The organism is candidate division TA06 bacterium B3_TA06, from assembly GCA_005223075.1.
Taxonomy (GTDB): domain Bacteria; phylum Hydrothermota; class Tepidihabitantia; order B3-TA06; family B3-TA06; genus B3-TA06.
This window is the reverse complement of sequence record NJBO01000009.1, coordinates 1-57,671: the sequence shown is the minus strand read 5'-3', so window position 1 is coordinate 57,671 and position 57,671 is coordinate 1. Positions and strand designations below refer to the sequence as shown.

Annotated in this window: 45 protein-coding genes and 1 riboswitch (1 of these 46 running past the window's edge); of the genes, 20 read left to right on the top strand and 25 right to left on the bottom strand. The window is 54.0% G+C overall.

Going from position 1 to position 57,671, the window contains the following annotated elements; genetic code table 11:
• Positions 1 to 1,277: the 5' portion of a hypothetical protein gene (locus CEE36_06665; GenBank protein ID TKJ42760.1), read on the bottom strand. The gene continues 481 nt to the left of window position 1, outside the view; only the first 1,277 of its 1,758 coding nucleotides appear in the window; it begins with the start codon at positions 1,275 to 1,277; its stop codon lies off the left edge, out of view.
• A 36-nt stretch (positions 1,278 to 1,313) separates the two neighbouring features.
• Positions 1,314 to 2,072: a hypothetical protein gene (locus CEE36_06660; GenBank protein ID TKJ42759.1), complete on the bottom strand. Its 759-nt coding sequence runs from the start codon at positions 2,070 to 2,072 to the stop codon at positions 1,314 to 1,316.
• A gap of 461 nt (positions 2,073 to 2,533) precedes the next feature.
• On the opposite strand from CEE36_06660, the gene CEE36_06655 reads away from it, so the two are divergent.
• Both CEE36_06655 and dprA read left to right on the top strand, forming a co-directional pair.
• Positions 2,534 to 3,493 (top strand): GTPase ObgE, encoded by a 960-nt coding sequence (locus CEE36_06655; GenBank protein ID TKJ42791.1) that lies wholly within the window; start codon positions 2,534 to 2,536, stop codon positions 3,491 to 3,493.
• Positions 3,494 to 3,645: 152 nt separating this feature from the next.
• Positions 3,646 to 4,737, top strand: coding sequence for a DNA-protecting protein DprA (gene dprA, locus CEE36_06650; protein TKJ42758.1), 1,092 nt, complete (start codon positions 3,646 to 3,648; stop codon positions 4,735 to 4,737).
• A gap of 262 nt (positions 4,738 to 4,999) precedes the next feature.
• Here the strand turns inward: dprA and CEE36_06645 are convergent, their stop codons facing one another.
• The 3 genes from CEE36_06645 to CEE36_06635 all read right to left on the bottom strand — a co-directional run bounded on the left by CEE36_06645 (position 5,000) and on the right by CEE36_06635 (position 7,728).
• Positions 5,000 to 5,452: a hypothetical protein gene (locus tag CEE36_06645; protein ID TKJ42757.1), complete on the bottom strand. Its 453-nt coding sequence runs from the start codon at positions 5,450 to 5,452 to the stop codon at positions 5,000 to 5,002.
• A 6-nt stretch (positions 5,453 to 5,458) separates the two neighbouring features.
• A complete protein-coding gene (locus CEE36_06640) occupies positions 5,459 to 6,163 on the bottom strand; it encodes a hypothetical protein (protein TKJ42756.1) in 705 nt (234 codons plus the stop codon).
• A gap of 389 nt (positions 6,164 to 6,552) precedes the next feature.
• The gene (locus tag CEE36_06635) at positions 6,553 to 7,728 is read right to left on the bottom strand and encodes a hypothetical protein (protein ID TKJ42755.1); all 1,176 of its coding nucleotides are present in this window, start codon (positions 7,726 to 7,728) and stop codon (positions 6,553 to 6,555) included.
• A gap of 273 nt (positions 7,729 to 8,001) precedes the next feature.
• Positions 8,002 to 8,160, top strand: a riboswitch (cobalamin riboswitch).
• 79 nt (positions 8,161 to 8,239) lie between these two features.
• Here CEE36_06635 and CEE36_06630 point away from each other — a divergent pair.
• Both CEE36_06630 and CEE36_06625 read left to right on the top strand, forming a co-directional pair.
• Complete coding sequence (locus CEE36_06630) at positions 8,240 to 10,237, top strand: hypothetical protein (GenBank protein TKJ42754.1); 1,998 nt, start codon at positions 8,240 to 8,242, stop codon at positions 10,235 to 10,237.
• 190 nt (positions 10,238 to 10,427) lie between these two features.
• On the top strand, positions 10,428 to 11,687 hold the full coding sequence (locus tag CEE36_06625) for a hypothetical protein (protein TKJ42753.1): 1,260 nt from the start codon (positions 10,428 to 10,430) through the stop codon (positions 11,685 to 11,687).
• Between the two features lie 111 nt (positions 11,688 to 11,798).
• Here CEE36_06625 and fusA read toward each other — a convergent pair whose 3' ends face one another.
• The 4 genes from fusA to CEE36_06605 are packed head-to-tail and all read right to left on the bottom strand — an operon-like array spanning position 11,799 to position 17,403.
• On the bottom strand, positions 11,799 to 13,865 hold the full coding sequence (gene fusA, locus CEE36_06620) for an elongation factor G (protein TKJ42752.1): 2,067 nt from the start codon (positions 13,863 to 13,865) through the stop codon (positions 11,799 to 11,801).
• A 6-nt stretch (positions 13,866 to 13,871) separates the two neighbouring features.
• Complete coding sequence (locus CEE36_06615) at positions 13,872 to 15,473, bottom strand: hypothetical protein (protein TKJ42751.1); 1,602 nt, start codon at positions 15,471 to 15,473, stop codon at positions 13,872 to 13,874.
• Positions 15,470 to 15,853, bottom strand: coding sequence for a hypothetical protein (locus CEE36_06610; GenBank protein TKJ42750.1), 384 nt, complete (start codon positions 15,851 to 15,853; stop codon positions 15,470 to 15,472). The genes CEE36_06615 and CEE36_06610 overlap by 4 nt, the downstream gene beginning before the upstream one ends.
• On the bottom strand, positions 15,850 to 17,403 hold the full coding sequence (locus tag CEE36_06605) for a hypothetical protein (GenBank protein ID TKJ42749.1): 1,554 nt from the start codon (positions 17,401 to 17,403) through the stop codon (positions 15,850 to 15,852). Before CEE36_06605 ends, CEE36_06610 begins: the two co-directional genes overlap by 4 nt.
• Positions 17,404 to 17,720: 317 nt before the next feature.
• Between CEE36_06605 and CEE36_06600 the strand changes: the two genes are divergently transcribed.
• The 6 genes from CEE36_06600 to CEE36_06575 all read left to right on the top strand — a co-directional run bounded on the left by CEE36_06600 (position 17,721) and on the right by CEE36_06575 (position 28,086).
• Entirely contained in the window at positions 17,721 to 18,995 is a 1,275-nt protein-coding gene (locus CEE36_06600) for a hypothetical protein (protein ID TKJ42748.1), read from the top strand.
• Between the two features lies 1 nt (position 18,996).
• Entirely contained in the window at positions 18,997 to 20,127 is a 1,131-nt protein-coding gene (locus CEE36_06595; GenBank protein TKJ42747.1) for a hypothetical protein, read from the top strand.
• Positions 20,128 to 20,201: 74 nt separating this feature from the next.
• Positions 20,202 to 23,681 (top strand): chromosome segregation protein SMC, encoded by a 3,480-nt coding sequence (gene smc, locus CEE36_06590; protein TKJ42746.1) that lies wholly within the window; start codon positions 20,202 to 20,204, stop codon positions 23,679 to 23,681.
• On the top strand, positions 23,659 to 24,495 hold the full coding sequence (locus tag CEE36_06585) for a signal recognition particle-docking protein FtsY (GenBank protein TKJ42745.1): 837 nt from the start codon (positions 23,659 to 23,661) through the stop codon (positions 24,493 to 24,495). The genes smc and CEE36_06585 overlap by 23 nt, the downstream gene beginning before the upstream one ends.
• Before the next feature lie 87 nt (positions 24,496 to 24,582).
• Positions 24,583 to 25,896 (top strand): hypothetical protein, encoded by a 1,314-nt coding sequence (locus tag CEE36_06580; GenBank protein TKJ42744.1) that lies wholly within the window; start codon positions 24,583 to 24,585, stop codon positions 25,894 to 25,896.
• Between the two features lie 114 nt (positions 25,897 to 26,010).
• Positions 26,011 to 28,086: a hypothetical protein gene (locus tag CEE36_06575; protein ID TKJ42743.1), complete on the top strand. Its 2,076-nt coding sequence runs from the start codon at positions 26,011 to 26,013 to the stop codon at positions 28,084 to 28,086.
• A gap of 11 nt (positions 28,087 to 28,097) precedes the next feature.
• Here CEE36_06575 and CEE36_06570 read toward each other — a convergent pair whose 3' ends face one another.
• The 3 genes from CEE36_06570 to CEE36_06560 all read right to left on the bottom strand — a co-directional run bounded on the left by CEE36_06570 (position 28,098) and on the right by CEE36_06560 (position 35,026).
• On the bottom strand, positions 28,098 to 30,332 hold the full coding sequence (locus CEE36_06570; GenBank protein TKJ42742.1) for a hypothetical protein: 2,235 nt from the start codon (positions 30,330 to 30,332) through the stop codon (positions 28,098 to 28,100).
• A gap of 112 nt (positions 30,333 to 30,444) precedes the next feature.
• Positions 30,445 to 32,691: a hypothetical protein gene (locus tag CEE36_06565; GenBank protein ID TKJ42741.1), complete on the bottom strand. Its 2,247-nt coding sequence runs from the start codon at positions 32,689 to 32,691 to the stop codon at positions 30,445 to 30,447.
• Positions 32,692 to 32,782: 91 nt separating this feature from the next.
• Positions 32,783 to 35,026, bottom strand: a complete 2,244-nt coding sequence (locus tag CEE36_06560) for a hypothetical protein (protein ID TKJ42740.1) — start codon at positions 35,024 to 35,026, stop codon at positions 32,783 to 32,785.
• Positions 35,027 to 35,406: 380 nt separating this feature from the next.
• On the opposite strand from CEE36_06560, the gene CEE36_06555 reads away from it, so the two are divergent.
• Together CEE36_06555 and CEE36_06550 are read left to right on the top strand one after the other, a co-directional pair.
• On the top strand, positions 35,407 to 36,057 hold the full coding sequence (locus CEE36_06555) for a hypothetical protein (GenBank protein TKJ42739.1): 651 nt from the start codon (positions 35,407 to 35,409) through the stop codon (positions 36,055 to 36,057).
• A gap of 54 nt (positions 36,058 to 36,111) precedes the next feature.
• A complete protein-coding gene (locus CEE36_06550; protein TKJ42738.1) occupies positions 36,112 to 36,513 on the top strand; it encodes a hypothetical protein in 402 nt (133 codons plus the stop codon).
• Between the two features lie 25 nt (positions 36,514 to 36,538).
• On the opposite strand, the gene CEE36_06545 is transcribed toward CEE36_06550, so the two are convergent.
• From CEE36_06545 to CEE36_06495, 11 genes are all read right to left on the bottom strand, one after another.
• Complete coding sequence (locus CEE36_06545) at positions 36,539 to 37,900, bottom strand: signal recognition particle protein (GenBank protein TKJ42737.1); 1,362 nt, start codon at positions 37,898 to 37,900, stop codon at positions 36,539 to 36,541.
• A gap of 716 nt (positions 37,901 to 38,616) precedes the next feature.
• Complete coding sequence (gene rpe / locus CEE36_06540; GenBank protein TKJ42736.1) at positions 38,617 to 39,258, bottom strand: ribulose-phosphate 3-epimerase; 642 nt, start codon at positions 39,256 to 39,258, stop codon at positions 38,617 to 38,619.
• Between the two features lie 66 nt (positions 39,259 to 39,324).
• Entirely contained in the window at positions 39,325 to 40,083 is a 759-nt protein-coding gene (locus CEE36_06535; GenBank protein ID TKJ42735.1) for a hypothetical protein, read from the bottom strand.
• Between the two features lies 1 nt (position 40,084).
• Complete coding sequence (locus CEE36_06530) at positions 40,085 to 40,822, bottom strand: hypothetical protein (protein ID TKJ42734.1); 738 nt, start codon at positions 40,820 to 40,822, stop codon at positions 40,085 to 40,087.
• A gap of 18 nt (positions 40,823 to 40,840) precedes the next feature.
• Positions 40,841 to 41,584: a hypothetical protein gene (locus CEE36_06525; protein TKJ42733.1), complete on the bottom strand. Its 744-nt coding sequence runs from the start codon at positions 41,582 to 41,584 to the stop codon at positions 40,841 to 40,843.
• A complete protein-coding gene (locus CEE36_06520) occupies positions 41,584 to 41,850 on the bottom strand; it encodes a hypothetical protein (protein TKJ42732.1) in 267 nt (88 codons plus the stop codon). Before CEE36_06520 ends, CEE36_06525 begins: the two co-directional genes overlap by 1 nt.
• Before the next feature lie 2 nt (positions 41,851 to 41,852).
• Positions 41,853 to 42,641 (bottom strand): acyl-[acyl-carrier-protein]--UDP-N-acetylglucosamine O-acyltransferase, encoded by a 789-nt coding sequence (locus CEE36_06515; GenBank protein TKJ42731.1) that lies wholly within the window; start codon positions 42,639 to 42,641, stop codon positions 41,853 to 41,855.
• Positions 42,642 to 42,654: 13 nt separating this feature from the next.
• On the bottom strand, positions 42,655 to 43,104 hold the full coding sequence (gene fabZ, locus CEE36_06510; GenBank protein ID TKJ42730.1) for a 3-hydroxyacyl-[acyl-carrier-protein] dehydratase FabZ: 450 nt from the start codon (positions 43,102 to 43,104) through the stop codon (positions 42,655 to 42,657).
• Positions 43,070 to 43,885, bottom strand: coding sequence for a hypothetical protein (locus CEE36_06505; protein ID TKJ42729.1), 816 nt, complete (start codon positions 43,883 to 43,885; stop codon positions 43,070 to 43,072). Before CEE36_06505 ends, fabZ begins: the two co-directional genes overlap by 35 nt.
• Complete coding sequence (gene lpxD / locus CEE36_06500) at positions 43,863 to 44,780, bottom strand: UDP-3-O-(3-hydroxymyristoyl)glucosamine N-acyltransferase (protein TKJ42728.1); 918 nt, start codon at positions 44,778 to 44,780, stop codon at positions 43,863 to 43,865. Before lpxD ends, CEE36_06505 begins: the two co-directional genes overlap by 23 nt.
• Before the next feature lie 52 nt (positions 44,781 to 44,832).
• Positions 44,833 to 45,804, bottom strand: coding sequence for a hypothetical protein (locus CEE36_06495; GenBank protein TKJ42727.1), 972 nt, complete (start codon positions 45,802 to 45,804; stop codon positions 44,833 to 44,835).
• A 228-nt stretch (positions 45,805 to 46,032) separates the two neighbouring features.
• Between CEE36_06495 and CEE36_06490 the strand changes: the two genes are divergently transcribed.
• The 7 genes from CEE36_06490 (at position 46,033) to CEE36_06460 (ending at position 54,774) form a co-directional block, all read left to right on the top strand.
• Positions 46,033 to 47,736 carry a hypothetical protein gene (locus CEE36_06490; protein TKJ42726.1) on the top strand — a complete coding sequence of 568 codons (1,704 nt, stop codon included), beginning with the start codon at positions 46,033 to 46,035 and terminating at the stop codon, positions 47,734 to 47,736.
• A gap of 70 nt (positions 47,737 to 47,806) precedes the next feature.
• Entirely contained in the window at positions 47,807 to 49,474 is a 1,668-nt protein-coding gene (locus tag CEE36_06485) for a hypothetical protein (protein TKJ42725.1), read from the top strand.
• Between the two features lie 164 nt (positions 49,475 to 49,638).
• Complete coding sequence (locus CEE36_06480; protein TKJ42724.1) at positions 49,639 to 50,778, top strand: hypothetical protein; 1,140 nt, start codon at positions 49,639 to 49,641, stop codon at positions 50,776 to 50,778.
• 20 nt (positions 50,779 to 50,798) lie between these two features.
• A complete protein-coding gene (locus CEE36_06475) occupies positions 50,799 to 51,770 on the top strand; it encodes a hypothetical protein (GenBank protein ID TKJ42723.1) in 972 nt (323 codons plus the stop codon).
• Positions 51,767 to 52,552, top strand: a complete 786-nt coding sequence (locus tag CEE36_06470) for a hypothetical protein (GenBank protein TKJ42722.1) — start codon at positions 51,767 to 51,769, stop codon at positions 52,550 to 52,552. The genes CEE36_06475 and CEE36_06470 overlap by 4 nt, the downstream gene beginning before the upstream one ends.
• A gap of 81 nt (positions 52,553 to 52,633) precedes the next feature.
• Positions 52,634 to 53,713: a hypothetical protein gene (locus CEE36_06465; GenBank protein ID TKJ42721.1), complete on the top strand. Its 1,080-nt coding sequence runs from the start codon at positions 52,634 to 52,636 to the stop codon at positions 53,711 to 53,713.
• 383 nt (positions 53,714 to 54,096) lie between these two features.
• A complete protein-coding gene (locus tag CEE36_06460) occupies positions 54,097 to 54,774 on the top strand; it encodes a hypothetical protein (protein TKJ42720.1) in 678 nt (225 codons plus the stop codon).
• Positions 54,775 to 54,847: 73 nt separating this feature from the next.
• On the opposite strand, the gene CEE36_06455 is transcribed toward CEE36_06460, so the two are convergent.
• Both CEE36_06455 and CEE36_06450 read right to left on the bottom strand, forming a co-directional pair.
• Positions 54,848 to 56,362 (bottom strand): hypothetical protein, encoded by a 1,515-nt coding sequence (locus CEE36_06455; GenBank protein ID TKJ42719.1) that lies wholly within the window; start codon positions 56,360 to 56,362, stop codon positions 54,848 to 54,850.
• 79 nt (positions 56,363 to 56,441) lie between these two features.
• Complete coding sequence (locus tag CEE36_06450; GenBank protein TKJ42718.1) at positions 56,442 to 57,227, bottom strand: hypothetical protein; 786 nt, start codon at positions 57,225 to 57,227, stop codon at positions 56,442 to 56,444.
• A gap of 274 nt (positions 57,228 to 57,501) precedes the next feature.
• Between CEE36_06450 and CEE36_06445 the strand changes: the two genes are divergently transcribed.
• A partial coding sequence (locus CEE36_06445) for a hypothetical protein (GenBank protein TKJ42717.1) occupies positions 57,502 to 57,671 on the top strand: 170 nt, incomplete at its 3' end.

The window sequence follows — 57,671 nt, the reverse complement described above, 5'->3', positions numbered from 1 at the left end:
TGCTCCTTGAACGGCCCGCACGGACAGCGCCACCAGATCCCCACGCCCCGCTCATGTTCTGCCGCAAGGAGCATCTCGCCCTCCGAGTCCACCCCCGATGTCACCGACTCAAACTGCAGGAAGGTGCGTTTCTCCAGGCGCATCGGGTTCTTTATCTCTACCACCTGCATTATGTTAGCGGTGGTCAGCGCGTAGACCTGCGAGCCAAAGAGATATGCCCTTCGGCAGTCGGACATCTTTGAGTTCTCGCCAAGGAAGGTCAGGGTGTCTCCAAGCCCGACGGTCCTTATCCCGGCCTCGCCTGATGCAAGGACCGCCACCCCGCCCCGGGTCAGGATGTCGTAACCGGAACCGGCACCCCTGTAGAACAGTCCATGCCCTGCCAGGGGTTTGGTTGAGAGATACATATGCCCTATGCCTACACCTGTGAGTACAAAGCAGTCCTCGTCTGCTTTAACAAGATCAAGCCCTATCCCAGGCAAGGGTTCCCTTTGAATCTCCCGAGGTTCCCGGGGTGCCTCAATTGAGAAGAGAAGAAAATCGCCGGTTCCGCAGGCGGCTGCAATCCTCTCATCGAATAGCTCCAGGCTCATTACCTCACCAGTAGCCTCAATACGCGTAACGACCTTGAGTGAGTTGCGCCTGGGCTGGGTCACCCAAAGCCCCTGCTCGGCACACGCAAGGTAGACCGTCTGGTCTGCAATCAAGATATCCATAACCGCTGGGTCACCCTCGATCGCTACTTTCTTTGCCTGTAAGGCCTTTGCCTCAAGATCCAGCACAAAAAGCCCACCTGTGTCTGCCGCCAGATAGAGCCTTGCTCCATTGCCAACAATCCTTACAGGGGGCATGGGTAGATGGATCGGAGTAGAAGGGGAGCTTTCGCCTCCTCCAATATCCATACCATAAAGTTGTCCGTTGGCATCCGCGAACCAGAGCTTGCGCCCAAAGAGTTCCAACGCCGTTATCGGCTCGGTATGCAGCCATTCTACCTGCGGTTCTGCTTGGGAAAAGCCAGCTGTGTCTATTACCGCGAGGCCTCTGCTTCCCCCTACAAAGATGCTAGACTCATGGCGCACGATCAGGTTAGTTCTACCAGAAAGCATGAGCTCGGCGTGGCGCTTGAGGGTCCTTCGGTCGAATATGCTTACGCCTCTGCCGTCGGCTACGTAAAGAAGGTCCTCGTCCGCCACGCCTGCCTGGAAGTGACCCCCAAGGAGCAGCGAGGAGGTATGTTCAAATCCCACCTGCAGGAAAAGGATTAATGTAAGAATCATTTCGGAGTGTTCCCCAAAAGACCAGTTAGAGCCGGTCTATAGACCGCGCATGTCAAATGCACGCTCCATGTTAGGCGGCGGATCCACGTCAAATAGATTATCCTTGCGCTGACGCTTGAGGCTTACCGTCCTGATATTGACCCGGGTCGATGCCGCATCCTGGAACGGGAAAAAGAGAGACGCGTTCATCTCTATCCTTGCAGGCCACATCCACTTCTTGTCTACAGAAAAGTCGTGGAAGGTGATCGTGCTTTCTCCTCTCGTCATATTCAGCAGCTGTTTGCTCTCCGAATCGAAGGAAAAAATAACCCGGTCCTGCTCGACTGCAAGGAGCGAACCTTCGCGGTAGAAGGTGTCGGTCTCGGTAAAACCCTTGGGGAAGATGCCGAAGATGCCTAGAAGGTTCTCAGCCGAGAAAGGCACGTTGCTCAAGGAGGGAAAGCTTTGATCGCGGAAGGCGGTGAGCTTTACGCGGCGAGCAAAGTCATATATCCAGACCGTATCGGCTATCCCCAGCATATAGATAGCGGGTGCTCCACCAGGTAGCCGGATATCCAGGGCGAACTTCTCTTCTTCCGCTTCCCAATAGAATCGAACCGGGGCCTCAAGCACCACTTTCTCAGTGCTGTCGAGTAGCGCTATGATTCCGCCCGCAGCCAGATAATCGGGGGTGGTGATTTCGGCCAGGAACCCCAGTTCCTCAGGGTACTCGCTTGCCCCTATAGCCATTGCGGGCAGAGCCAGGGCAAAAAATAATCCCACAAACCACGACCTTCTATTGATACTTCTTTTCATCGATCCTCCTAAACGGCTGATTAGTAGAGAATTATAGGATGGGTCTGGCTCTTGTCAAGGCAAGCGAGTTCGTGCGCGGGTAGATAGTTGCCCGGGTTGGGGTATGCGAGCAAGGGTGTTATTAGGAAAAGCGGAGAGCTCCTTTAGACTTACAAAAAAGGAATTAACCAAACAGATCCACCGTCTATGCAGATTAACTACAAGAGATCATACGTCATGAATGCCCTCGAAGCAAGGCTTTTGATCATTGAACACTATCTAGCCTACAATGTAGCGCAGACACTCTGTCTCTTTTTCGGGTTTGAACAGACAAGCTCAAGCGTGGCAGTTCTCAACCTCTTGCTACCTGGTAACGATGTATTGGACTATCTACAATGATGTCTTGACAATGGACATTTCGTCCTCTTTTGGGACGGTAGGTTGAGGTCTTGATTTTTCCCGCACAATGTATAAAGTATGATGTGCGTTTTGTAGACGAGGTAACGATCCGGGTGGCTGCAGGTTCAGGCGGGCGAGGCTGCGTGAGCTTTCGCCGCGAGAAGTTTGTTCCCAAAGGCGGGCCTGACGGCGGGGACGGAGGCGACGGTGGATCTATCTATCTCGTTGGGAACCTGCATCTGGCCACGCTTGCCGATCTTGCCTACCACGTCTCCTACCGCGCTGGCAAGGGCGGCAACGGTAAGGGCAAGAACATGCACGGCGCCAAGGGTAAGGATGCCGAGATCAAAGTTCCCCTGGGTACCGACGCCTACGATGAAGACTCGGGTGAACTCCTGGGCTCGGTCCTGGAAGATAGCCAGCGTCTTCTTGTGGCTCGCGGCGGACGAGGCGGTCGAGGCAACGCGCGTTTCGCAACACCTACCCACCAGGCCCCGCGCGAGCATGAGGAAGGAAAACCGGGCGAGAGGCGCAAACTCAAGCTCGTTCTTCGCCTCCTTGCAGACGTTGGGATTATCGGTCTGCCCAACGCTGGCAAATCCACACTCCTTAAAGCACTCACCCATGCCGAACCCAAAATCGCATCCTACCCCTTCACCACCCTTTCACCCAATCTGGGCGTGCTGCGTGACGAATGGCTCTCGGCTACCATCTCCGATATCCCAGGGATAATCGAGGGTGCGGCCCAGGGCAAGGGGCTGGGCCTGCGCTTCCTGCGTCACATCGAGCGCACGAGGCTTTTGGTGTTTGTCCTTGCCGCAGACGAGAATCCGGCAGTGGCCTATCAGACGCTTCTTGCAGAACTTGCAGCCTACAACCCGGAGCTTGCCGAGCGCCCGCGGCTGATCGTGGTTAATAAGATGGATCTGGTTAAAGAGAAACCTTCTATCCCCGACGAGAAGGGTGTGTCGTATATCTCGGCCCTAAAGAAGCAGGGGTTGGCCGAGGTTCGCAAACGCTTAACCGAAACTATCAACAAGTGAGGAGCTATGGGGCCATTAAGTCTATCTGAAACCCTGCCTTTATTTACCCGTAACACACCAAGTAAGTTGTGTTACGGGAGAAAGGTGTGTTATTTCGTTGCCGATAGCGCGTTCTTTCCAATAATTAATGAGGATGCCCCGGAGGGGTACGGGTGAAGAACGAGGCATACGTTGATCTCCTTTCGGTCGAGGGTTTGGGACAGACGCGTATTGCCCGGCTCATGGAGATCTTAGGTTCGGCAGAGGAGATACTCGCGCGTTCAAAGGCTGAGCTGACGCAGGCGGGTGTTCCACAAAAGATCGCCGCAAGGATAGCTTCCTATTCGCGTTCAAAAGAGGCAGCAGATGACTTGAAGTGCCTGGAGCGCCGTGGAGCGAAGATCATCACCATCCTCGATGACGACTATCCTCTGCTTCTCAAGTCCTCGCCCCAGCCTCCGGCGGTGCTTTTCGTGCGGGGAGAGTTAAGAGCTGAAGAGAAGCTTGTTGTGGCGATGGTGGGTACCCGCACGCCTACCGGTTACGGCCGGGCCGCGGCCGAGCGACTTGCGCGCGAGCTTGGTGCACGAGGGGTGGTGATCGTTTCAGGCGCGGCGCGCGGGATAGACAGCCTGGCGCACAAGGGGTGTCTTTCTGCGGGCGGGCGCACCATCGCGGTCCTGGGCTGCGGGATAGACATATCCTACCCGCCGGAGAACGCCGAACTTTTCGACCGTATCGCGGCGCAGGGTGCGGTTATAACCGAGTTCTTGCCTGGCGTCATCCCTGCACCTGGACTTTTCCCGCGCCGCAACCGGATAATCGCCTGGCTCTCGCACGGGGTGGTGGCGGTTGAGGCAGGGCCAAGATCAGGCGCTTTAATCACCGCGCGCTGGGCCGCAGACGCAGGGCGAGACGTGTTCGCGATTCCCGGAGGCATCTTCAGCGAGCAGTCCGCGGGCACGAACAGGCTGCTGCGCGACGGTGCAAAACTGGTCTCAAGGGTCGAGGACATCCTTGAGGAGTACGCCGCGGTGTATCAACCTGTAAGCGTTGAAGGTACGCAGGATATGCCGGACGACTCCGCGCTTTCTGACGAAGAGAAGCGCATCTACCGATTACTTGGTCCTGAACCGATTCATGTGGATAACCTTGTGGATAGGTTGGGGATTCCTTCGGCGCAGCTGCTCCCAACCCTCTTAAACATGGAACTTAAGGGCGTGATAAAGCAGCTGCCCGGGATGCGGTTCGTGCGGGTTTTGTAATCACCCCACGAATCTGCTTCGCAGCTTCGCGGGGACCACAAAAGCTTTAGAAGGTGGACAAATACCCCCCAAAAACTATCCAAAAGCTACCCAAATAGTGGACATCCATTGTCAATCTCAAGGAATAATGTTTTCATCTGGGAGAGCTTAAGAGTTCAACTGAAGGCTTGACACATTGGGATATTTGACTATACTAATAGTACGATAGTTCTCTACCTTTGTAGGGAACCCATAGAGGTTTCGGCCGCTGAACCAATAGTAATCAGCGGTCTTTTTTCTTTGGAATCTGTACCCGCGGTTTAGACTTTATCATTTGCAAAGGCCACGGCTTTGCAAGAAAAGCCGTTCTTATTACACCCGTATCCCAATCCTCCTTTTTCACTACAACAATATAGTTGGATTGTACCACGAAAACAAGCCTGGTTGGATCTATTCGTTTCTTGACTCTATCCCAACCTTGAAAGATTTCTGCGTCTCTGTCTTGTAGCGCGGCGGCAATCCAATCAATCCTTTCCGCTCTATCCCTGGCGAAAGTATCTTTATGATCAGGAAGTTTCTTGCTACTTTCATAGAATAGATGTTCGAAACTGCCTCGAGGGAAAAATACCCTCATACCGAAGAAGGTGTAGATTTTCCTGTTACAGTACTTGTGGATGTAATGGTTCCGGTACTCGTCTATCCCTCTGTAATATACAAGTGGAGGGTATTCCTTCAACGGAGATCACCGTAACCGGATTTTGAAGACGTTGAACTTCTTTTCTTCTCGGCTCGTAGGTTTTATCTCACGCCCCAGATGGCGCTCTATTCGTTCAACGATAGCTAACTTTGCTCTGCTCGTTTTGAGAAGGTGCAGCTTGTATCCGGTAGCTCCCAGAAGAACATCGGCCAGTTGAATCAATACGACCTCTGCCGAAGGAAGGGCCTGAAGCTCAATGGATTCAACCTCAGGACATGCGTTCTTTAGAACTTTCTCCAAGACTTTAACCCTGCTGGGAAGCCTGTTAATCTTGTAATCTAAAAAAACCCTGTAGGCAAATCCAGGATGGAATCCGTTTTTGAGCAATTGGTAGTAGAGCTTATAAAAACCAAGCTCGGCATCCTCTTCATGGAATCTTTTTAAGTCGAATTTGGTGCTGTCAACAACTATACACCTGAAGCCAAATTCTTCCCCCTTGGCGAAGAAAAGATCGATAAGGTCCTCGAAGAAAGGCAAACTCGACGGGGCTACATCCTTCCATTTAATCTCTCGGTTGAATCGGAAATCCCTTTTAATTGCTAATATCTTTTCCTTGATCTCTTGCCGCATTTGGGCGGGTAGCCATACGCCTCCAATTAATGTATATCTATAGGGACCAGGAGACTGGGAGCTGAGAAGGTCCTGACGGCTTTCGTCGCAATAGACTTCAAAAGTAAATCTATGTGGCATTGTTTGTTATTCTATCTTCGGTGGTGAGTATGTCAAGACAACCATTCAACGGTGGTGTCAAGGGTTGCGGGCCGACCTGAAGGTCGGCCCCTACGATTACCCCCCACCTCCCCATCAAGTGCGGAGGGCCCTGTTGCCTCATATAAGAATTCACTTGACCGAAGGACGACGGTGACGGAGTAAACAGGTATCGGTTGCCTCATTTAAATTCTTTCCGCAGATGTACCCGACCGGGGCACGCTGAGCCTGTGCTACATGCCCATAGTTAACGTCATCGCGAGGAGCACAGCGACGCGGCGATCTATTCCCGAAGGGAATGCGCCTTAGTTAATCTGATTGTTCAGGGAGATGTAGAACGAACACTCTTGCCCGTTTGGATATGATGCACTTTATTCAACGGAGTCAGTCCTTCGCTTAGGGAGGAACGCCAGCATCTTCTCACGCTTCGCTCGTATACCCTTTGGGGTTGGCTCTACAAGATCCATTTCAACAAGTGCGTTTACGTCTCTTGTGATTGTCTTGGCAGTCTTTCCCGCATAAGCTTCGGCTAAGCGGGGACTGATATGTCGAATCTCTGACACAGGCACAGGTTCTTCCTTGTAAGAGAGGTCCAGCGCCAGATGACGACGTCGCCTCGCCACATCACCAGGCTTGTCTTTGAATGCTCCATGGATGTAGTCTCTCCAGGATACGTCCAAGACCTGTATCTGAATAACCTGCATCTGTTCGTTTAAACCATCTAAGAACCCGCGGACTGCATATTTAATGAACGGAAAGACTTCACCACCTGATTGAGAAGCTTGATCCAATTGCCTGTAATACTCATTGCGGGTGAGATTATAGTGATTACTCAATAAGTGAACCGCCAATGTTGGCGCTCCAGCGGCAAGTAGAATCTGAAACTCCATCAGTCTGGCTGTTCGTCCATTGCCGTCACCGAAAGGATGGATCCAAGCCAAATACAGATGAGCAAGTACCGCCCTGATTAATCCAAAGACTATTTCGTCGCCTTTGGGAGCACGAAATCTTTCCTCGTTAAGAAAATCGCACAGACGTTTTAAAAGATATTCGCAATCTCCGAGAGGTGCTCCTTGATACCGAGCGACCACCACTGGGTAGTCTCGTATTTCTCCAGGTATGACTTCCTCTGCCAGCTCAAGGTCTTTAAGAACAAGTCGGTTATACCCTTTGATTTTATCAATACAAAGGTCGTCAGTATCCTTTCCGACCAACAACTCCTCAGAGAGCAAATTGCAAGCTTGGATAATGTTCTTTACTTCTTGAGCGAGATACTTCTTGGAAGGTGGAAGCGTCAACTCTCCATCAACCAGTTTCAAAGCCTCTTCTTCAGATAGGGTATTACCCTCAATAGCTGTGGTAGCCAATGCCCCCTTAGCTAAATAAATCTTGTGAAGTCTACCAGCTGTTGCTGGCTGCAAAGGCAAACCGGCCAGATACTCACATTTGGCTTGTACCTCACCAAGTGCCAGCCAAAGCTTATGATCAGCCTGATGCAAATCCAGGCTGAATTTTATCCAGGGATGTGTCCTCTCGTATGTCCTCATAAATGTCTCCTAAGATGTCCAACGATATGTCACAAAGAAATCACCTATTTACTTGACTTAATGAGCAATTTTTGTTAAAAATGTCTAGATTTGTGTCCACACCCATGTCCAAAGTATAGTCAAAGAATGAAAGATGTCAAGGTGCATAATCTTGACTAACTCCGTAGGGGCCGACCTTTAGGTCGGCCCGCAGGTTTTTCGGGCCATTTTACTTGACAAACGCCCTCAAATCTCTTATTATTTCATAACAATTTGGACTAGACGGCGGAAGTCAGGGAAGGCCGTGAGAATCGGCCGCGGTGCCGCCACTGTGATCGGGGACTGAGCCTCCGAAACGACTTCAACAGTCGTAGCCACTGTCCTAAAATCGAGGTTTAAGCCTTGAGGATGGGAAGGCTGGAGGCGAAGAATGATCCGTAAGCCAGGAGACCTATCCGCCAAGACCCCGCACGAGCATCCCGGGCCAGGATGGGCGTGTGGTTTTCCTAACGGTCACAACTTGGAGGCTTATATGGTCAAGGCCCTTGCTATCAGTCTGGCGCTTTTTGCCCAGCCCGACGAGCTGCCGGTCTACGAGATGCCCGAGGTTATCGTCACCGCAACCAGGCTCTCACTTCCTGCCGAACTCTCACCATGGCCGGTGGAGGTCTTAGTAGTAGAAGAAGACGAGGTCACCGACCTCACCGATGTTCTTGCACAAAGCGTATCTGCAGACGTGCGATCATACGGTTATGAGGGACACTCCGCCTTTCCAATCCTGGGTGGAATCCTGGCATCCAGAGTACTGGTGCTTTACAACGGCGTACACATGAACTCCCGGCGCGACGGGGTGATAGATCTCTCCCTTATTCCTATGGCACCTGGCGACCGGGTGGAGATCGTTAAGGGTCCCCTATCCGCGCTTTACGGGTCTGCAGCCATCGGAGGCGTGGTAAACGTTATTCCATCGAAGAAGGATGGGCTTGCTGCGCGTTTTACAGCCACCGATCAGTGGGGCATGAACACCAGTGCACGAGGAGCAATCAATTGGGGAATACTGGGAGCACGTGTTACCGGTTCCTACCTTACCAATCCTGGATTCCGGCACAACGACGATGTAATGCGGTATAGTGGGGGGGTAGGATTCTGGATCGCTCCCACCGATGCATTCAACATCGAACTCAACACCGCCTATACCTGGCGCCAGATGGGTGTGCCAGGACCTGCACCTGACACATCAGATACCGCCTTCGTGCCGCCGATCTTCGGCGATTCCCTGGTTTACTCCCTTTACGACCGCCAGGCCGACAAGCTCATGCGCGGGAATCTGAAAACCTCGTTCGGAAAGCAAGCCTTCTCCGGCTACCTGAACCTATACGCGGTGAACCAGGATTTTATCTACGATTGGCCGCGTCAAGGGCGGTGGGGGGAAGGTTCGTATACCGAACTTGTAAACAACCAATACGACGACCTTCGGCTAGGCGGTGATCTGCAGCTTTCGGCACAGCTTGCCCGGCGGTTCAGGCTTGCCGGCGGACTCTCGATTGAGAAGGAGATGCTACAGGTCAGAGGTATCTATACCGACTCTGCAGCCGATACCGTCATCTGGGATTATTCCTGGGACGCCGACGATTCCCACCTCGGCATCTGGACCGAGCTACTGGCCGAACTGGGTGTCTTTACCCCCAGCGCCGCGGCACGACTGGATCTTTCAGACCGTAACGAGAGCTTCTTCTCACCCGAGTTGGGGTTGAGCGTGGTTCCCATCCCGGAAAAGCTCAAGATAGCCGCGGCTTACGGGCGATCGTTCCGTGCCCCCACCCTGAACGACCTGTTCTGGCCTGCAGACGAGTACTCGCAAGGCAATCCCGATCTGGTGCCTGAGCGCTCTCAGAGTTTTGTGCTCTCAGCTGATGCCAGGCCGTTCCGGTTCCTTAAGTTAAGCGCTGCGGGCTCGTGGAAGGATATAACGGATATGATCTCCTGGCTGCCTTTCGAGGGTGGTATCTGGCGGCCTGAGAACCTGGATCGGGTGACGATCTGGGGCGGAGAGCTGTCTTCATCCTGGCAAGTGGCAGAAGGTCTTTTCTCCGGTTCCCTGGGTCTTGCCTACAACCATGCCACAGAAACACGTACTATCCTTACCTACTCCAGCGGCACAGAGACCGAGGTGGACACGGTCGAGCGTCAGGCCGCGTTCATCCCGCCGCTTATCCTGAAAGGAGACGTTGCAATCCACGCCTGGCAGGGGGGTAAGATCGAAACCGCTGTCGCATGGACCGGTGAGCGCATCAACTACTACCCGGACTACTCGACCTATCCTGAGATCGGGGTGATCGAAAAGATCATAAGGCCTTCCCTGAAACTCGATGCCACCGTCTCCCAGAAGCTGTTTAATCTCCTTACTGTCAAGATCGGTGTGAAGAATCTTACCAACGATCAGACCGCCGCACACTTCGGCGGGCTGAACGACCTCGACTATCCAACTGCTCCCAGAAGGTTCTACGCCGGGTTGAGCATTAACTACTGAGGGAGAGGATAGTTGAACGGCCTAAATAGGCCGTTCAACACTCTTCAGATATAGGCCAGACCGGGCGAACCTGATACCCAAAGGGCACGTGGAGGTTCGCGCTACATGCTTTGGGACAAAAGGAGCATGCATACTTGACAAATGTAGTTTGATGTTTACACTGGGGTGAGCACTGCCTAGAGGAGATGAAATGAAGACGAACAGATTGTTCAGTATCGCAGCCCTGGCGCTTCTTTCGCTTGCGGGGTTCGCACAGGAGGCGGTTACCCATGAGCAGCACTACCGCCTACGCCGCGCGATCGCGAAGAAGGAAGTTATGCACATGGCGTGGATTTATGCTGGCGGGAAGAGATGCCAACCGGGCTGGTCACGCACCTATCAGAAGGAGGCGCTTACCAGAGTCAAGTTGGTGTGCAAGGAGGAGGGGGTCCGATTCCGTGATTTCAACCACGCCCATCAGCAATACAGCAGGCTTGGGCTTACTTACACCCAGGCACTAAGGTTCTACGCCGACACCATCGGTCACTATGACAGGAGGTGTATCTTAGAGGGCAAGGGTCTGTGGTGGTTTATAGAGGATTGGGACGAGTGGATTGATCTACTCATCGATCTGGGGTTCCTTGAAGGGCTTCTGGTGGAGTGGGACGCGGAGGGCAGGATGAGGGTGGAGGATTTCCCCATGCCACGTGAACGAGTACTTGCCGAGCTTGAAGAGCTGATGAATGAAGACCCTTGGGAAGCGGTTCGTTTAATCGTGGACCCTGAGGTGAAGGCAGGAGAGGTGTTCGCCTTCATCAAAGATGCCCCTTACATACGCCGCATGAATATCGCCGACCCTCACCTTCATCCCTCCATTTATGTGAGGATCTGGCCTAACATGTGGTCAGTAAAGTGTCTGGAGAAGCTCAATCCACCCCCTCCACCACAGCCGCCAAAGGAAGAGTCGGTGGAGCCTCCACATGCATCAGACACCATCCAAGATTCCTCAATCTCCTTTTCTGAAGATGATCTTTTAGAGATCGTGGAATACGAGGAATCCCTTCCACCTAAGGTGTCGACGAAGCGGCACTTCCCTACCGCGGAAGACTCAATAAGGTATGAGAGGCTTCTGGATTTGTTTGATCCTAACTATCCCAGCCTCGCGGCTTACGTAAAGATAGATAACCAGGGAACAATCTTTCTTGACTCCGAGCCGGTGTTATCGCAGGATGAACTCGGACGATGGATAGAGAAGCTGGTCGATTTTGGGCCTTCTATTAGGGAAAGGGAGGTACTTATCGCATGTGAAGACTCTGTGCCTTGGGGCAAAGTGGTTGAGCTGGCAAGAATATCCCAGGATAGTCATGCAGACAGGATCTGCATCGTTCCCGCATCCCTTCTTGAGGGCAGAGAACCGCAACTCAGCCTGGATGGATTTATGGAGTACCTGCAACCCTTGCAGAAAAACTAGGGAGGTCAAGGCAGTAAGAGCCATGAGATTGCTTCGTCATAACGACCCTTAGGGTCGTACTCCTCGCAATGACAGGAGAAGACGGGGTCCCCGTAAAATCGCGAAGTGTTTTTATGGGGTAAAAGTTAGGTAGTCGAAGAGCTTTCGGCGCTCGGATTCGGGCAGGAGCTCGTAGTGTGAGAAGTGCATTGCGAAGCTGGCCCTCCCTTGGGTCAAGGATCTCAGCGCCGTCGCGTAGCCGAAGCTCGCGGCAAGTGGCACGAAGCCATTGATGAGCTTATGCTCCTTGATGCTTTCCACCTCCTCTATCTTCCCTCGCCGTGTGCTGATGTCAGCAAGCACGTCGCCCATATACTCCTCAGGCGTGATTACCTCCACATCCATTATAGGCTCAAGCAGGGCGGGTGAGGCCTTCTGGTAAGCCTCGGTGAACGCCTGGGCGGCCGCGGCCTTGAACGCGATGTCCGAGGCCTCGTCTTCACGGTAGTCCACGCCGGTAACCGTCACTCGAACGTTGGTTATAGGGTAGCCAAGCATGGAACCCGCACTGAACGAGTCATTAAGGCTCTGCCGGATCGCATCCAGGAACTCGCGCGGCAGCTCTTGTGGCAGGTGTATCTTTATATCCTTACCCTTATTGTAAGGTTCGAGTCTTAACGTGACCCCGGCGTAGTGGGTCTTCTGTCCGATCAAACGAGAGAACGTGGAAGAGTGTTCCACCTTCTGGGTTACAGTTTCCCTGTAAGAGACCTGTGGCTTGCCAGTCCGCACCGGTACCCGGAACTCACGCTGGAGCCGATCAACCAGTATCTCCAGGTGCAGCTCGCCCATCCCGCTCACAAGAAGCTGTCCGGTCTCCGGATCACTGCGCACCTTGAAGGTTGGATCCTCAAGCTCAAGGATCGCAAGACTCTTGCCCAGTTTGGCCTCGTCCGCCTGGGTATGCGGCTCGATCGACTGGTGGATAACCGGCTCAGGGAAACGCATCAGCTCATAGACGATGGGGTGCTTCTGATCGGCCAGGGTGGAACCGGTGGTCACGTGGCGCAATCCTGCAATCAGTCCAATTTCTCCCGCCTCGAGTTTGGGGACCTCCTCGAAGTGGTTTGAGTGTACCAGCAGGAGCTTAGTGGCGCGTGAACGCTTACCGCCCGGGAATCCTCTGATTGTTTGACCACGCTCGAGCTTGCCCGAGTAAACCCTTGTGAACGCCAAAGGCCCCATGTGCTGGGAGTAGGTTAGCTTGAAGACCAGGGCCGAGAAGGGGACATCAGGTGAGGGTTCCCGGACAACTATTTTTTCTTCATCTTCCGGATCATGACCTTTAACCGACGGTACCTCAAGTGGTGACGGCAGATACTCGAGCACCGCATCAAGAAGAGGCTGCACACCCTTATTCTTTAGAGCGGAGCCGCACAATACGGGCACTATCTTGTTCTCCAGGGTAAGCTTGCGTAACGCCCTCCGCAGGGTCGCGCTTTCGCTCTTCTGGCCAGCCATGTAGTCTTCGATGATGGTATCCTCCGCTTCGCTTGCCTTATCCACAAGATGCTGGCGCCAGCGCTTGGCTTGTGGGATAAGTTCCACTGGAATATCCTCTATCACGTACTCCGCCCCCAGGGTCTCGTCCTTCCACCGGATGGCACGCCACCCCACTAGATCTATCACGCCCACGAACCCCTGCTCAGCACCCCAGGGAATCTGCACAGGCACAGGGAACTGAGGGAGGCGGGAGGACATCATATCTATCACCCGCTCGAAGTCCGCACCCACCCTATCCATCTTGTTTATGAACGCGATTCTGGGAATGTGGTATCTATCCGCCTGGTGCCATACCGTCTCCGACTGCGGCTGGACCCCACCAACCGCGCAGAATATGACCACCGCACCGTCCAAAACCTTTAAGGCACGCTCCACCTCGATGGTGAAGTCCACATGACCAGGGGTATCGATTATGTTGATTCGGCAATCCTTCCAGCCGACGGTGGTGGCCGCCGAGGTTATGGTTATCCCCCTCTCGCGCTCCTGCAGCATCCAGTCCATGGTTGCCGAGCCTGAGTCCACCTCGCCCATTCGATGTATCTTCTTGGCGTAGTATAACACCCGCTCGGTGGTGGTGGTTTTACCTGCGTCTATGTGTGCGGCTATCCCTATGTTGCGAAGCTTAGCAAGATCCATTGTGGATTAACGGACGAGTTCTGCGATGAGCTCTGAGACGATCCATGCGGCCTTGATGCGGTCAGAGGACAGGCAGGCAATGGTATTAGCACCATATGTCTCGGGACCAAGCTCGATCTCAGGATGGGTTGGATCGGTGTTTATGACGATCTTCGGACCCTGTATGCGTGGACCCAGAAGCAAAAGCGCAAACCGCAGGTTGTCTACCTCCTCCTCGATGCTGGCGTTCGCAAGAAGTATCATCCCGTGAACCCTTTGAATGAAGGTTTGCCAAAGTGGGGCGAATCGCTTTGCCCCGGGTAGCCCATAAAGGTTGAGTTGGTGAGGACCCATCATTACCCTTCCGAAGTTCAGAACCGTCTCTCCTTTGCCCTCTGTTTCTTCCTCGCCGGAGAGCGCATGGATAAAGGTGTTGCGGGAATCCCTGTCCGTGCCAATCACTATAAGGTTGAACTCCTGCGGTGGGAGTTTTTCTTTAACCTCAACCTGGGGTCCGGCAGGGGCAGCCTCCTCCTTCGGAGGTTTTGCCTTTTCCAAAGGTACTGTCTCTCTGGTTGCTTCCGCTCCCTCCACTTCGATGGGTAACTTAGGCTCCCAGGCTTCCTCGCCAGGGGGTTCCTTAGCCTCGGGTTCTGGAGGAGCCATCCCCTTCGGAGCTGCCTTTTCCCCAGGTCGCAGCTCGATCTGCCCCTTTTCTACCATCTTTTTTATCTCCTCGATGGTCTTAAGGTTCGAGAGAGGACTCGCTGCAAGCACCTCCTTGATACTGTGGCTGCCGTCTACCAGCTGGAGTAGAACTTCCTGCACCTCCGCTTCGGGCTTGGGCTTTGCCGAAAACACCGGGATAGACCTTGCGTCAAGCTCCTGTTTTATGCGTTCGGTTTCGTCCAGCTCACGCAACGCCGCAAAGATCGCCTCGTCGGTCTGACTTTCGATCGTAGGGGTGAGAGAGAGGCTATCCGTGAGCTTGACTCTGAATCTGCCCTGCGACCAGGAAAGCAGGGTGGGTAGTGCGGCACGCCCCTGCTTGCTGCGGTAGGTTGCGGCTATGAGCTTGCCCGACCTCAGATAAAGAAACCCCTCCTCTTCACCCGACTCAAGATGCACCTGGCCTGTCTTCTGGCCGAAAGAAAGCATCTGCAAGAGGTCAATTACCCCCAGATCCTCGATGTTCCCTGTGGTAGCGATCTCTGTGGCTTGTTCGAAGGTCTCCTGGTAGCGGGAGTATCTATCCAAAAGTATCTCTATCCTTGCCAAAAGCTCATGGAACTCGAACGGCTTGGTAAGGTAGTCGTCTGCACCCAACCGCAGACCCTTCACCTTGTCCTGGGTGTCGGCAAGTGCGGAGAGGAAGATAAACGGGATATTTTTCAGCTTTTCGTTTGCGCGGACGCACGCGCAGAGCTCATATCCGTCCATGCCGGGCATCATGATGTCCGCGATAACGATGTCAGGCTTCTTGTCTTCCACCTTTGTGAGCGCTTCATGGGCGGATGAAGCCAGCATAACATCAAACCCCTGCTCTGCCAGGCGCAGGTCAAGAAGATTCAAAAGATATGGGTCGTCATCTACCACCAGCACCCGACGGGTGGATTTTTCTTGATTCATGAGGGCTCCACGCCCCCTAGTTTCAGGAACTCGGCAATCTGGGCGGCCAGACTGCGGGTATCCACCGGCTTGGCGATGAATCCCTCGCAGCCGCAGGCACGAACACGTTCCTCATCGGTGCGGTCGGTGACAGCGGTGACCGCGATGACCGGGATGTGCTTCAACTCCTTATCGCCCTTTATGATCCGCGTCGCTTCGTATCCATCCATACCCGGCAGGTGCATGTCCATAAGTATAAGATCGGGGTGAGCTTTTCTGGCCGCCAGCAGCCCCACGTCGGCACTCGATGCACCTATCACCTCATACCCTGCCATCTCCAGGACTACCCGTATAAGCTCCAGATTCCCCTCATTATCTTCCACCACGAGGATGCGACTCATTCCCCCCTACCTCCTTTTGGGTGAGATAGAAGCTGGGCGATCTTTTGTCGAAGTGAGTCGCGGTTAAGCTGTGCCTTGCCGAAGATATCGCGGATGTTGGCACCCAGATTGGCTCGATCGATCTGGGTAAGGTCCTTGGCGGTAAGGATGATAATCGGCAACCTGCGGGTGGCTTCATCGGACTCCAAAAGCCTCATAACGTCGAAGCCGTCCAGGTCAGGCATCATCAAATCCAGAATCACGAGATCCGGCTTCTCGCTGCGCGCGGCCTTGAGACCATCCACTCCAGAGGTGGCTTTGAGCACCTCGTAGCCGTCCAGCCGAAGTATCTCCTCTATCAGACTGATGTCCGCTGGGTTGTCTTCTATCACGAGGAGGCGACCGGGCCTTGGGACGCTCTTGGTGAGGCGCTCGATCTTCGAGATAAGATTGCTACGCGAGACCGGCTTGACCATGTAGTCTACCGCGCCAAGCGAGAGGCCGAAACTTTTGTCCTCCACGATCGAGATCACTATGATTGGTGTATCCTTGATCTCTGGCATCTCCTTGAGACGATGCAGCACACGCCAGCCGTCCATCTGAGGGAGTAGGATGTCCAGGGTAATCACAGCTGGGCGCAGGGTTACCGCCTTCTGCAGGGCTTCCTCACCGGTGGAGGCCACCTCGACCTTGTAGCCGGCCTCAGAAAGCCACACCGACATGAGGTTCGCCGCCAGCGGGTTATCCTCAACCACCAGGATGGGACGCTCGCCAGCCGCAGGAAGCCTGTGAACCAACTCCTCTCGTTTAGCTGCCTTGCGAGGCTTCTCGGGTTTGAACTCCACAAAGGGCAGCCGGAAGGTGAACCTCGAACCCTTAGAAGGAGAGCTTTGAACCTCTATTGTACCATTCTGAATCTCAAGAAGTTTCTTTACCAATGTCAACCCAAGTCCTGTTCCCTGATAGCGCCGGGTGGTGGAGGCATCCAACTGACGGAATGGATCGAAGATGTGCGCAAGCTCTTGTAGCTCCATCCCTATCCCGGTGTCGGTTACCGTCACCTCAAGCATATCATCTTTGCGCCTGGTTACCACCACCTCCACACACCCCTGGTCGGTGAACTTCACGGCGTTGGAGAGTAGGTTGTCGATTATCTGAGTGAGTTTGCGCCTGTCGGTGAGCAGAAGAGGCATCTGTGGAGGTATATCTACGTGAATCTCAATCTCCTTGCGTTCGGCGATCACGCTGTATACACGCAGAACGTCTTCAACCACCTCGCGCAGGTCGGTAGGTTCGTTGAAAACCTCAAGCATACCCGCCTCAAGCTTGGAGAAGTCAAGGATGTCGTTGATCAGCCGCAAAAGATGTACGCCGGAGGAGTGGATGATCTTTATATAGTGGGTCTGTTTCTCGTTTAGTTGCCCCACCAGCCCGTCCATCAAAAGCTCGCCAAAGCCGATTATCGAGTTCAAGGGCGTACGTAGCTCGTGGCTCATGTTGGCCAGAAACTGCGTCTTAAGCCTGGCGGCTTCCAAAAGTTGCTTCGTTCGCCTGTCTTCTTCCGCGTCCACCAAACCTCCTTACTTTGCTGCATCTTTAAGATAATTAAGAACATAGTGTAGGCGAAACCAGCGGTTTGTCAATACAGCGTCTTTCCTCAGAAATAAATCTTCCCGAAAGGAGGAGGGTGGATCTCATACTGCCTCCTTGAGATGATATCTGTTGTTATAGGCGAGGTTAAGTTTCTTTCTATGATCTGCCATAGACTTTAGGAGTCCGAAGAAGTCGCGCTCTTCAGGCACCCTGAGTAAACAGAAACAACTCAGGCAGATTATCTTTGAGGAAGATCGCACCATTGACCAAGGCTCGGATTTAGGTATAATCTCTCATGATGGGGATATTGTTTTGGTTTCTTGCAGGGGTTGGTCAGGTCTCCGGCGAGTCCTTTGGCCGCCAGATACCTGTTGAGCTTGGGAGGGTTCCTGAACAGCCAGTTTCCATAGATGACTATGTGCTTAACGCCGGCGACAGTCTGCTGATTATTGTAAAGGGCAGTTTTTCCTACAGCTATCCTACCCGGATTACCCCTACCGGGCAGCTTGTAATTATGCTGCCTTCAAGCCGCCGGATGACAACCTTCGGACAGACCTTTGGAGAGGTGAGTCTTGTTAACCTTGAGGCCGTGGGTTATATGGAGGTCGTGGACGTTGCTGTCAAGAAGGCTCGCAAGCAGGTGGCTGAGGCCTTTCGTGATTTCATCAGGCCTGTCGAGATAGACTTTGTCCTGATTGGAGCAAGGCTTTGCAAGATAAACGTCCTTGGCGATGTCCAGTGGCCAGGTAGTTATCTTGTTACCCCCTTTATGCGGGTAGAGGACGGTATTGATCTGGCTGGAGGCATCACCTCCATGGGATCGGTCTCAAACATCTCACTGGTCAGGCGCTCCGGTGACACCTTAAGGGTCAATCTTCGTCGTTATCGTGAGGATGGTGAGTTGGACGCCAATCCCCCTCTTTCAGACGGAGATATCATCTATGTCCCTAAGATGGAGCTCTTCGTTCTCCTGCGGGGTGCGGTGTTTGCCAAAGAGGCCGTTGATGAGCCCGGCATCCAGCTGGTTTTCCTTACCGATACACTGCGTCGCCAGTTCAACGCCGAACACTGGCTGGAGTTCGAGCCCGGCGAGGGGGTGTGTGATTTCCTTGAAAGTCGTGCAGTTCTTATTCCACAAAGCGATCTGGCTCACTGCTATATACAGCGGGGAGACGAGCGGATATTCTTTGATATGCAGGAATACCTCGCCACCGGGCAAGGAGAGAACACTCAGCTTGAGCATGGAGATATTGTAACCGTGCCTCGCTCAGAACAATTTGTATATGTGACCGGCGAGTTACGCAAGCCCGGACCGGTCATCTACAACGAGGCCCTGACCCTAAATCAGTACCTGGGGCATGCAGGCGGCTTCTCTTCGTCAGCCAATCTAGGGGCAATCCGTGTTATATATCCGGACGGACGCACCCGACGTGCGCATCCTGATATGCAGCTTGAACCAGGGGCGATGATCTTTGTCCCCCGAAAGCCACTTTATGAGGTGCGAGACTGGGTTGGGCTAGCCGCATCTGCTTTGGGGTTGGTGGCCGTTATCTTAACCTTTGGTGAGTGAGATGACTTTCAGTGTTGTTGACCTTTTTATTTTCATCGTTCGCCGCTGGTGGAAGATGCTTATTGCTATCGCTTGCTTCGGCGGATTGGGTATTGCACTTGCCTTTCTTCTACCAAAGAGGTATAGAGCGGAGGTTAAGCTTCTTCCCGTCACACAGGAAAGCGGCGTTATGGGCGTGCTTTCGGGTCTGCAGTCGCAGTTGGGGATCACGGGTTTGAGTATCCCCGGGGTCGAAGCGAGTGAGATGCTCTTCTACGGGGAGATATTGCGTTCCCAGACCGTTACCGATCGTGTGATAGATTCCTGCGTGCTTTTAGAAAGGCTTGATGTGACCGATCGGGCCGAAGCGCGCGAAGAACTTGCAGGGATGACCGCATATAAGCTTACGACACCGGAACAGGTTTTTGTAATCGAGGTGGTAGGTCCGGACAATGTGCTTGTGGCAGACATCGTCAACACCTATGCAAAGGCTTTGGATTACTATCTCACACATTCGAGCAACACAAGGGGTCGTCATATGCGGGAGTTCATCGAAGGGCGACTCGCACAGGTTGAGGAGGATATGAAGACAGCCCAGGACTCCCTCACCGAATTCCAGCGCAAGCATAAGCTGCCAATGGTGAACCCTGAGATGGGTGGGCAGATACAGGCCTTCGCCGAGCTCAAGGCACAGGCGATGCAGAAGGAGTTGGAGCTCGAATACATGCGCTCCTTCTCAACCACCGACAACCCGCAGTATGAGCCGGCACGTCGGGAACTTGCGGTTATCCAGGCAAAGCTTGCATCGCTGCCTCCGGTTGTATCACGTTACTTAGAGCTCTACCGGGACTTCGTGGTGCAGCAGGAGATATACATGTTGCTGATCCAGCAATACGAGCAAGCCAAGCTTATGGAAGCCAAGGACACCCCCCTTATCTCCGTGCTTGAGTGGGTCGAGCCTCCCGAGGTTCCCTACTTCCCGCCTAAGAAACTCATGGTGCTGGCAGTGCTTCTTGTGGGTCTGGTGCTTATCGTCGCCTACTCTATGATTATGGTTTACTGGGAACATGTTCTCGCCCACCCCCAGGCACACGAGAAGATGTCCCGCCTGCGCAGCGAGGCAAAGAAGACCTTTGGTAGACGCAGGCGCTGAGCACCTTCCCTTACTGTGTCTTTAGTGAGTCTGGGCAACTATTCAGGGCCTTGAGAGGGAGTTAGGATTCAATCATGCGGCTTAAGGAACTCAGGCTCTACGGGTTCAAATCCTTTCCGTACAAGACGGTTCTGGAACTCTCGCCAGGCATGACCTCACTTGTTGGTCCAAACGGTTGCGGTAAATCAAACGTTCTCGATGGTATCCGATGGGTCTTGGGTGAGCAGGCGTTATCTCGCCTTCGCTGCGTCAAGAGCGAGGATCTTATCTTTGCCGGAAGCGGCCGGTTGTCCGAGTTGGGGTATGCCGATGTCAGTCTGGTTGTTGAAAACGAAGGCGAGTTCCCTGATCTTCCGGCCGAGGTGGAGTTACGCAGGCGCTACTACCGAACCGGCGAGTCGAGCTTTGAGATCAACCGCGAGGAGTGCCGCCTGAAGGATATCGAGGCGATCCTTCGCGGCGGGGCTGCCGGAGGCCGTCTCTACTCGGTATTTGACGCTACCAAACTTACCGCCATCGTGGGCGGCGACCTGCATAACCTTTTGGAGTCCGCGGCCGGGGTGCTGGGATTCCGCGAGAAACGCAAGGAATCCGAGCGCAAGCTCGACCTGGTCCGTCGTGATCTGGTTCGGTTGGAAGATATTATAGGCGAACGCAAGCGTATCGTTCGAGCCCTGGCCCGTCAGCGCAGGCGTGCACAGCTTTACAAGGAACTGCGGGAGAAACTTGTAACCCTGGAGGCTCGTAAGATACACGCCCGTCTCGAGGCAGTTCTGCAGGAGATGGAGAAAAAGGATAAAACCATCTCTGCACTGGAGGAGGAAGAACGCAAGCTACTGCTCTCGATGGAGGGGATTCGCAGGGGGCTTAAGGAGAAGGACTCTGAACTCATGCGGCTCATGGCAGCCGAACGAGAGGCCAGGAGAGCACTTGATGAGGTGAATAAGAAGCTCTCTGAGATAGCCGCAAAACTTTCTTCCTCACGTACACGCAGCCAGGCACTTGGGGAGAGCATTGCGCGAATCGAGGAGGAAAAGCTAGAAGCCGAGCGTCGCATCGAAGAGATCGCTTCAGAGGCCGAGCAGACCAAACGCGCCCAGGAGGAGGCGGCAGAACGCAGACAGGAGGCAGACAGAGCCCTACAGGAGGCAAGAGGTAAGTTGCACGCCGACGAAGAACGTCTGGCAGCTTACCGTTCCAAGGTGCGCAAGACACGCGGAGAGCTTAAGGAACTCTCAGCCGAGCTTGCTCGGCATATAGAGGAACGAACCCGTGAGTATTCCCGCGGAGAAAACGCCGCATCTCTGGCCTCCGTCGCCCGGGGTGAGCTTTCCAGGCTCTCCGAACGAGCCAGCTCTTTCCGCAGCGAACTTACAAAGATCAAGGGGAATCTCGAGAAGGCGGCATCCGCACTAACCGAACAGGAAGAAGGGATCCCCCAGGTCGAGAACCGCCTTGCTCGACTGAACGAGGAGATTCAAGCGTCCGAACGCAAACGCCAGGAGCAGATAGAGCACCAATCCAAGCTAGCCGGGCAGGCAGCGTCGCTCCGAGAAAGGGTTGAGAATCAGCCGCGGCGTGCTTTGCGTAAGCAGTTGGGTCCTCGATTCCGCGGGTTGATGGAGGGGTTCCTGAGCTATCCAGCGGAACTTGAGGCGGCCCTTGAGGCGGTGCTTTACGATGTGCTTGGATTCGCTGCGGCAACCGGCATGCCTGATCTTGAAGATCTTTCCCTCGAAGGTCAGGCCGGGCTGGTGCTTGACCGCAGGCCCACCTTCTCATCCCCCCAGCGCCCATCTGATGCGCGCTTCAAACTCTGGATTGCTGATAAGGTATCTCTCAAGAAAGGTGCACCTCGGTTGCTTGCCGCGCGCCTTGAGAGTTGGGTGCTTGCCGATCTTGCCGATCTCGATTCTCTTGCCGGACAATATCCCCAGCTTTCTTTCGTTAGCCCGGACGGGACAGCGCTTCGTTCGGACGGGGTTGTCCTTCTGGGTAGACCTCGCGGGGTGCTTGCCGATCGGCGCAGGCTCAAGGAGTTGGAAGGTCAGGAAAAGCAGGAGAAGACCTCGATTGCTTCCCTGGAAGAAAATCTGGACCGATCACGCAAAGAACGCGATGACCTTGCCACCAAGCTCGATGAAGCGAGAAGTTCATACCTTGAGGAACGAAGCCGCAAGCAGGCGTTGGAGACAGAGGTTGCTCGCATAAATGAACAGGTCGCCGAGCTCGAACGAGAACGCGACCGCTTGCGAGCCCAAGCACACAAATGTGAACAAGAAGCCGAAGGTGCTCGAGGAACGCTCGCGGAGCTTGAAGAAAAGATAAGCATGCTGGAGTCGCAGCGCTCCGAGAAAGAAGAGGCGCTGAGTGAGCTTGAGAAGACTCTCAGCGAAGAAGAGGAAGCCCTGCGTGACAAACTGGCAGGGCTTAACGATCAGCTTCTTACCTTGGGAAAGGAGGAGGAAGCAGAGCATCTGGCTCGTGAGCGCAACGAGCGTCTGGAGGCTGAGAAAGGCCGTCTGGATCAACTTCTTGCCTCCCGGCAGAAGGATGCGGAAAGCACCCGACAGGAAACATCAGACCTTGGTGAGGCTGTCGAGGAGCTTCAAAAAGAACATGCCAGCCTTAACGAACGCCGCGAGCGGCAAGCCGAGCGTCTGGCAAAGATTGACACATCAAAGGTTATCCAGGCCAAACGAGAGAAGGAGGAAGAACTTACCGAACGTGAGGCCGGGCTTGAAAGCTTGAGGGAGGACCTTATTCAGCTTCGCACCGAGCTGCTTCTCTTGAAGCGGGAAAGGCAGGAGCTGGGACCTCTGGTTTCAACGCCTCTACCTGCGGATCAAGACGCGGACGCGCAAGCGATGACGCCTGAGGAGGTGGATGCTGAGCTTGCCGAGATCAAACGTCGCATTGAGGATTTGGGGCCGGTCAACGAGTATGCCGCGATCCAATACGAAGAAGAAAAGGCAGAACTGGATCGCTTAAAGGCACAGCATACCGACATCAGCCAGGCCGCGGAAAGCCTGACCACTATCATCCGCGAGATAGACGAGGAGGCCCGGAGCCGTTTCGAGACCACCTTCAGGGCGTTGCGGGAGGAGTTCCGTCGGACATTCAACTTCTTTTTCCCTGGCGGCGAGGCGGATCTGCGATTAGAGAATCCGGACGAGCCCTTCAACTCGCCTATCCAAATAACCGCTCGTCCAGAGGGTAAACAGCTCAAGCGCCTCTCCCAGCTCTCAGACGGCGAGCGTGCCCTGTTGGGCATCGCGCTGCTCTTTGCCTTCTACGGAGTGCGTCCCGCACCCTTCATTTTTATCGACGAGCTTGACGCGCCACTTGACGACGCTAACGTACTCAAGTTTGCATCCTACCTCTCGCACATCAAGGAGCACATCCAGGTCTTCATTATCACCCACAACAAGCGCACCATGGAGAAGGCGGACACAATCTACGGGATAACGATGGAGGAGCCGGGTGTGTCCAAGATCATCTCGGTGCGCTTAAAGGACGTAAAGCGCCACCATGTTGCAGTGGAAGAAGCTTAGGGAAGGCTTCTTAAGCCTGCGCCGCCGGTTCACGCGGGCGTTCAGCAGCGGTGACCGCGATGAGCTTGAGGAGCTACTCGTAGAGGCCGACATCGGGGTCGAACGCGTCGAATCCCTTCTTTCCGAATCAAAGGGGGAGAAGGAAAGATTGGCTGGACTCATCCAGGGAATATTAGAGAAAGCCCAGAAGCCGTTCGAGTTCGGTGCTCATCCAACGGTTGTAATGGTGGTAGGCACCAACGGGAGTGGGAAGACCACTACCGTTGCCAAGTTGGCCACCTTGTGGAGACCTCACAAAGTTCTAATAGCCGCGGCAGACACCTACCGCGACGCGGCAGGGCTCCAGCTTGAGCGCTGGGCCGCCCGCACCGCTACCGATCTTGTCTCCTCGGTGCAGGGTCAGGACTCCGCAGCCGTGGTCTACGACGCTCTAAAGAAGGCCCTCTCCAAGGGCTACGGCGTTGTCCTTGTGGACACCGCAGGGCGTCTTCACACCCGGCGCGACCTGATGGCCGAGGCGGAGAAAATCAGAAGGGTGGCTGCTAAGGTGATACCCGAAGCCCCTCATGAGGTTCTTCTTGTAATGGATGCCTCCACCGGCCAGAACGGTCTCAGGCAGGCAGAGGGCTTCTACGATGCCTTGGGTGTTACAGGTCTTGTGATCGCCAAACTTGACGGCACCTGTAAGGCCGGGGTGGTGATCCCAATAGTCGAACGCCTCTCGCTTCCCATCTACTTCATAGGGATGGGCGAGCAACCCGAGGACATAGTGCCCTTCTGTGCCGCTGAGTTCACCCGAGCCCTTCTGGGATAATTCAAATACCGTCTCTATCTTGCATGCAGGGTAAATTCCCTATTGACATCCGGATTCCTGAAGGTATATTAAAGCAAGGAGGATATTGTGATCCTATCGATGCTAACAGGAATGATGATGCTCGCGGGGTTTTCTGTTGTGGAGTATGACCCTCGGGTTGCCGAGTTGGTTGATTCCGTCAGCACGGACTCCATCACCGCAGTTATAGCAGGCCTGAGCGGAGAGGTAGCGGTGACCATCGAAGGGGAGCCGGACTCCATCCCTTGCCGCTTTGCCTACAGTGAAGGTGCCCACAAGGCGGCGCGGTGGCTCGCCGAGCAGTTCCAGGCCAGAGGCTTTGAGGTCGAGCTGGAACCCTTTGAGCCCGTGGCCTCATACGAGGATCGCCCCCTACCTCTGGGTCGTACTGAAGAGGAGATGAAGAGGATTTGGTCTGAAGTGGGACTACTGAGCGGTCCTGAGCCTTTTACCATGTACAACGTGGTCGCCACCCTGGCGGGTAAAGACTCCCTACAGGTGATTTTATGCGCCCACTACGACGCTATCACCAGTACCATGTGGACCTACACCCCGGGTGCCGACGACAACGCTTCAGGGGTGATGGGGGTGCTTGAGGCGGCAAGGATAATGGGAACACACGACTGGCAGCACACGCTTCGATTCGTGCTCTTCTCCGGCGAGGAGTTGGGGCTTTGGGGTTCAGAGGTCTACGTGAAGGATGCAGTGGAAGCGGGAGACAGCATGATTGCCGCCCTCAACATGGATATGATAGCATACAACAGTGACGCGCTATCTGACATGGACATCCACTGCAACCCTTATGATCAGGCTTCGCAGGATATGGGACAGATGCTCGTTGACCTCATAGACGTCTACGACCTCAACATCACCCCGGACATCCTCCTCGGCGATGGTGAAGGCACAAGCGACCACTACTGGTTCTGGCAGTATAACATCCCGGCGGCGTTACTTATCGAGGATTTTGACGACTTTAACCCCTTCTTTCACACTACCAACGATCGACTGGGGAGATTGGACAGCGCTTATATGAGAGAGGCGGTGCGTCTTGCGCTGGGCTGGGCTGCTAGTGAGGCCGGGTTGTTGGAGGAGCCCGGTATTCGAGATCATGCCCTCGAGCAGCCGGAGCTTGTTTCGCTTCGTCTTTCTTCAGCGGTGGTTCACAATCACCTTTGGCTCGAGATCTCCTCCCCTCACTCCCTAACGCCCGTTATCTACGATGCATCGGGCCAAAGGGTTAAGACCCTTGAAACTATCCAGGGATCTTCTGGGTCTGTCCGCATACCCATTGAGGTTTCGGATTTACCGCGAGGTGTTTACTGGGTCACGGTGAGCGGAACCAGGGGAGGTATGATTTCTGAAAGGTTCGTAGTGGTACGCTGAAGCCTTTCCACTTCTTCTTCACAAGACACTGTTGACAAATGCCCAAAAGAGGCATAGATTTAAGAAATCTAAAGAGGAGGAATCGTGGTCTTAACAGTGCTCGGATTAGCCACAATGCTTTTTACGGCCAACATACCGGTCGTGGAGTACGATCCTGCAGTAGCAGAGATCATCCAGTCGGTCTCAGAGGATTCCCTTATTACAACCATCTCAAGACTCAGCGGTGAGGTACCGGTAATTATCGCAGGCGAACCGGATTCCCTTCCCTGTCGCTACGTCTACTCACCGGGATGTTATCGTTCGGCGCTGTGGCTGGCAGAGCAGATGGCGGCCACTGGTGTGTCGGTTGAAATGCAACCCTTCGTCCCAATGGATATGATCGATGTGGATCTTCTGCCTTCAGGCAAAGGCTGGGCCAGCTTTAATATGTTTCCTTCGATTTATATCCAACCGATCAAAAGTAGCCTTTACCGTACCGACGATGCAGGTGCGTCCTGGCAGGTTGTAGTAAAAGATGATCCCAGCATAGCATGGGGGGAGATTGTGTCCCTATCCGAAGACTCGGCATGGGCGGCTGCTGGCACGAAATTAATGCGCACCGTTGAAGGAGAAACTTGGCAGCTTATGCTTGAGCTTGGAACAGAAACTGTATTGAACGATATCTGTGCTGTAGGTTCAACCCACGGCTGGGCGGTTGGTGATCTGGGAACTCTCGTTTCCACCACCGACGCATGGGTGAACTGGGAGAAGTCATACCCCTTCGCTCAGGACCTTTCCCAGGTGGATTTCATCTCGGCAAACAATGGCTGGATTGCCTCTGAGGAAAGTCTCTGGGTTACAACCGATGGCGGAGAAACCTGGTCTTCCCAGGATCAACCCCTCTATTGTATAACCGAAATGGAGTTTCTTGATACACTCTTGGGCTATCTCGCAGGGTTTTCAGAAGATCACCTCGGCTGCATATGTAAGACGCCAGATGGTGGCAATACCTGGGACGTTTTGCTCGACACCCTTTCTTCTTTTCCTTACGATATCTGCGTACAAGGGTCCGGCAGCTTGTGGGTTGTAGGTTCTGGCGGAATGGTCCTTTTTTCCGACGATGCAGGCATCACCTTCTCGCGAAGGGACGCGGAAAACAAAAGCAATTTACAGGCGATCGATGTCATTGCAGACGGCAGAGGCGTTCTGGGTGGCTGGACAGAGATACTTCACACAACTGATGGGGAAACATGGTCCCTGCCCGATACCATAAATCTCGATTGGATGTGGAACGTGGTCGGCACCCTTGAAGGTGCCGACGCAACTGAGGTTATTATTACAGCCCATTACGACGCCTTCGTATGGAACGAGGACACCCAGTACATCTACACTCCGGGCGCTGACGACAACGCTTCTGGAGTATCGGCAGTGTTGGAGTCTGCAAGATTGCTTTCTGAAAACGACTGGCAGCACGCCTTGAAGTTCGTGCTCTTTTCCGGGGAAGAAGTAGGCTTGTGGGGCGCTTTCGATTACGCTTCCCAGAATCATCACAAGGACGTCCTTGGTTTTCTTAACGCGGACATGATTGCCTACGACGGCAACGGCGACCGGCTGCTTGAGGTGCACGGTTACACGGAGTGGAATCCATTATCAGAAGAAACCGGATCCATCTTCAATGAGATAGTTGATGTCTACAATCTGAATATCGATCCGGTGGTGGATAATGAATGGCAACCCGGTGACGGCATGTGCCTGTGGTGGGTGGGAATTCCGGGGATCTCTCTTGTAGAAGATGGGAATGACTTTAATCCGTTCTATCACACTACCGAGGAGACGCTGGACAAGCTCAACACGCCTTACCTAACTGAGGTCACAAAGGCGTGCGTGGGGTGGATGGCTACGATGGCTAACATGGACTCGCTCGGGCAAGTGCGCGAAGAAGTTGTTACTCTGAAGGAGATGGTAACCTTGCGTCTTTCTTCTGCTATCATGCGTTCGCAGGGATGGGTGGAGATATCCTCGCCCTATCCAGTAACTCCGCAAATTTACGACGCGGTGGGGCGTAAAGTCAAGACGCTTGCGAGTGTACCGGCCTCTACAGAAGCTGTCCGTATACCCCTTGAGGTCTCGGATTTACCGCGAGGTATTTACTGGATCACGGTGTCTGCTAAAGACAGCTTTGTTTCAGAGAGATTCGTTTTGGTTCGCTAAGAGACGTTAAGTTAAAATCTTACAGAGATTTTAAACTCCAGGCTGCGGGCAGACAGAGGGCTTGGGGTGTATGCGTCGTAGAACGCCCTGGCCCGTTGGTATGCGGCTACCTCCTCGGTTGCGGTTACGACCCCGTCGTGGTTAGCATCGCGTGAAGGATGATAATCCTCATCGCCCAGCACAACTCGATCCGGGAACTCCTCTTCGGTGGGAAGAACAGGGGCTGGTAACTCACCGAACACCGGGTCTTTCCAGTTAAATGGGTTCAAAAGCTCGACCCCGATCTCCGCTTTGAAGGCGCCAATAGAGATCACCCTGCCCGCAGCGACCTCGCACCATGCCCACCAGGGAATTTCTCCATCCTCTCCCTCCTCACCCTCCTCACCAGGGAAGCCAGAGGCTAAAGCTAAGCCAGGCTCAAGAAACCAGTCTCTTAAGAGAAAGTGCATCTCTTCGGGTGTCGATAAGTTGGCCTCAAGCGTAAACTTGTGGCGCGAGTCAAGAGGCATCCTCTGCATCCGGGTCGTGAGAGAATCCCCGGCCAGAAGACGCTCGTAGTCCCTGATAGGCCCTGAGGTTGTTGATTTAGCTGACGCGAAACGGTAGACGGCACGTATTGCCAACCACTCTGAGCTGTATTCAAACCAAGGCATCACCCCGAGGCTTAAGGCCCTGCCATCTAAAAAAACCCCTGCCGTCTGGATGGTCCCACCAAGCTCCTCCGTAGGATTCAGGCCTCCGGCAAGAAGCTTGTAGCCCAGGCTTGAGTAAAACGAGATGCCGGTAGTCCAGCTCTTCCCCCATCCTTTCTGCACCTCGAACCATGCTCGCCACGCGCGTTCTGGTGTTGGATCTATTTTGGGGATCAAGATGAGGGAATCAACAATGGGGGCCTCGTCCTTTGTGTCGAAGAAGACAGCAAACGGAGGGATTGCGGCAGGCATGTCCGTACCCGCTCGTATCTGAACTCCCCCCAGGTAAGCGCGAGCTTCGATCCGCGGGGCAAGGGAGATTGTATATTCGGGGATCTCAACCCCTCCCTGGCTGGTATCCGGGTTCTCTATCCCCAGATATGCAAACCCCAGCCCCGGCTCTATCCAGAAGCGATCCAGGTGGATGCGGTCACCGAGGTACAGCCCTGCCAGACGAGGCGTCTTCTGGAAGTTTGCGGTGCGTTCCTCGGCGCCGTCCCATTTAGTGATATCCGAAATCAGGTTGAAGCTGGTGTAGCTGAAGCGGGCACGGATTTCGTTCATCTCTCCCGCGAATATTCCGACTGCCGCCCGGGCGCGATTCGCCGTTGAGTTCCTCGCGATAAGCCCGGGGTAGAAACCTTGTGAAAAAAAAATCCCCTTGACCCCGAACGGGTTGCGGATGTCCAGTGCTGCCCCTGATTCTACCGAATCCTGTTCATCGAACGGGCGAAAGAGCGACAGGTTGCCCTCTTTACGGCCGCCCTCTGCGAGGAAGCTGTTGTATCCTGAAAGTGCCATCTCCAGATCAAGTATCTCGGTGCGATACAGGTAGTTTAAGATAACCAGATTGACTCTGGCGAAGCTCGAGGGTGCTGAGGCGGGGTTGAACGCCCATTCGCTTGAGAAACGGTCACGTTGGGTTTGACAACGAATCACTCGCGCGCGAGCCAGCATACCCTCGGATGGGACAAGGGTTGCCGAGGCAACACCGGTGTAGGCGGCGATGCCGCGATGTGGCAACTCAAGGTTAGCTTCAGGACGCTCGTTCCACACCACGGCGGCGCCGTCAAACGAAAGGCTCAGCTTGCTTCCCACAGGGACGTTCAGAAAGACCTCAGCATGACCTTCGGGTTGCTCTTGGGAAAGAAAGAAGGGGCTAGTGGATTCCAGTTGTGCGTGCCAGCCCTCCAGGATCTTTCTCGAGGCAAGGGCTACAACTGGTGCAAGGCTTGCCTTCTCGTTCCTCAAGCTGGCTTCTTCAGGAAGACTCTTGGGAAGCCAGACGGTGTTCTCACCGGTCTGCGGGTCCCATAGGGGAACGCCGTCGAGCAGAAAGCGCACCTCGCCCGGCCTGCTACCGGCCACTGCCAGACTCTCTCTTTTAACAGAGAACTCCGGTATAAACCACGCCGCGCGCAGCCTTGTTTGGGGATCAAGCAAGGTAAGATGAGTTAATCGCTTGAGGCAGTGATCTAAAGCCTTAACCTCAGGTAAGGAGTCGTTTGGCGTGGAGGAGGTCACAAAGCCTAGAAAGATTAAACTCAACAACATAGATTAGATTAAGCGCCGAGATGAGCTTGTCAACGCTTGTTAAATCCGTATGATCTCCCTAGAAAGAAAGGGCCGGGGGTAGCCCGGCCCTTTGATTTGTCTCCTTAAACTATTACTGAATAACCACAGCCTTGGCGGTCCGGGTGATCGCTTTGGTTCTCAGGGTGATGAAGTAGGCGCCGGATGGGAGTCCACTACTATCCCAAGAAAGAGTGTGGGTTCCAGCGGATGAGTGGTCTTCGAGTAGTGTCTGCACCTTTCGGCCCGCAGCGTCCCACACCTCGATGCGCACGTCGGTAGGTTCAGGCAGGCTGAATCTTACCACATGATCTGCGTTCACGTTCAGGGCTGTTGGCGTCTTCTCAGCTATGGTTTCCGCTACCGCGGTGGGTATGGTGCCTTCTCTTCCCATGTGGCGCAGGGCCGGATCACCGTAAAGCACTTGCCCGTAGGCATTATAGTAATCCCCAAACCAGTTCACCTGGTTCCAGTATTGAGCACGACCCGCGCTGACTGCATCGCCTATAACGTAATCGTAGGTGTTGTTCTCCGCAAGATACGCCTTTAACTGGTAGTAGAAGAGATCGTAGTCGCCCTCGTCGCCCGGCTCTTCCCAGAAAGAGCCCCAGGCTGCACGAGTATGCGCGACCACCCCCACACTCCCCTCGTTCAAAAGGGCTTGGGCCAGACAAGTACCGGTCTCCGGCTTTCCGTTCAGGCATGACATCAGAAAAGCGACGTTAGGATTGGTGTGGTTGAGGTTGGGGGCGTCGCCTGACGTTAATCCAGGGGGCCAATCCAACTCCGAATCCTGCGCTTCGCCGTCTTCGTTGTCGTCGTACCAAACACAGCGGACAAATCGATCCGACACCCCGTGGTTATTCTCGACGAAGATCCCGACGTCGGCATTGGCCAAGGTCGCTACTAGATTATCTTGAGTTAGGGGGAGGTCGCAGTCATAGTCAGAAGGGTTATCTCCTTCTTTCTCGTAAAGGGTGGTGGCCAGCGAAGGTGTTAAGACACGTGAATCCATAAGGTATTCCATGAACCAAGCCCCACCATCATCCTTATCCTCCAACGAGAAGTAGAAAAGGATGCCTGCGGCAAGCACCGATCTCTTCTTATAGGTCAGATCCTTGCTGTCCTCGAAAAGCCAGGTCCTTTCCAAGGTATTAGAAATCTTCTGTGCTAACAAGGTATTGATGCGACCCATGTGGAGTTCCATCTCGAGATCGGGTTCGTCCATCACATCCCCTGTTCCCTCCCAGTCTTCTATCTCACCGTAGTAACCGTCTCCGTCTATGTCCCAGGATTCGAAATCCGGTTTCGACAGGTCACCATAGTAGATATCGGAGGGATGAGGAGCAATATCGGGATTATTAAACGGATCATCGTTGTTGTTGAACAGGGTGAGTGTTCGCATCGGGATATCCCAATGATGGCCGATGATCAAAAGGTAGTGGTAGTCCGCCGCGTGCTCGCGCAGCCAGTTGCGGATCTTCTGCTGTGTATCTACACCCTCGGTGGATTCGGTTATCTCCTCCAGGGTTACCACCCTTACATCGAAACCGGTGCTTTCACGCCATGAGACGTAGCGATTTACATGGGGCTTAAGATCATCTGTTGTGAGAATGATCATCCGGGGACTTGCAAGCAGGCGCTCGGAGGGGCGATACCACTCGCGCGCCTGCTCCTTATTGTAGATACACTCCGGCACGTCTTCATAGAGTGTCCCCTTCTCCATAAATGACTCGATGAACTGGACATGTTCTTCAGATACCGGCGCGTAGTCAATCCTCACTGTGACGTCGGAAGCCGCCGAAAGTGCACCGCTTACAGGATCATAAAAGAAGGGACACAAAGTTACAGTCACCAGCGAGTATTCCCGTCGCTCAGCCTTTGCATTTATCTTGCCAAGCTCCTCTGAGAGCTTCTCCTCGCCGGAGTAGACGCGGACACGATTCTCCTCGTAAATTGAATAGAGTTTTTCTGTCACATCCACTGAAGCTGAACGGGGGAGCCGGGGAGGGCTGGCCTCTATGAGATAGGTTCCTTCCAGGGGAAAGCGGGCGCCTCTCACTTCGACTTCTACCACCTCGCCGGCAGGCGGAAGGGCGAAGGTGTAGGTGAGTTTGGGCAGTCTTGGATAGCCAGGCACCTGTCTATAGCTGGCTCCTTCCATTATGATGCGGGTTTCGCCGTTTTCAAGGGTGACAAACTCAAACGAGGGCATGTCTAGAGCAAAGACCATGCTTCCTTCCTGACTACACAGAGGAATCTCTTCAGCCGCAACGACCGAGGGTGGTAATGTGAGTGGAACCAACAGGCCGAAGAAGATAAGGATTTTAATCATGTACATTCGAACCTCCCAGTTTAGTTTCTATACCTTAACTATAAACAAAAAATAGGCCGAGGTCAACCCCCGGCCTTTAGATTCAGTTCTCTTGATTCTACTGAATAACCACAGCCTTGGCGGTCCGGGTGATCGCTTTGGTTCTCAGGGTGATGAAGTAGGCGCCGGATGGGAGTCCACTGACGTCCCAGTTGATGGTGTGGGTTCCAGCGGATGAGTGGCCTTCGAATAGTGTCTGCACCTTGCGTCCGGCAACGTCCCAAACCTCAAGGCAAACCTTGCTTGCGGCAGCCAGGCTGAAGTGTATTTGATTCTCAAGGTCTACATCGAGGCCTGTCAGGGACACCACGGGCGGGGTTTCAGCTATACCTGTTCGGCCAAAGTGGCGCAGGGAAGGATCACCGTAAAGGGTGTGACCGTAAGAGTTCACGTACTTGCTTACGCGGGACTCTGCGTTATAGTATTGGAGCCTGCCGGCATCAACGGCATCGCCCAGGACGTGATCGTAGGTGGTTTTCTTAAGGTAGTTGTTCAGCACGTAGTAGTAGAGACCGTTTTGGCCGCCGTCGCCCGGGCCACTCCAGCCATATCTGCCCAGGGCGGAGCGCGTATGGGCAACTACAGCGACGCTTGAGTAGTTCAGCAGGGCTTGCGCCAGGGAGTTTGCATCCTCAGGGTATCCGTTAAGGCAGGAGAGGAGGAACGCCACGTTTGGTTTTTCGGTGTTAAGAAGGAAGGCGTCCGTGTTCGCAAGGCCGACCGGCGCATCTAGTTCGGCATCTTCGGGGATGCCATCGCCGTCATCCCTGGCCCATACGGTGCGATAGAAGGCGTTTTTGAAGCCATGGTTGTTTTCGACGAATATACCGGCGTCGGTGTTGGCTAGGGTGTTCTTCAGATTGCTCTGGGTGAAGTTGATATCGCAGCTATAGATTGATGGCCCGTTGCCTTCCTTCTCGTAGAGGGTGGTGGCCGGCGATTCTTTGATGATCCCGTTGTTCATGATAAATTCCATGTAGTGGGCGCCGTCGTAACCTGCCAAGCCGTTTCCGTTCTGGTTTGGATACCACAGGATACCGCCGGCAAGGACAGAGGTCTCTTTATAGGTTGTGTTTTTATCGTACTCGAATAGCCAGGTCTGTTCCAAGATCTCTGGGACGGTTGTCGCAAGGGAGGAGTTAATGCGACCGACATGAAGTTCCATCTCGAGGTCCGGGGCGTCCTGAGGGTCCTCAAAACCACCGGCGGAGAGGGCCTCTCCATAGTAGAGGGTATCGTTGTCAAGGTCCCAGGACTCCTCATCAGGCTTGGACAGATCACCGTAGTAGATGTCTGAGGGGATATCTGCTAAATCAGGCCACCAGCCGGCGTTGCCGTTGTTGAATGGGGCAAGTACCCGCATGGGGATATTCGCATGGTGGCCTATGATGAGGAGGTAGTCGTAGTCGGCGGCGTGCCCGCGCAGCCAGTTGCGAATCTTTTGCGGCAAGTCCACCCCTGAGGTAGAACCCGCTATATCCTCCACGGTCGCCACACTGACCTCGAAGCCGGTGTGCCTGCGCCACTGGCGGTACAGGCTGGTAGAATCTTTGAGCGCGGCGGTAGTCAGGATAAGCATCCGCGGGTTTGCAAGCACGCGCTCCGAGGGACGGTACCACTCACGAGCCTCGTCCTTGTTGTAGATGTGTTGAGGCACGTCGGGATAAAGGGTTCCCTTGCGGATGAAACGGGCAATGAACTCGGAGTGCTCCTCAGAGACCGGGGCGTAGCGGATGCTGACCGTCACGTCGCGGGCGAAGGAGAGGCTGCCAGAGACCGGATCATAGGCGAATGGATAAACTGCCACGGTGACCAACGAGTACTCGCGGCGCTCCCCTGTAGCATGAATTTCGCCCAGGTGATCCGATAACTTCTCTTCCCCAGAGTAGACGCGGGCGCGTGTCTCTTTGTAAAGCATGTGAAGGTTGTTTAGCGTGGTGTTCGTGGCTCCAAGCGGTAGCGCCGGAAGTGAAGCCTCCACGAGATAGGTCCCGGGCAACTCGCAGCGGTTCCCGGAAACATCCACGCTTACAACCTCACTTCCAGGGGGAAGCGCAAAGGTATATGTAGGCATAGGCAGACGAGGGTGACCTGGATACTGCCGATAACCTACCCCTGGCATTCCTATCCGAACCTCGTCGTTATCCAACGGGATAATCTCAAACTCGGGCATAGTTAGATGGAACACGCAAGAACCTTCAGTTCTGCACAGTGGAATCCGGCCTGCCGGACCGGAGGTCTCACCGGCAAAAAGGGCAATCCCCGCAAGCACCATCACGCCCACTACGAGGGATCTTTTCATCTATTTCCTCCTTAGAGTTCTAGTTTCAATCACCCTGCCTCAACCCAACACCTTTTCTTGTTCTCGCACCTTGAGACTTTACCTGTAGACTATTATAACGCTTCTCGGCCCTTTGACAACCCCTTGCCTGGGGTGTCCGCATGTTGGACGATCTCATGCTCCATTTTTCACAATCGATCTACCTGACATAAGACTAATCGGAAAGAAAGGTATGTCAAGAAAACACACCAGCCTGTGCGGCAAGGGGTAGTTACCAGGGAGGGGAGAGGATGGCAAGGGTATCAACTAAAGGGTGCAACATTTCTTCCTCCCTGTCGTCTACCTAGATGTAGAGGATGTTTAAATGAGGAGAACGGCAATCACTAATTAGGAGGAGTTAAATGAAGAAAGCGATCTTTTTAGTCCTTATCCTTGCCGTGGCTGCCCTTGGTGCAAAAGGCTACGGCGGATTCGTAGTCTCTTACATGATGCCCGATTTTGACGCTTTGAACGAAGAGCTTAGCGATGTCCAGGGTATGGCCAGGATAGAAGATGATTACATAATCACCTACGGTGGCGGCGGCTGGGGCGGCGGCGATCATCTGATGTTCGGCGGCTGGGGCTTCGGCGGCGGACGAAGGTTAGATGGAGACACCGTCTCAATAAAAATGACCTATGGCGGCGGATTCTTCGAGCCCGGTTACTTCATCAACATCTGGAAAGGCTTCGGCATCATGCCCATGGTAGGCATCGGCGGCACCGCTGTGACCCTGAAACTCCGTCCCAGACTGGGAGATATAGACTTCGGTGATCTTCTGGATAATCCCGGACGCACCTCTGAGGTTTCCTTCGGGACTTTCACCCTAGCTCCCAGTCTCACTATACTTATTCCTATCGAGTTCATCGCCATCCAGATAAAGGGCGGCTACATGTGGAGTCCTTTCCTTGGTGGTTGGGAACTGGAAGACGGCGCCGATCTACGCAAAGCTCCTGAGATCAATCCTTCAGGTATTTACGCCCAGGCTGGGCTTCTGTTCGGCGGCGGTAAATAAACACCCTAAGAAAAGATCAAGAGGCCAGCCTTTCGGCTGGCCTTATTCTTGAAAATGCCTACACACCTTGACAACCAATGTTTCCCGAAGTATTATTGTCTTATGAAACGAAGAACTCACATGTATATCGGAGCGATAGTAGGAGCATCAGTTGGTTTTATTGATTATCTGACAAAACTTGATAATCAAAACGACAAAGAACTCGATTTTCTTGCATTGATCTTGTGGGTGGTTAGTTGTGGGTTAGTAGGCTTTCTATCGGCACGTCTTCCAGATATACTCGAACCCGCCACTAATCCAAATCACCGAAAGTTCTTCCACAGTATCTTGCTCTTGTTAACAAGTGGAACGGGAACTTTAACCATTAGAAATTCTTTAATCAAAGCCTTCTGCGCCGGCTATGTTAGCCATCTAATCGCAGATTTGACTACTCCCAAAGGCCTTCCTCTTATTTAACTTTTCTATTATACCATTACGAAGATTACCGCCGCTTCCTTTTCTTCTTCCGCTTCTTGCTCTTGGGTCGCACCCTCACCTTCCCTGCTCCTGCAAGGCGTGGATCAACCCCTGCCCCCTTGACCATGCGCTGCATCTCGGAAAGCTGCTTTATGAGCTGATTGACATCGGCAGGGGTGGTGCCAGACCCGCGGGCTATCCTCAGCTTGCGGCTTCCCGAGAGGATATCAGGGTTGCGCCGCTCCGCAGGTGTCATGGATAGGATGATGGCCTCGGTGCGTTTGATCTCGGCAGGATCGAAATCTTCAGGACTCATTCCTCCCACCATATCTGCAGGCAGCTTGTCCATAAGCTTTGAGAGATCTCCCATCTTTGAAATCTGCTTCATCTGAGTCAGTAAATCCTCGAAGTTAAGACGTCCCCCGATGAGCTTTTCGGCAAGCTCGGCACTCTGACGTTCGTCAACCACCTGACGCACCTGCTCGGCAACGCTTGCCACATCACCCTCACCGAGGATACGGCCGGCTATTCGCTCAGGATGGAAGATCTCAAAATCCCCGAGTTGCTCACCGATTCCGATGAAATATATGGGCAAACCGGTAACGTGACGGAAGCTGAGCGCCGCGCCCCCACGAGCATCGCCGTCCAGTTTCGTAAGGATAGCACCCGAAACCCCGAGCTGGGCGTGGAACTCCTGGGTCTGGCGAAGCGCATCCTGCCCGACCAGACCGTCGAGGACAAGTAAGGAGTAATCGGGTTCGAGTTTTTCCTTTATCTGGGCAAGTTCGGCGACCATCTCCTTGTCGATGTGAAGACGTCCGGCAGAGTCTATTATGACCAGTTGGTTATTTGATTTCTTCGCGTGTTTGAGTGCCGCGGTGCAGGTCTCTATATCGCGGGAGGTAGGTTTTGGAGGCCCCAAAAAATCTACCTTGGCTTTTGATGCCAGGGACTCAAGTTGCTCGACCGCAGCCGGTCGTTTGATGTCCGCAGCGACCAAAAGTGGGTGCTTACCAGCATACATCCTGGCAAGCTTTGCGGCCACGGTGGTCTTGCCCACACCCTGAAGCCCTAAAAGCAGAATGACGGTTGGCGGCTTTGCGAACTCAAGCTTCTCGGCCTTTCCCCCAAGGAACGTGGTCAGCTCCTCGTAGATAACCCGCAGCGCCTGCTTGCCTGGCTGAAGCGAGCTGTATATCTCGGTTGTGTTAAGTTTCTCTTCAAGCAGGGAAATAAACGCCTTGGTCGCCTTATAGTTCACGTCCGCCTCAAGGAGCGTCACGCGAAGCGTGCGCAGGAACTCCTTGATCTCCCGCTCGGAAAGGCTGCCCCTGCCCAGCAGCTCCCGCTTGAGCTTGGTGAACGCGTCTTTCAGAAGGTCAAACATCTGTGATATTACCTTGTTGGCCTTTTTTATTTAAAGTCATTGGGGTATTCTACTTACTTCTCCTTAAAGATGCAACCTGCCTCGGAAGATATGTAAGGGCCGATTTGTGAATCGCCCCATCCAATTCCTCCCCCCTTTGTGGGGGAGGTGGCCGCTCCGGAGGAGCGGCTGGAGGAGGAGCCTTTCTGAATCCCCTCCCCCGGCACTGCGTGCCGTCCCCCTCCACCAGGGAGGGGGAAATTGTAGCTGCAAAGCCTTTGGGTTATCCCTCCACCGGGGAGGGGGATAATTTTTATCGCCTCCCTCTTGATGGGGCGAAGTACCACAGTCTGGCGGAGGGTAGGGTGGGGGTGTCCAAGGGCAACCCCTTTATATTTTAGAGTGCAACGACCGTGTCGCTCTTACCCCAAGCGATTGCTTCGCAATCGCTTGGGGACCCCCCTGTCGTTGCGATGAATTCCAGGATGCAACAAGACGCTTGTTGCACTCCAAACCGTCGTTGCGACCGTAGTCCGTCTCCACAGGAGACGGGGAAGGGAAGCAATCTCATAGCGCCGCTGTATTATGATAGGGTTCGTGCCCCGGTTTTTGACTTTCTGGTACTGAGATTGCCGCGTCCCGCCTCCCTTCGGTCGTCACTCCTCGCAATGACTGCCGTAATTTGTGCTTTGCGTTAGTGCCCCGGTTGGGTGCATTTTGCACTTTTAAATTTGACTTCACCCGCCCTTGACCGCCCGCACGACCGCGGCGTAGTCTTTTGATCGGAAAAGCGCCGAGCCAACCACCAGTATGTCAGCCCCGGCCTCGCGAATCGCCGGCGCGGTCTGGGGATTGATCCCGCCGTCAACAGCAATGTGCACAGAAAGTCCCTGGCGCTCGATCTCGCACTTGAGAGCAGTGATCCTTTGGAGCGTCTCGGGGATAAAACTCTGGCCGCCGAAACCGGGGAAAACGCTCATTAAAAGCACCTGCGAGAGTTTTGGCAGGATTGGATAGACGCTTTCAAGTGCGGTGTCCGGATTCAGGGTAACGCCTATCGGTTTACCGTGTTCAAGCAGCTTGGGCAGGGTGTCCTCACGCGCGACCTCGATGTGGTAGAGCACCTCATCAGCGCCCGTCTCAATGAACTTAGGTGCGTACTTTACGGGGTCGGCAATCATCAGATGAGCGCGAAGCGGGAGTTCGGTGAGATTCCTGATATGTTTGGTCACCGGCGGACCAAAGCTTATGTTGGGGACGAAATGCCCGTCCATGACGTCGAGATGGAACGCGTCCACCCCTGCTGCCTCCGCGGTACGTATCTCTTCGCCAAGGCGGGTAAAATCACAGTTAAGTATTGAAGCGGAAAACTCAACCATCACGTACTTTCATCAATCTAACAACTCAAGACAATCATCGCCCATTAACACGCTGGCAAGCCAGGATCAAGGCTCCTGGCCCACGGTAACCCTTATCGTGTCCCCTTTCCCAACAAATACCCCGGGCTCAGGAGACTGAAGCAACACAATCCCGCCCTTGCCTGCGATGGGGTGCTTGCGAATCTCTCCCAGGATAAGCGAATCGGCATCGAGCAGCGCTCGGGCCTTCTCAAGGGGCATATCTATAAGGTTGGGCATGGGGATCGTCTTGCCAATTGGACCGGCGGAGATGTAGAGACGAAGCTTGGTTCCTTTCGCAACACGAATCTCCGGGTCAGGCTTCATGGCTACGATTCTTCCTAGGGGAACGGTATCGCTCTGCACGGTATCCACCTGCTCGATCTCAAAGTTGCGGCGCTGGGCTATAGCCGTGGCCTGCTCCAGGGTAAGACCCAAGAGGTAGGGAACGCGAACCGACTCCTCTCCCGAGGATACGGTAAGCTGCACCAACCTGCCCTTCTTGACCTTGCTCCCGGCCCCAGGCCTCTGCTCTAAGACTGTTCCTTCCACATAGAGTGTATCAGGCCGCTTCTCATCAGCCACAGACTCGAAGCCCTGTTCTTCGAGGAGAACAATCGCCTCCTCCAGAGGCAGACCTACCACCTCAGGAACCTCGACCTCGTCGCCTTTGCCTACTATCAAAGGCACCACTATGTAATTCCCTACAAGAAATCCCAGAATGCCAAGTGCAAAAAACCCACCGATAACAATCCCTACGACCACAGCGACCTTCAGAACAATGCTAGGGGCGGATCTCTCTGCCATTCTAGCGAAGAACCCCTGCAACCACCAGATCTATCTGTGAGCCCTTTGGAGCCATCTCGCCCGCCTTGGGCGTCTGTTTCATCACGGTTCCCTGGTAGTACTCGCCCGTTACCCTGTAGGTTATAGCGCCTACCACAAACCCCTGCTCCTCTATCGTTTTTCGAGCCGTTGAGAGTTTGCGGCCTGTTACCTTAGGAACCTCAACAAGCTCGGGACCAAGGCTCACGAACAACGTAACCTTACTTCCCTTCTCCACTGCGGTTCCCGCCTCAGGATCGGTTCCTATCACCAAATCCTCAGCTAATGTATCGTGTTTTGAGACAACGTCGGAGACGAAGAGCCCGGCGGCCTGCAACAACTCGGTTGCATGGAGCAACTCAAACCCGGCAAGCTGGGGCACCTCTATTATCGGCCTTCCGGTGCTCAAAACGACACGGATGATCCCACCAAGGCAAATAGGTTCAGCGGGCTCCGGATCCTGGGAAAGTATCACCCCTTCCTCAAGATCGCTTGGGTTCTCTCCTACCGGAAGAATCACGAAGCGGTAAGGCTCAACCACCACTTCGGCTTCCTCAACGCTAAGGCCCACTATCTCAGGGGTTGGGCGTGGACGCCGCGCAAGAAAACCTGGGATCTGCAACCCTAAGGTAACCCCAGCAGAAATAAGCAAGGCGACCCCGGCACAGATAAGCACCGAGATCCACAACGCCCGGTTATTTGATCTTTTTTGTTCGTTCATGATGGTATCCCTCCTCCATTAGTCGTTGTTTTCTTCCTCTTCTTCACCCGAGCCTCCCAAAACAAAAAGCTTTGAGCCTCTGATACTACGCAAGCGTTCTTCATCCTTCAAGCTGGCCTTCACCTGGAGGATGTAGTTGGCAGGCTTATCCAGTTTATCCGCATCTATCTCCCAAACTACCGTCTTGCCATCCGGTTTAACTGTGGCATTTACAATAGTCTCACCTTTTGGAATCGGAGCAAGCGCCTGCAGGGTCATCAGTCGAGCCTCGTATTCGCTAATCCCCTCGATGGGATCCCACGATAAGACCACCCTGCCCTCCTCGGCCAAGACGGTGTCCGGGAGATGAAACACAAGGCCTGCAAACGGGGTGCAGGTGAACTCCTCAAGCACAAGTGCCCGATCTTGCCTGAGCAAAAGCAACCGGTAGGTGGCTTCATCAATGCCCAGGGTTTCAGGGTCGCTAAATTCCATCCCTTCTGCAAGATCACGCAACGTATCTAGCACAATAAAGTCTCCATTGATCTTTCTCTCCACTACCACACCTTCACCATCATCTTCTGAAAGCCCCTGCCAGGAAAAATTAACCAGGGCGTATGAGGAGGGCCCCTCTTCTTCAGTAAGGTATACCGTTTCTGTCTGCACCCTTATCTTACCGAGTTCCGTTTCGTATAAAGGTTCATCAAGCCTGTCGCAGTCCAGGGCCAGAAGGACAACCCCGGCTGCAGCCACGATAAGCATCGCCAAAAGGTATTTGGCCATCAATCCTCCTTCTTGTGATCTGTAATCTTACGGCTATCTTGAAACATGTCAAGCGCGAAGGTTTTATTGCGTGAGCGCTCGCCCTTGATAAGACTAACACTTGAGCGCGGTATCCCGAAGTATCTCGCCAGGAGCTCTTTTACCTCCGCGTTCGCCCGTCCCCTCTCGGGAGCAGAATGCACCCGGACCTTAAAGCAATCCCTTCCGAGTTCCTCAACGCGGCGTCTTGAGGCTCTGGTAACCACCCGCACCTGGATCAAACGCATAACTAGCGCACTCGAGTCTTAAGACGAATCCCACGCCGGCTAGAGTCTATAAAGTTCAAGAACTCCGCCACTTCAGGTATCAAACGCTCCTTGGGTAAAAGCTCAGCCAGCACCTTATCACGCGGTCTGGGGTCCCGGTAGAACATACGGCAGAGTTTTGCTATGAGCCTGCGGAGCTCGGGTGGGAATCCAGCCCGCTCAAGTCCCACACGATTCACCCCGGCGACGTGAAATGGATGTCCGGAACCGAGAAGAAAAGGGGGCAGATCCTGCGTCAGGTAGGAGTGTGCGCCAAGCATGGCAAGCCGCCCGATGCGGACGAACTGGTGAACCCCGCTTGAACCTCCCAGAAAGGCCTGCTCACCGACTTCAACGTGTCCTGCAAGCTGAACACCGTTTGCCAGGGTCACCTGCCCTCCTAACTTGCAATTATGCGAGACATGCGCGTAGGCCATGATGTATGAACCCTTGCCGACTTTCGTTGCCTCGCCCTCACCTGTGGCCCTGTGCAGGGTGGCGAACTCGCGAATCGTGACGTTATCTGCGAGGACAAGAAAGCTTCGCTCACCCGCAAATCGGGTATCCTGGGGCAGACCGCCCAACACCACGTGCTCTGCTATCATACAGTTCTTGCCGATACGCACATGTGGTTTGATGACAGCATGTGAGAGGATGCGTGTTTCGGCTCCGATTATTACATCCTCTTCGATCACCGCGTATGGACCGACACTTACCCCCTCATGCAAGCGGGCGCCTGCTGACAGGACGGCTGTGGGATGGATCTTGCTCATCCTTTGGACGCGGCTACTCTTCCTTGGGGAAAAGCCCCACTACAAAGGTTCCCGACGCGGCAAGCTCGCCGTCTACATGGGCTTCTGCCTCTATCTTGGCCTGCTCGGTCTGCTCAGCATCGCGGTGATAGATCAAACGAGCGTGCATGTCCAGTCTGTCACCCGGTCTTACAGGCCTGCGGAAGCGAACCTTGTCCACGCCCATGAATAACATGTTGCGCTCCTCGCTTTCTCGCTTGGCAAGGATAATGAGCCCCGAAAGCTGGGCCATGGCCTCGATGATCAAAACACCCGGCATCACCGGGAAGCCGGGGAAGTGTCCCGCAAAAAAAGGTTCGTTGTGTGTTACGTTCTTGTAACCCCAGATCTCTTTTTCATCGATCCTGGTTATCCGATCAACCATCAGGAAGGGGTAGCGGTGAGGCAGCTTAGTTCGAATGGCGTCTATATCCAAAGCTGTCATCTAAAACCTCCTTGAGAAGAATTTTGATGGCCCTATGTGTCTCTCGGTGACCGGTCCCGAACGCCCGGATCTTAACCGGTGCTCGAATTCCAATCAAAGCCAGATCGCCGATCAAATCAAGCACCTTGTGGCGCAGCATCTCATCGGCGAATCTGGGTGGATAAGGAAAGCTCAGGTTGCCGCTGTGACGTATCAGGAAAGGGTAGGGAAAGGAAGGGTAATCGCCTGTAGCAAAGCTCCGCGCAGGGGCGATCTGGGAGGCAAAGACCTCCTCGATATTCTGAAACCGCCGAATCCTCAAACCGCGATGAAGAAAGATGTAGCTCAACCTGAGCTCTGCTGCCGGAGACACGTATAAAAAACGAGCGCCTTCAATCACCACGAGCGATGCAGAAACCTCCAGCAGCAGTCGAGAGACCCCTTGGGTAACCACCCCAACCTTCTTGATACCCTGAACGTAAGGCAACGCACTCCCGTCGAGGAAGGGCAGCTCCGCCCCTTCAACGTCCACGTAAGCGTTGTCTATACCCATCCCCCACAAGGCGGCCAGGAGATGCTCCACGAAGGCAAGCTCATCCTTGCCATTCCTAAGGACTACCCTGTGAGAACGAAGCAGTGCATTCTGGATAGAAACCGGGAAGGTGCTGTTCTTATCAATGCGGCGCAGAAGAAGCCCTGTATCCGGCTCAGCGGGTCGGATTCTGACACGGCTGGAGCCCCTGCCCCACAGGCAGGGACCGCCAAGCTCGAAGGGGGCCTTAATTGTCCTTTGAAGGGTCATCTCTAAAAAGCCTCGCCTGCGCGCGCAGGGTTAGGCGGTGAGGGCGGGCAGGTATGCCGGAGACAACCTCTCCGGCTCCTATGTTCTTAAACACTGCTGACTTAGCAAGTACCACCGCCCCTTCTCCAATGTGGACGTGGTCTTTGACGCCCACTTGCCCTGCAAGCACCACCTTATCCTCCAGGACCGAGGAGCCGGCAATACCGCATTGGCCGGTTATGAGACAATTCTTGCCTACCCGCACGTTATGCGCGATATGAACCAGGTTGTCTATCTTGGTTCCCTTGCCGATAACTGTCTGGCTTACGGTGCCGCGGTCGATGCAAACACCTGCCGCGATCTCAACGTCTTCCTCGATCACCACCCTGCCCAGATGCGGGATGTGATGGTGATTACCGTCGGGATCCTGAACATACCCGAAGCCTGGTGAGCCGATGACCGATCCTGCGCCAATCTTCACGCGTGCCCCTATCTTAGAACGTGCATGGATGGTTGCGTTAGGACCTATGAGGCAATCCGGGCCGATCCGAACTTCGGGTCCAACATAGGTAAAAGGCAGAATCACAGAGGAGGAATCAACCAAGGCAGAATCCGATACGTAAACGAGGTCTGGAGATTGTTCCTCTGAAGCCCGTGGAAATGTTTCCAGGGCTTTAACCCAGGATTGACGTACCTCGTGGAGGGAAATAATGGAGCACGCTGAAAACCTCTCAGGATACAACCCGGTGATGATGCACCCTGCATGAGAAGCTGAAAGCTCTGCTGTATCATCCCCGTCGTAGAAGGTAAGCTCATCAGGCGATGCCTCCTCAAAAGCAGCCGGACGCACAAGTTCTACCCCCCCATCCCCCAAAAGCTCTCCTCCTAGCAGTCTGGCCAACTCACCAGCAGTCACAGCTTACCCTCCGCTTTAGTTACTCCTATCCGCAGGACTTGCTATCCCTGCATCACTCTTTGCTGGCAATAAGATAGGCCTGAAGCTTGGCCGCAAGCCCGCTTACCTTCGGCTCAAACAGGGCCTCTTCCTTCTCGGAAATCCTATCGGTAACCGGTGGGAAGACCTCATCTTCCTTGGGCTTAAGAAGCTTTAAGGTCACCACGATGTCACCACCCTGCCGCTGGACCGTCCCCATATAGGCGAACTCCGCATCCAGATTTCGGCCTATCTCCAATGCGGTCGCCTCCTCCAGCTCACGATCGAACGAACCGCCGTATTGCAAAAGCATCGGCTCAACCTCGTGATCTGCAAGAAGCTCAAGCCTCAGCTCCTGCTCAAACTGTGAGACAACCTTAAGGACCACCCTGCGCACCCTTTTGCCGAGTTCCTCAGACTGACTCTTCTCATCCAAGGCGGCGATACCGAAAACCACCACCTTCTTCTTGGCGCTTGAGGCGATTGCTGCGTATTCCCGGTTCAGCTCCTCGATAACCTCGGGGGTGATATCCAGGGAGACGTCGGCGTAAAGAAAGCTTCCTGTGGCTACGTCAAGCACGATCGAGATCCCCTTCTGTTGAGCTATCTCTTCAATCACCGTGTTTATCCTGTCGATCACCGTGGCAAAAATCTCGCGGTGCTTCTGGTCTACCTTGCCGTCCTTGCCCCATATATCCTGCCCAAACGTCTCGAGCTGGTGCCGCATGGCTGTAAGTTCCTGTTGCCTGGCGCGCAGCGCCTCTTCAGAAAGCATGGGCTGCTGTGCCTTGAACTCATCCTCCGCGGTCTGATAAGCCCGCTTAAGTGAATCCAGTTCGAATGTCCACTGAAGCACTGACTGGTTCAGGGTGGCGCGTGCGATCTTTGCGTCCTCAAACTCGGTAAGGATCTTGTCTGAATCTACAAAGGCGATCTTATCCTGCGCCCATACACAACAGAGCGCTGAAAGCACCACGATGGCTATAGCTAAAGTTTTATTCCCCATAGCTTGAACTTTAACGCCCCAGGCTGGTTTGTCAAGCCAGCTCGCACCAACCAACCGATACTATCGAGGACATGAGCGCTGCCAGGAATCAAGAAGATGAGGGGAGATCACGGTTGAGCCTGCACCAAAGGGATAGAGTACGGTCAGGAAGAGGACGTTCACAAGTGCATGGGTAAGCTTGACTCCTTCCAATACTTATGTAAAATTCAGTAGTCAACAAGAGGAGACATGATGGAAAAACTCCGAGTATGGCTATTAGTAGGGTTGACCGTGGGGCTTGTGGTGTGCGAGAAACCCCTGGATATCGGGTGGATCGCCGTCAACTCGACCCCTGCGGGCGCAAGCGTCCTGCTCGACGGTCGCCTTACAGGTCAGAAGACCAACTGCTTGCTCGAGGACGTTGCTGTGGGTTCTCACACCGTAAGCATCACCCTTGAGGGGTATATCCAACACACCCAAACGGTGGAGATCGAAGGCGGAGATACGGTAACCGTAAACGCCTCGTTGCAAGTGGTCCCCGGTGCTCTCCAGGTAAACTCCACCCCTCCAGGTGCCCAAATATGGCTTGACGATGAAAACACCGGTGAGGTTACCAATCATCTTTTTACTGGCGTGAGACCGGGCTCCCATAAAGTGAAACTCGTGCTGGGAGGCTTCTTCGACTGGGAGCGGACGGTTGAGGTGAAATCTAAGGATACCACAATCGTCGAAGCGAACCTCGCCGAGGCCGGAGCCTTGCAGGTGAACTCCACCCCCGAAGAGGCCCAGATATGGCTGGACGGTGAAAACACCGGCCAGGTGACCGATCACCTGTTCGATCCACTGGCGACCGGTTCCTACCGGGTGAAGCTCGTCAAGGAAGGCTACTTCGATTGGGAAGATACGGTAGAGGTAGTGGCAGGCCAGACCACCACCGTCAATGCAACCCTTATCCAATGGGGCAATCTTCAGGTTAACTCCACCCCCCAAGGGGCTGCGATCTGGCTTGACGGTTCAAACACTGGCGAGGTAACCGATCACCTTTTCGAGAGGATGATGCCGGGGTCGTACGTCGTAAGGCTCGTATTGGCGGGCTACACCGATTGGGTAGATACGGTGGAGGTGGTGGGCGGCCAGACAACAACCATAGATGCAAATCTTTCATCGGCTACCGGTAATCTCCAGGTCAACTCCACGCCCACGAGCGCCGAGATATGGCTTGACGGCTCCAACACCGACCAGCTGACCAACCACCTGTTCGAAGACGTAAGCCCGGGTTCGCATATCGTGAAGCTTACGAAAGAAGGCTACAAGGATTGGGTGGATACGGTGGAGGTAACAGCCGGCGAAACCACCACCATCGACGCCACCCTTGAAGAGATAGTGATAGAAGAGGTTGAGTTGGCTTACGATGACGGCACCCCTACCGGTGGCTATTTCTGGCCCGGAGCCGGCTACGTGTCGGCGGTCAGGATGACCCCTCCGGCAGGCACCTGGAAGCTCAAAACCGCCCGCTACTACTTCACAAAGGTCAAGGGACCGGTCAAGGTTCGCGTCCTGGACGATGCAGGAGGAACGCCTGGCTCTGATCTCATCTCCGGATTCAACATCAACCCCAGCACAGAATGGTATGACGTTGACCTCGAGTCCTACAACATTATGGTCAGCGGGGATTTCTACGTCGGCATCGAATACCTCTCCACGAGCGACTCCACAGCTTATGGTTATGACCCGGTAAACAACGGCCGGGCATGGGACTACTACCCGCCGCCTGATGATGTGTGGGAAAGGTGGAATGAGACCTACTTCATGCGTGCGGTGGTTCAAAGCCAGTCAGGCATGGAGGTGATTCTTGATTCGAGATGGAATAAGCCTGCTGCCCCTGCCAGTCCAGTAAGAGAAGACCTTCTGCCGGTTATAGAACGCCCCACACAAGGTAGTGGCAATTCTTAGAATCAAACATCCCGAGGGAGGGGAATCAATCTCCTCCCTCGTCCGGTTTTTAAAACCCAAAGGAGGGTTTATGAAAAAAGCAACATCACTGTTGCTTGCGGTGGTGATCGCGGCTCTCGCATACACCCCTAACTCCTTCCGTTACGCCTCAACCGCAGGCATACTGTGGGACGACTACGACTGGTTCCTGGCTGATCCCGCACGCATCCCTTTAATCGAGGGCTACCAGCTCTACACCAACCTTGCCAACTTCGTTACCGCGGAGGAGCATCCCCTGTCCGATTCGATCGGATTCCAGGGACCAGGCTTCTATCTCATCGGAGGCAAAGGCTGGGGCCCGCCGCTCGGTGCAGCCGGGGTGTTCGACACCCGGATGCTGCGCTTCGCCGACTCAATCGATATCGACGGCGACACGTACTGGGGCCATGGCGCTAAGGCCGATACCAACTATCAGGTCGATCCTGACGACGGCTCGATTATCGGAACCGACATCGCTACCGAGGTCGTGGACGCATACCACACCCGCAACGACTTTGACGGCTATCTCGGCCTGGGATACACGCTCGGCGAGACGTTCAGTATGGGACTTGGATACTATCATGGCAGCAACAAGATAAGCTGGTTCCCTGCGGACAATAATCAGATCATCAGCAATTATTCGTACACCACCGGCCTGGACACCTACGACACCGCCTACTCATTCAACGAGTTCACCACCACCGAGATGAGTAACCGGATAAAGCTGGGAGCCTGGACAGAGATCGATTATCTCCAGCTTTCCGGCTACCTGGGCGCGGATATCTTCAGCGGCAACAAGGGGCTTGATACCCTTTACCGCTACTCCCTGGCCGAGAGCTACCCGGGTCTGGACACGAGAACCGACACCGTGGTGAACAATCTTGGAACCTGGCCTTACTCGGGCATGGGGATACCGGTGGAGCTTCTGGGCATCTACGAGATCGACGAAGGACAGGAGGTCTGGTTCTTTGGCGGCGTAGAGTATCGAACCTGGAGATGGAAAGACGGTGCAGGTATCACGGACGTCAGCATAGACACCCTGCTTGAGGACTACGAGGAACCGCCCGATACCTTCACCCGGACCACGGCCAACATAAACTCAACCCTTGCCGCAGGCTCAGGCTCATACTCCGGCCTGGCTTACAACCTCGGGGTCAAAGGCGTCTTTGCTATAAACGAGATGGTCACCTTCGGACTCGGGGTGCACTTTGCCGGCTCTTCAGGAAGAGACTCCACCTATAACGATCACACCGACTCCACCCTGACTTCGCTCGACGACGGCGACGGCATGGGAGAGGTCACGGACGTTACTACGACCACCCTTAAGACATACTCAGACTATCTGGTTAACGAGGCCTTTAGCATGGCCTTCCACTTCCCGGTCGGGGTCGAGTTCACGCCCCTCAAATGGCTGGCGCTTCGTCTGGGTGCCACCTACGTTCACGAGATGAGCACCTACCGCACCTGGGCTGAGGCAACAAGTGCCATCTATACAGAGACCTACACCCAGTTCGGCGACGGCACCAGCGATGCCTCCACTACCTACCTCCCCTATGACATTGGGCACGCCGAGGGCGAACAGAAAGAGACGCTGGATAAGGTAACCTACGACTTCGGGATCGGGTTCAAGATAACCAAAAACCTCCAGATCGACCTGATGGGCTTTTCCGACCTAACCGACATGGGCAACTGGAAGCTCTCGGCGATCTTTAAATTCTAAAGCTTTTGGCGGCGGGCGGCATCATAGGCACCCGCCGCTTTTTAGTTTACACAAAGGGCCAAAGACAACGTAGGCTCCCTGAAACTTAAGGGTAAGGACCCCAGTACAAAAAAGTTGACACCCTCAATGAATCAGCTTATAGTTGTCAAAACCAAGGAGAATTCATGGCGAAAAACCTAACGCTTTGTCTGTTTCTAGCCCTTCCACTGCTTGCTGTGGATTGGAACAACCCGCAACACATAGACCCCAGCACAGTAGAACCTGCACAGGTCTTCACCGCCAATCCAGACAGCCTGCACATGCTTGCCCGTGAGGCTTACAATAAAGAAAACTATCTGGAGGCTGCCCGATACTACCTCGCGGTAGCCCATTACCAGCCGGATAACGTGACCGCGATCTACAACTTGGCCTGCTGCTACGGATTAGTGGGTGATGAAAAGCGTGCGGTCGCATTCCTTAATGCCGCATGGGAGCGAGGCTTCAGTGATCTCGAACATATAAAGAAGGACCCTGACTTCAAAAAGGTTCGCAAAGCTGAGGCCTTCAAGGAACTTATGGCAAGATTCGAGGAGGAGACAAAAGAGGAAGAGGAGGCCGGCATAGGATCATTCTCATTCCATACCCAAACAATCCAGCTTGCAAGCCTTATCTATCCCGCTGATTACGACTCCACCAAAGCTTCTCCCCTTCTTGTGTTCCTTCACGGACGTGGAGGATCGGCTCAAAACTCCATGCATCTATTTACCGATGTGGAAGAGCTTGAGCAAAGCGAGGAGATCACAGCAAAGCTCTCTTCATACTTTATCTGCGTCCCTGACGCCCCTTATCCACTGGATATAGGGGCAGAGATCGGCCACAGCTGGGTGCTTGAGGCGGCACCCGACGGCAAAACGAGACAGTTTTCTTTTGAGCGCTCGGCAGACCTCGTCATGGATATGCTGGATGAACTCATCGCTCAGTACCCGATTGATACAACCAGGGTCTATCTCTTCGGATTCTCTCAGGGCGCGGGGTTGACGTATATGGCGGGGCTTGCGCATCCAGATCGCTTCGCCGGCATCGCTTCCTTCGGCGGTTGGCTGGATGATAAGCTGACCGACGAGGTGCTTGCGCAGGCCAAAGACCTGCAGGTTCTCATCGTTCACGGAACCGAGGACAAGGTGGTCCCATACGAGGCGGGCAAGAACGCCTACAAACGCCTGGAGAAGCACAGCTACGAGGTTACTCTGGAGGAGTTTGAGGGTGGTCACTTCATCCATCCTGACAAATTCCTTGCCATGCTCGAATGGATGGAGGGGAAATAAAACTAATCCTTCGCGTTTACTTGGTGCTCGGGGTAACCCTCTTATCTTTCTGTGATCAAGCCCCCAGGTTTACCTCGCCGCATCCATACGAACACGGGATGAACCTGCCATCCTGGCGGATAGATGGCTATGAAGCAGATGAGCTTGATGAATCTCTTGCCGACCTCGCAGATTGCGGCGGAGACTGGGTTACACTGGTTTCAACGTGGTATCAGGAGGGCGTCAACTCCACCGATATCCATCGCACCCAACGCACGGTCTCCGACTCCAGTCTTATTCGAGCCATCCAGATAGCTCGCAGGTATGAGTTTCACCTGATGCTTAAGCCCCACCTTGACGTTGAAACTGGAGAATGGAGAGGGAAGATCAAGCCCTCTGACATCGATGCCTGGTTTGAATCTTATCGCGAGATGATCCTGCACTACGCCGATATCTGTGAGGAATACGGCATAGAGAGGCTTTGCGTCGGTACTGAGCTTAACTCCCTTTCTCGTGAACCCCAGTGGAGAGAACTAATTGAGTCTATACGTAGCCGCTACCCAGGAGAGCTAACCTATGCCGCCAATTGGGATGCTATCAATAGTGTTGAGTTCTGGGATGTCCTGGACTTTGCAGGGATCGATTTCTTCGCACCACTTGCTTCCCGGGATAACGACGATGTTGAAGTATATCTAACAAATCTATGCGAATGGTTCGACCGCCTCGACGGTTTTGCCGATAAGGTTGGAATCCCGATCATCATTACGGAGATAGGCTTCAGAAGCATAGGCGATACCCCGCAAAGACCGTGGGACTGGAGAAGCGAAGGAGTCATGAGCGAAGCTGAACAGGCGGAGTGCTACCGGGTGGTGCTTGAGGCCTTCCCATGTAAACAGTGGCTGGCGGGCATCTACTTCTGGTTTTGGAGTTCTGATCCTGAAAACATCTCTCCTAGCGGTTACTCCCCCCAGGGGAAAGAAGCCCAGGAACTCCTGAAGGAGTTCTGGCGATGAGCGTACTGACTGTAATTCTCTTAATGTATCTACCTGCACCGGTTCAACCAATCCAGTGGGAATTAAACTCTCTGGAACTCTCCTTTAGGACGGGATACTACGGTTCCCGCTATACCACTCAGCTTCTTCCCGAACTTCGCGCCAACGGCTGTCTGCACGACTTAGAGCACAACTTGGAACTTGAGTTCGGTTGGCCGATTAGTGTCGCTCACTTTACCCTCTACCCTCACGGCGGGATCAGGGCAAGGCTTCTCGGCTTTTTAAGCCCTGGATATTCAAATTGGGAGATCGGATTGGGCGACGCCGACTTTGGTTTGGAGGCCTTTATCAATAAAAAGCTGTCTTTGAACTTCAACATCCTGATACCTGCAGGAAGCTACTACGACCGGCTTGGTGAAGGCCATTGGTCGGCTTCGGCAGGAATCGGTTACCTTTTTAGAGCTCGGCTTCCACTCCAAGTTGACCTGCTCTGGCAAGGGGTCAATCCAGACGGAGTCGACCTAGGGAACGGCACAATCATTGCGGCCGGATACCTCGTGCCGAAAGGATGGTTCCTTTCCTCGTCACTTGCGGCGTTTCTGCCGGACAAGAGCGGGCCTTTCGACTTTAATGATCGGACTAGTATAGATTGGTCAGCTAAGGTTGAAAAACAATACAGATTCGGTCAAGACTGGTCAGTGAGTCTCTGTCTTGAGCAGACCCTGTGGGGGCTGGATACCGAGGTTTGGACGACCCTGGAGGTTAGCCTTCAAAGATTGGCAAGAGATAAGGCAAAGGAGTAGAATGGATGGAGGGGAAATAGAGCGATTGACAGCTATCCGTAACCGTTATATACTCCACGGATAATCGAGGAGGTTTACATTATGAAAATCATGGTGCGAAGCAAGGGTGAGAAAGGATGGAAGCCGTTGGATGAGTCTCACTATGACAGCGAAGCCCACCTTCAGGAATTGCTAAACAAAGACATCAGCCTGATACCTCTGGAACCACCTCTTCTCGTCTCCGTCAGCGAGTTCGGGCTTCCCGGCTCAGGTGCAACCGATATCATTGCAGTTAATCAGGATGGGGCAATTACCATCATCGAGTGCAAGCTGGCAAAGAGCCACGAGGTAAGGCGGATGGTCATCGGCCAGCTTCTGGAATATGCCGCTTTCCTTACCAAGATGTCGGCAGATGAGTTCGTGGAGACGTTTGATAGGCTGGCCGATGCACCTCTCTACGAAACGATAGCTAGCAAGCTGGAGGATTTTGAGGAGTCCATGTTCAAGGAGAATTTGGCGGATAACCTCAAGCGGGGCGAGTTCACGCTCATCGTGGCGGTTGACAGTATCAATGAAGAACTTCGGGAGATCATCCTCTACCTCAACGCACACAGCGACTGCACGGTAGGGGCGCTGGAGTTAGAGTACTTCAAGGACGACAAACGCGAGTTGCTTGTGCCGCGTCTGTATGGAGGGCCGGAAGTAAAGGAGGCGACCGGCAAACAACGACCCACAGCCAAAAGGCGAAGGTGGGATGAGGCTTCATTCTTTGAGGAAGCGCGGAGTCTAGGCGAAAACCTCTTTCCCCTTGCACGTAACCTCTATGAGTTTTCCAAAAAAGAAGCCGATATAGTTTCTTGGGGAACAGGTGCTGTCAACGGTTCATTCACATTCAAGGTTAGAAGTGCGTCGAGAACGCCTTCCATCTTTTCCCTTTTTACCAACGGCTTTCTTTACATCAATTTTGGATATTTATCTCCCGTAGCCAAAGAGAATGACATGGAAATCCTGAGGAATAAGTTGAACGAAATACCAGGAGTGAGTATCGAAGCAAAGAATTTCTCGGAGTATTACCCCACTTTCAAGTTTGAGCTTTTGCGCGACGAATCCGCCTTGAGAATCTTCAAGGAAGCCGTGCTTTGGATGAGGGATGTGCTGCATTCCTATAAGGATAAGCAGTAATTGAATCAAAAGCCATAGGCACACTACTTGCCGAGGCGTCAGCGCCCATCCGGTGGCGGGCGGTGCCGAGGTAATTATAAGTGATATGGAAGCTACTATCGCCGCAACAACCAAGGGCTGAGCGCGCCGGTTCCTTCAACGTCAACCTCTGCGCCGGGCCGTGGGCAGGGGAGAACGTAGGGCCGTGAGGATACAAGAAGGATCTGAGCGGCTGCGGATCGAGTATGCCGTCCTAACGACACCTCCATAGCGATATAATTCATGCTCAGCTACAGTCTTTTATGTATTGACAAACTCTTTCAAAACTGTATAGTTTGTAAAAATAATCCATTACATGGAGGAGAGATAATTGAGGGCGATTTCCCTCCTCGGAAAGGGGTTTTATGGTGATACGTATGGAGCCTGTTGTTTTTAATTTCCCGCATTCCAGGCTCTACGACTTCTACACTAAGGTATTCTTCCTGAAGATCTACGAGCAGTTCGCTCGCTGGATACCTGTAGGCAATCCCAAGGGTAAGGTTCTAGACGTCGGAGCCGCAGCCGGTTATCTGGGTGTGGCACTCGCCGAGAAGTATCCCCAACTTAAGGTATACTCGACCGACCTCGCACCGGACATGGTACGTATGAATCGCAAGGTTATCCGCCGGAACAAACTCGCAGACCGTGTTATCGCTCAGTGCGAGGATGCATACAACCTGAGCTTTGCTGATAGCACGTTCGATCTGGTGATCAACTCATTCACATTCCATCACTGGGATAACCCAAAGCGAATGTTTGCAGAGCTCTACCGGGTGCTGAAACCCGGTGGAGAGATGTTCATCATAGACGGCAAGCAGGGGTTCAACTACGAGGAGATGAAGGAGTTCTGCCGCACGGCGGGCTTCGGCCCTCTGGGCCGACTGCTGGCTCGGATCATGGGTAAACTCGTATGGATTGACTTTGTCAGCACCGACTACGCCCACTCAGCACTTGCTTCATCGCCCTTTGAAAACGCAACCTGTGAGGAGACAGGCGTTTTCATGTTCCTGCGCGGCTCCAAGGCAGTTCCTGCGTTGGCCTAAAACATACCCACTGGGCGTCTAACCTGGCCCGTACAGATTGCTATCTCTGATCCTTTCCCCGAGGAGTGAGACTTTAAAAATTATGCTGCGCGTTGCCACCCCACATCAGCCAGCCGTGAGCATTGCGGTCCTTTGCGTCTAGACAGAAGAGACTGCCATAGTCGGTTCCCCAGTAGATGCTGCCTTCGGCTATCGCAGGCTGAAAGCGTATCGGCTCGCCGCAGGCATAACGCCAGAGCTCGTGGCCGGTTTCAGCGTCAAGACAGATGATCTCACCTGAGACCGCTCCTATATAGAGCTTTCCAGCAGCATAGGAAGGTGGGGAAAAGGGCCTTCCGCCAGGGGAGTCCTTGATCTGGATGTAACTTGTCCAGATAACCTTACCGGACTCAGCCTCAAGCGCCTTCAGGGTATCGCCCATCGAGGAATAGGAGACGCCGTGGATTAACGTGGGTCTTGACCCCTGGTAGGCCCACACACCTGACACTGAGGCGATGCCCAGGTTGGCCTCGCTCTGAGCGAGCTTGGCAGCCGATGGAGCCGAGGTAAATCCCACCGAGGCGTCAAGTGCTGCCTGTTCGGATGCATATCTGGAACCGCTCTCAACGTTAAGATACTCTGCCTCCTGCTTGGCCCAGAGGGTCTTGTTGTCACGCAGACCTGCCTTGGTCAGACGTCCCTGGCCCTCGGTGCGCACCGTTTTACTCTCGCCGCCCACGACGCGCTCGGAGTCCTCCCTAAGGCTCACGTATATCTCGCCGCGCCATACCCAGGGTGCTGAGGTGGCCTGATGTTCTTTGGAGAAGATCTTCTTACCGGTGGAAAGATCAAAGCAGTGAACCGAACCTTCAAGGGTGGTCGCGTAGACCTTGCCCTCGGCGATGACCGGGGCCGTGATCACCTCGCCGGGGATGGACTGAGTCCAGTATTGGCTACCGTCGCGAAGTCCCATACAGGCAAGGGAATGACCGCCGCGCTGATCAGGATAGGCCATCACCACACGTTCCTCCGCAATCGCTGGCTGGCTCATCAACGGATCGCCAAGCCAGCGCCCCCATATCTTCTTGCCTGTTTTCGCGTCGAGAACGTAGAGTATGCAGCTTTCCGTATTGAACGCCACATATCCCTTTGAGACCACCGCGGCGGTCGGGCCGTCGTCTGCGCAGTGAAAGAGCCACAAAGGCTTGCCCGAGGAGGCATCAAGGGCGTAGAACTCGTATGAGCCGAAGCCACCGCCCACATAGACCCTGCCGTCAACCACAGCCGGGGTAGGCAACGGGAGTGAGCGCTCGAGCTTCACCTTCCAGCCCTTGCGGCCGTCCTTTGCGGTAAACGTCTTCACATCAAGTTCGGGATTTCGCTCCAGGCTCTCCATTCCATCGCCGATAAGATCCCCTGCTCCAGAGGCAACCTGTGGAACCGGTTCAATAACCTGCATCTCGCCCGACTCCGGCGTCAGGGGATCATCCGTCTCAGAACCCACGAGTGCAATTAGCACCAGCGGTAGAAGCACTATCAAGAACTTACGTCGCATCACGCGGGACGCAGGTGATGTGTTACGGGTGTTACGGGGGGTGTTACGGGTCATTACGCCTCCTTTATGCTCTCTATATCCTCTCCTACCCCCTAAGTAACGAAATATTCCCTAATACGGGCAGAGTGACTTGCTAGTCTGCTTTGTGCGGGTCCTTCCGTGGACGGTAAATCTTGAAGAAGCCGTCGGGCTGGCGTTTGAGGAAGACGTATGTATCCTCGACAGTGACCTCTTCGCCTACCTTATGTTCGACCTTTGCGCGGTAGCAGAAGAGTCCCTCGGTGGGAAGATCGTACATCGTCTCCGGACGCAGGCTCAGAACTCGCAGGTGCTCTGCTTTCTTCTTCCAGGTCTTGAAGGTCTTGAATTTGGGACGCGGGGAGAAGGTAGCTTCGCCGCCGTAGAGATTGGGATAAGCCTGGCCTTCGGCTACCAGAAGGTCGTAGGCCGCTTTGAAGTCGTTGGTGTCCAAGGCGGTGTAGTAGCGCAGGATGGTTCCGTGGGCCGCACCTGAACCTGGAATAATGTAGCAGAAGACAATCGCGGCATCCAGAGAACCGGCCTGCGCTGCGGCCTGCGAGTATGCCCTTATGCGTGCCTTCTGTGGAGCGGCGTCTTCTTTAACCGGAATGCCCATCGCGAACTCAAAGGTATCCGGCGCCTTGCCCGCAAGGATCACACTGCGTCTATCGAGCACTTCTGCATTCTCGCCGTGAAGCTCAATGGGGAACATCCCTTGTGCGAGGCTTGCTTTACCTGTTACCAGAGTCCACGAGAAGGTATCACCCTTCGCAGGTGTAAGAATCTCTATCATCTCCCCGTCGGAGACAAACTTCGGGGACTCTGCCTTGCCCTTGTCTCCGCACGCCGAGAAGATCAAGAGAGATAATAATGGGGGAAGTATTGTTGCACGTTTCATGATGCAGTCTATTGATAATTGTGTGCTCTGTCAAGTGCCCGCATTGCCTTATCAAAAATCTACTCTATTCTTCTATTTTGGTAACCATCCCTTGGCGCACGCACTCTTAGGGGTTGACAAAGCTCGACTTATCGCTATACTTTTTGATTCTGGCGCTCTGCCGGAAAGGTGGTCGGTATTTCCTGACCAACGTGGGTAAGAAAAGTTCGCAAGCAAAGGGGAGGGGTTTGCTGCGCGATGTTTTTTGTTCTGTAGTTTTGAAGGAGGAAAGCAAATGGCGAAGGCCAAGTTTGATAGATCGAAGCCGCACATAAACATAGGAACTATAGGTCACGTGGATCACGGTAAGACCACGTTGACAGCGGCGATAACCAAGGTGTTGGGCTTTGCGGGCGGAGCTAAATTTACGCCTTTTGATGAGATTGACAAGGCGCCTGAGGAGAA

Excerpts from the sequence above, each read along its gene's own strand:
- CEE36_06600 (TKJ42748.1), top strand. The coding sequence starts at position 17,721 with ATGATGGGGATATTGTTTTGGTTTCTTGCAGGGGTTGGTCAGGTCTCC.
- CEE36_06585 (TKJ42745.1), top strand. The coding sequence starts at position 23,659 with ATGTTGCAGTGGAAGAAGCTTAGGGAAGGCTTCTTAAGCCTGCGCCGC.
- CEE36_06480 (TKJ42724.1), top strand. The coding sequence starts at position 49,639 with ATGGCGAAAAACCTAACGCTTTGTCTGTTTCTAGCCCTTCCACTGCTT.
- CEE36_06560 (TKJ42740.1), bottom strand. The coding sequence starts at position 35,026 with ATGAAAAGATCCCTCGTAGTGGGCGTGATGGTGCTTGCGGGGATTGCC.
- CEE36_06595 (TKJ42747.1), top strand. The coding sequence starts at position 18,997 with ATGACTTTCAGTGTTGTTGACCTTTTTATTTTCATCGTTCGCCGCTGG.
- CEE36_06660 (TKJ42759.1), bottom strand. The coding sequence starts at position 2,072 with ATGAAAAGAAGTATCAATAGAAGGTCGTGGTTTGTGGGATTATTTTTT.
- CEE36_06520 (TKJ42732.1), bottom strand. The coding sequence starts at position 41,850 with ATGCGTTTGATCCAGGTGCGGGTGGTTACCAGAGCCTCAAGACGCCGC.
- CEE36_06530 (TKJ42734.1), bottom strand. The coding sequence starts at position 40,822 with ATGAACGAACAAAAAAGATCAAATAACCGGGCGTTGTGGATCTCGGTG.
- CEE36_06575 (TKJ42743.1), top strand. The coding sequence starts at position 26,011 with ATGCTTTTTACGGCCAACATACCGGTCGTGGAGTACGATCCTGCAGTA.
- CEE36_06570 (TKJ42742.1), bottom strand. The coding sequence starts at position 30,332 with ATGTTGTTGAGTTTAATCTTTCTAGGCTTTGTGACCTCCTCCACGCCA.
- CEE36_06640 (TKJ42756.1), bottom strand. The coding sequence starts at position 6,163 with ATGCCACATAGATTTACTTTTGAAGTCTATTGCGACGAAAGCCGTCAG.
- CEE36_06490 (TKJ42726.1), top strand. The coding sequence starts at position 46,033 with ATGATGGAAAAACTCCGAGTATGGCTATTAGTAGGGTTGACCGTGGGG.
- smc (TKJ42746.1), top strand. The coding sequence starts at position 20,202 with ATGCGGCTTAAGGAACTCAGGCTCTACGGGTTCAAATCCTTTCCGTAC.
- CEE36_06460 (TKJ42720.1), top strand. The coding sequence starts at position 54,097 with ATGGTGATACGTATGGAGCCTGTTGTTTTTAATTTCCCGCATTCCAGG.
- fusA (TKJ42752.1), bottom strand. The coding sequence starts at position 13,865 with ATGGATCTTGCTAAGCTTCGCAACATAGGGATAGCCGCACACATAGAC.
- CEE36_06525 (TKJ42733.1), bottom strand. The coding sequence starts at position 41,584 with ATGGCCAAATACCTTTTGGCGATGCTTATCGTGGCTGCAGCCGGGGTT.
- CEE36_06625 (TKJ42753.1), top strand. The coding sequence starts at position 10,428 with ATGAAGACGAACAGATTGTTCAGTATCGCAGCCCTGGCGCTTCTTTCG.
- CEE36_06450 (TKJ42718.1), bottom strand. The coding sequence starts at position 57,227 with ATGAAACGTGCAACAATACTTCCCCCATTATTATCTCTCTTGATCTTC.
- fabZ (TKJ42730.1), bottom strand. The coding sequence starts at position 43,104 with ATGACAGCTTTGGATATAGACGCCATTCGAACTAAGCTGCCTCACCGC.
- CEE36_06455 (TKJ42719.1), bottom strand. The coding sequence starts at position 56,362 with ATGACCCGTAACACCCCCCGTAACACCCGTAACACATCACCTGCGTCC.
- CEE36_06630 (TKJ42754.1), top strand. The coding sequence starts at position 8,240 with ATGGTCAAGGCCCTTGCTATCAGTCTGGCGCTTTTTGCCCAGCCCGAC.
- CEE36_06610 (TKJ42750.1), bottom strand. The coding sequence starts at position 15,853 with ATGAGTCGCATCCTCGTGGTGGAAGATAATGAGGGGAATCTGGAGCTT.
- CEE36_06545 (TKJ42737.1), bottom strand. The coding sequence starts at position 37,900 with ATGTTTGACCTTCTGAAAGACGCGTTCACCAAGCTCAAGCGGGAGCTG.
- CEE36_06505 (TKJ42729.1), bottom strand. The coding sequence starts at position 43,885 with ATGACCCTTCAAAGGACAATTAAGGCCCCCTTCGAGCTTGGCGGTCCC.
- CEE36_06565 (TKJ42741.1), bottom strand. The coding sequence starts at position 32,691 with ATGTACATGATTAAAATCCTTATCTTCTTCGGCCTGTTGGTTCCACTC.
- CEE36_06535 (TKJ42735.1), bottom strand. The coding sequence starts at position 40,083 with ATGGCAGAGAGATCCGCCCCTAGCATTGTTCTGAAGGTCGCTGTGGTC.
- CEE36_06615 (TKJ42751.1), bottom strand. The coding sequence starts at position 15,473 with ATGAATCAAGAAAAATCCACCCGTCGGGTGCTGGTGGTAGATGACGAC.
- CEE36_06495 (TKJ42727.1), bottom strand. The coding sequence starts at position 45,804 with ATGGGGAATAAAACTTTAGCTATAGCCATCGTGGTGCTTTCAGCGCTC.
- CEE36_06550 (TKJ42738.1), top strand. The coding sequence starts at position 36,112 with ATGCCTACACACCTTGACAACCAATGTTTCCCGAAGTATTATTGTCTT.
- rpe (TKJ42736.1), bottom strand. The coding sequence starts at position 39,258 with ATGGTTGAGTTTTCCGCTTCAATACTTAACTGTGATTTTACCCGCCTT.
- CEE36_06470 (TKJ42722.1), top strand. The coding sequence starts at position 51,767 with ATGAGCGTACTGACTGTAATTCTCTTAATGTATCTACCTGCACCGGTT.
- CEE36_06485 (TKJ42725.1), top strand. The coding sequence starts at position 47,807 with ATGAAAAAAGCAACATCACTGTTGCTTGCGGTGGTGATCGCGGCTCTC.
- CEE36_06555 (TKJ42739.1), top strand. The coding sequence starts at position 35,407 with ATGAAGAAAGCGATCTTTTTAGTCCTTATCCTTGCCGTGGCTGCCCTT.
- CEE36_06635 (TKJ42755.1), bottom strand. The coding sequence starts at position 7,728 with ATGAGGACATACGAGAGGACACATCCCTGGATAAAATTCAGCCTGGAT.
- CEE36_06465 (TKJ42721.1), top strand. The coding sequence starts at position 52,634 with ATGAAAATCATGGTGCGAAGCAAGGGTGAGAAAGGATGGAAGCCGTTG.
- CEE36_06515 (TKJ42731.1), bottom strand. The coding sequence starts at position 42,641 with ATGAGCAAGATCCATCCCACAGCCGTCCTGTCAGCAGGCGCCCGCTTG.